The sequence below is a fragment of the Mycobacterium sp. genome, assembly GCF_032162605.1.
Lineage (GTDB): Bacteria > Actinomycetota > Actinomycetes > Mycobacteriales > Mycobacteriaceae > Mycobacterium.
Genome location: NZ_JAVROT010000386.1, coordinates 1 through 50,261, shown reverse-complemented (window position 1 = coordinate 50,261; position 50,261 = coordinate 1). Strand labels below are relative to the sequence as shown.

The following is a 50,261-nucleotide window of genomic DNA, read 5'->3' as shown; positions in this document are numbered from 1 at the left end:
TGGGGCCAGGCCGCGGCCGAGCCCCGACCACTTGTCGATGCATTGATTACTCAGAACGCACGAATCGGACACCTTCGGACCTTCACCGGATTGTCCTGGAACGACCAACTCGCGGTGACCATGCCCGCCCGGGTGTCGATGGTGAGCTATGGCGGCCTCGGTGAGCTTCGCGAACTCAGCCGCAGCGGACGCCTCGAAGTGGTGCCGTGCCACTATTCGGCACTCCCGCGGATGTTCGCCGAACGTCGGTTGCCCTGCGATGTCGGCCTGGTGCAGGTGTCGCCGCCGGATGCGGACGGGAACTGTTCACTGGGTATTGGAGTCGACTACGTTGCCGACGCGATCCGACACACGCCGGTGCTGATCGCCGAGATCAACGAACAGATGCCTGCCACCATCGGATCGGAAATGGTGCCGATGCAACGCTTTGCGGCGACCATCCACACCGACCGCGAACTGCCCCAAGATCCGACTCGGCCACCGCGGGACACCGACCGCACCATCGCCGGACACATCGCCGAACTCATCGAAGATGGCAGCACCGTGCAACTCGGCGTCGGTTCTCTTGGTGCGGCGGTCCTCGACGCCCTGGCCGAGCACGAGGATCTGGGCTTTCACACCGGCATGATCACCGACGGCCTGATGCACCTGGTGGACAAGGGTGTCGCGACGGGACGCCTCAAGGAAATCGATCCGGGCTTGGTGGTCGCCGGCACCGCGCTGGGCTCATCGGAACTCTATCGACGGATCCCCGAATTGCCGGCACGCTTTTTGCCCACGAGTTATACCCATGCACCACAGGTCCTTTCGCAGCTTGCGTCGCTGGTTTCAGTGAACTTCGCCGTCGAGGTCGACTTGTCCGGCCAGGTGGGTGCCGAAGTGAGCGGCGGCGTGTACGTGGGAGCGGTCGGCGGCCAGGTCGACTTCACCCGTGCGGCCGCACTGACCGGAAGGCGATCCATCATCGCGCTGCGCGCCTCATTCCGTGGCGGCTCGACCATCAAGGCGCGCCTGGACAGCGGCGTAGTAACCACCTCCCGCTCCGATGTCGACGTGGTCGTCACCGAATTCGGCGCCGCACATCTACGCGGCTGCAGCATCCGCGAACGTGGCAGGCGACTGGCCGCGATCGCGGCACCGGAATTCCGCGAAGAACTAGAGAAGGAGCTGACAGAACTATGAGTGCGACATCTGCGAGTCCAACGCTGCCCGCGAGCGCGCGCATCCGCGAGGTCGGCCCCCGCGACGGCTTCCAGAACGAACCCGAGGTCATCAGCACAGCCGACAAAATCGACCTGATCAACCGGCTGGCCCGGACCGGCCTCGACCGCATCGAGATCGCCAGCTTCGTGCGAGCCGATGTCATCCCGCAACTGGCCGACGCTGTCGAGGTTCTCAACGGAGTGGACATCCCCGAACACGTGGCGCTGACGGTGCTGGTGCCAAATGGGCGCGGCCTCGACAACGCACTACGGGTGCGGGACCGATTTCACGAGGTCGCCATGTTCGTCAGCGCCTCGGAAACGCACAACCTGCGCAACGTCAACCGCAGCATCGACGACTCGATGTCCGCCAACGAGATCGTCGCCAAACGGATCGACGCCGAAGGACTGCGGCCCACCGCTGTCATCGCGACGGCCTTCGGGTGCCCATTCGAGGGCAACGTCCCAATGGAGCGCACGTTGGAGATCGCCGAGCAGTTCGCCGCAGCAGGCGCCGTCGAGATCGGATTTGGCGACACTACCGGAATGGCCCATCCCGCCTATGTTTTCGACATCTTCGCCGCAGCCATCGAACGCCTGCCCGAGGTAGAGATCACCGCGCACTTTCACAACACCCGCGGTCAGGGGCTCGCCAACGCCTATGCTGCGCTGCAGGCCGGCTGCACCAGTTTCGAGTCCAGTTTCGGCGAGCTTGGCGGTTGCCCGGTGCCTGCCGGTTCGACGGGCAACATCGCCACCGAAGATCTGATCAACATGTTCCACGAAATGGGCGTGCAGACCGGGGTTTCGCTTCCCGCGGTCATCGACGCCGCCCGGGCGGCCCAGTCCGTCCTGGGGCGCAAGTTGACCAGCCACTGCATCATCGCCGGCCCGGTGGATTGGACACCCGACGGCACCACCGAGATCTGCCACTGAGACAACTAGAACCATCAGACCAAGAAAGGCAATAACATGACCGCTCGTGTCGCATTCGTCACCGGGGGCGCCCAGGGTATCGGTGCCGGAATCTCGGAAGCCCTTGGCAGCAACGGCTTCCACGTCGCCGTCGCTGACCTGAATCTCGATGCAGCGCAGGAAACCGTCGCACGCATCACCGACGCAGGAGGAAGGGCCTTCGCCGTACACGTCGACGTCACCGACACCGAATCGGTGATCGGCGCCGTCAAGACGGTCGCGGCCGAACTCGGCGAGATCGAGATCGCTGTCAACAACGCCGGGTGGGATGACTTCATGCCGTTCGTGGAGACCAACGAAGACTTCTGGAACCGCATCCTGGACATCAACTTCAAGGGAGCACTTCGGGTGTGCCACAACGTGGTTCCCGGGATGGTGGAGCGCGGGTTCGGTCGGGTGATCAACATAGGCTCGGACGCCGGCCGGGTCGGCTCCTCGCTCGAAGCCGTCTACTCGGGGGCGAAGGGCGGCATCATCGCCTTCAGCAAGACGCTGGCCCGCGAGGTCGCCACCAAGGGTGTCACCGTCAACACGGTGTGCCCGGGGCCGACGGATACGCCGGCACTGCGCAAGTTCGCCGACAGCTCCGGCCAAGACGCCGACAAGGTGCTGGGCGGAATGACCAGGTCGGTTCCGATGAAGCGGCTCGCGAAACCGTCCGACATCGCGGCCGCGGTGGCGTTCTTCGCGTCCGACGCAGCCGAATACATCACTGGCCAGACCCTTTCGGTCAGCGGCGGATTGACCATGGCGTGACCACACCTGCCGTCACCTGGTCGGCGGACGGACCCGTCCTGCACATCGAGCTCAACCGGCCGCCTGCCAATGCTCTTGGGCCGGTGATTCTCGATGGTCTGCACGCAGCACTCGACGCCGCCGACGAACTGGCCCCCAAGGTGCTCATCGTGTCCTCGGCACTCGACGGCTTCTTCGCCGCAGGCGCCGACATCAAACACATGACGACGGTCGACGCGGAGTCCTTCCGAGCCTACGGCGACGCTCTGCGCGCAGGCGTCGAGCGGCTCGCGGCGCAGCCAGCGTTGTCCATCGCCGCCATCGAGGGGTTGGCACTGGGCGGCGGCCTGGAACTGGCGATGGCGTGCACGATGCGGGTGGCTGGGGCCGGGGCGCGGCTCGGCCTACCGGAAGTGAAGCTTGGGCTGATTCCGGGTGCCGGTGGGACACAACGACTTCCGCGGCTCGTTGGACGTGGCGCAGCGTTGCATCTGATGCTCACCGGCCGCCAGATCGACTCCGCCGAGGCGCTGCGGATCGGGTTGGTCGAACGTGTCGTCGACGCCGGAACCGCCGTGCAGGCGTCGCGCGCGCTTGCCGACGAACTGTGCGCCGCGTCGGCGCCTGCTCAACAGGCCGTCCTTCGCACCGTCGACGCTGCCGCAGATCTCGACCTGGCAGCGGGATTGCACTACGAGGTCGACCAGATCCAGCAGCTATTCGAGCACGGCGAGGCGGCCGAGGGCTTGCAGGCGTTCGTCGAGAAGCGCAAGCCCAAGTTCGCCTGACAGGAGAGCGATCGTGACAACCTACGGTATCAATGCATTCGGAATAGGCTCCGGCCCAGCTCGATTCGAATCCATCGTGGAGGTGGCCCGAGCCGCGGAGGCCGCCGGCTGCAGCGCCGTGTGGACGAGCGAGCTCTACAGCCGCTCGGCAACCATCCCGATGGCGGTCATCGCGGGAGGCACCGATCGGGTCGCGATCGGATCCAATATCGCCTACGGCGTGGGCCGAACACCGTTGATCTGGGCCGCCGAGGCGCGCGACCTCGATGAGCTATCCGGTGGCCGGCTGATCCTCGGTCTGGGCAACGGCACCCCGGCCATGATGGAGCGCTGGCATGGCGTGTCTGGCGAGTCCCCCGCGCCGCGAATGCGTGAATTGGTCACGGTGCTACGCAAACTGTGGCGCCTCCACGAAGGTCCGGTCGATCACGACGGCCGGTTCTACACCGTCCACGTGGCGCCGACCTCCGACATGGCACCACCGCTGCGCGAGCACCTACCCATCTACCTCGCCGGCGTCAATCCGGTGATGGTGCGGACCGCGGGCGCGGTCGCCGACGGGCTCGTCGGGCATCCGATGTTCACCAGTGACTACGTCGAGGCGGTCGCGCGCCCCGCCTTGGTCCGCGGTGCTGCTGAGGCGGACCGATCGACCACCGACATCGCCATCACCGGCATCAAGATGTGCGCCATCGACGACGACGAGGAAAAGGCCCGCCGGCAAGCGGCTTTCGCGATCGGTCAGTACGCCGCGTCGCGGGTGTACGACCGACTCTTCGCACTGCACGGCTGGTCCGAAGCTCAGCAGGCGATCCGCCAAGCCGCCCGCGAGCGCGATACCGCTGCGCTGGTCGCCGCCGTTCCCGACGCGGCGATCGACGCCATGGCCGTGGCGACGACGCCGGCCGCGTTCGCTGAGAAGATCGCCGCCGCGTCGGTCGGCTTCGATCACGTCACCGTCATCGCCCCGCCATGGGGCCTGACCGAAGAAGAGACCCGCGAGGCGACCTGGCGGATCGTCACCGAATTGCGCTCCGTGAACGCAGCGCCCGGAGCAGTGCTGGAGGCTGCCACATGACAATCGCACCCCCCGAACATCAGACGCTGACGGTCACCACCCCGGCCGACGATGTCGCGATGATCACCCTCAATCGCCCGGACCGGCTCAATGCGATGACGGTGACGATGTTCGCCGAACTGGAAGCGGCGGCACGCGAACTCGGCGATGACCGGAGTATCCGGGTGGTGATACTCACCGGCGCAGGCGACGCGTTCTGCGCAGGCTACGACCTCGACGACGCCGAGGAACTGTCGTCGCTCTCACCGCTGGGCATGCTCGACCGCCAGGAACACGCGGCCCGCGCCCTGTCCGCGGTGCGGGCCATCCCCGTACCCGTGATCGCGGCCGTCAACGGCGCCGCCGCCGGAGGCGGCATGGCGCTGACTCTGATGGCGGACATCCGGCTCGGCTCGCCAAGGGCGAAATTCAACGCCGCCTTCGTCCGGATCGGCCTCTCAGCGGGCGATCTCGGGACGTCCTGGCTGTTGCCCAGACTGATCGGACCCGCGCAGGCAGCTGAAATCGCTTATACGGGAAAGTCAGTCGGTGCCGAGGAAGCCGAGCAACTCGGATTGCTCAATCAGGTCACCGGACCAGACGATCTGCTCGACCGGACGCTGACGATGGCCAGGCAGATCTGCGCCAATTCGCCAGGGGGCATCCGCCTGTCCAAGCGTGCCCTGCAGGCAAACATGGAGATCAGCTCCTTCGCCGCCGCCCTGGAGTTGGAGAACCGCGGTCAGGCCCTGCTCACCCGATGCGCAGACATGCCCGAGGCACTGACCGCATTCCGCGAGAAGCGCACACCCAACTTCACGGGGAACTAATCGATGAGTGACTGGAACCGGGTGTCCGCCAGGCCAATCGAGGACGTCGTGGCCGAGCTGGAGCAGGCCCGCACCCTGACGATTGCCATACCGCGGCCGGGCATCGCGGTGATGTCGGTAAACCGACCAGAGCGCGGCAACTCACAAACCGTCGAGATGTTCGGGGAAATCGCTTGGTATGCCCACGTATTGCGCAAGGCGCCACTGCGCGCACTCATCGTCACCGGCGCGGGCGGTGCGACTTTCTGCACGGGGTTCGATCTCGCCGAAGTGAACGTCATCGCCGAGATGAGCATCCCGGAGTTCACCGAACTTGTCGACACCGCTGAGGCCGGAACCTCGGGTTTGCGCGCCCTTCCGTTCCCGGTGATCGGGGCGATCAGCGGACCCGCCGCGGGCGGCGGGTTGTCGTTGGCGCTTGCGGCCGACATCCGGCTAGGAGTCGCATCGGCGAGCTTCTCAGCCGGGTTCGTACGGATCGGTCTGTCGATTGGAGAGCTGGGCGCGTCGTGGCACTTGTCGCGGCTGATCGGGCCGGCGAAAGCCGCCGAGATCTCCTTCACGGGACGCACCGTACGTTCCCAGGAGGCGGTCACCCTCGGCCTGCTCAACCGCATAGTCGCAGGCGAAGGGGAGCACGTCGTGGACGCCGCCATCGCACTTGCCGAGGCGATCTCAGGCAACAACGCGGGCGGGGTCCGCGCAACGAAGAACGCGCTGATCCGCAGCGCGGAAATCTGCTCATTCGCAGCGGCGTTGGAGTTGGAGAACCGCACCCAAACCGTCTGTCACACAGCGCAGTAAGCATGTGCGTTGCCGCTCTCAGATCACGCGATCACCCCTGAGCCGCTCGATGGCGGCATCCGTGAGGTTCAGCCAGGTCCTCAGAACGTCGTCGGTATGTTCTCCTAGGACGGGCGCCGGGGCGGGCGGAGCAACGGCGGAGTCGCCCATCTGCAGTGGACTGCCAAACACCGTGCATGCCCTGTTCCCCGTGCCGATCTCGGTGATCATGCCGCGGTCGCGCAGGACGGGGTCGTGCAGCACCTCGGACAGGGACCGGACGGGCGACGCCGGTATCTCCGCCCGCCGCAACAGATCAAATGCGGTGGCCTTGTCCAATTCGGCACTCCATGCCGCCACCGCGGTGTCGACGTCGTCCATCCTGGCCACCCTGCCCGCAGGGGTGGCGAGCGCGGGGTCCTGCGCCAGGTCGTCACGGTCCATGACGCCGCAGAGGTCGGTCCACTGTTTGGTCCGCAAGCACAGGATCGCCAGCCAGCCGTCAGTCACCGGGTAGACGTTGTAGGGGCAAACCGCCAGCCCGCCATGCCGATTCCCCGTGCGCTCGGGGAACTCGCCGTCCGCCTCCAGCATTCCGGCGAAGTTGGAGGTCAGGCTGGGGACGATGGCATCCTGCATCGCGACTTCGACGTGCTGCCCGGCTCCGGTCCTTTCGCGCTGGAACAATGCCGCGAGCACGGCCGACGCGAGATGGCTACCCGCGGCGAAGTCGACGACCGCCGGACCGGCCTTGACCGGCGCGCCGTCGGGAAAGCCCGTCGTGGCCATGACTCCGGACATCGCCTGCACGGTCACGTCCATGCCCTTCAGACCTTCGGCGGAAGGATGGTCGCCGTACGCGCGTCCGGAGGCGAAGATCAGTCGTGGATTCACCGCGTGCAGTGCCTCCCACCCGATGCCGAGTCGATGCATGACTCCTGGTGCAAAGTTCTCGACGACGACGTCGGCGTGTTCGACGAGGTCGAGGAAGAGCGTTCTTCCCTGGGGTTTCTTGAGGTCGACCCGCATGCCAATCTTGCCCGCATTGAGCATGAGGAACGCCTGGCCGGAATCCTGCCCCGTGGAGCGCCAGCGAATCGGTTCGCCCTCGAAGGGCTCAATCTTGATGACCGTGGCGCCGAGCGCCCGCAACAGGTGCGTGCAGTACGGACCCGCATAGACCTGGCCGAGATCGAGGACGACGATTCCATCGAGCGCGGTGACCGACGGTCCCATCAGCGTCGGCTGTCCATGGAAAGAGACTCGCGTTTGGGTTACGGCGTCGCGGGGTTGCCGTAGACGGCGACGACGACCGTACGGTCCAAGCTGTTCTCCGACCACACACCGATCTGCGTATAGGCGCAGTTACTCATGATGGCCATGTATGCGGGGTTGTAGTACCACTGGTTGATCAGCTCGACACCACTGATGGCCAGCGCCGGATTGATGGCCACTGTCTCGGCGACGACGCCTCGATATCCGGCATTGGTCGCTCGCTGCTGCGGTCCGGTCCCGTCCGAGCCGACGTCTCCGTCGAGTGCTCGGTTGTTCAGAACGTCGTCTGTCTGCCACTGAGCGGCCAGCTGGAGTTGCGGATTCACGTTGAGGGTGCCGAGGCAGCCGGCTTGGCGTTGCACGGTGTACACGTTCGACACCACACCGTTGTTCAAGCGTTTGTTGTCGGCGCGCGCCGGTACCGCGGCGAGCATCGCGATGCTCACGCAAATGAGCGCCACGGTCGCTGTTGGGGTGGCGTACCGGAAAGGCGTTGCACACCAGCATTTTCGGGATGTCATCGCTCACCTATACCGGGTCGAATGCACTGATGAGCCAACGACCGTCGCGTTTGTCGACGGTGACGCGCACCGAGGATGCCGAATCAGAGGGAGGGCCAGCGCCGATCGTCGTCGTTTGGTCAACGAAGACGATCACCACGGCACGGGCGGCGGAAGTCGTCACCAGCGCCGCGGCCGGCACCGTCGCCTTCGCCGTGACCGACTTCTGCTTGGCGCCCGGGATCACCACGTCGTGAGTCAACTTCGTGTAGGCGTCGAGAAAGTCACCGGTGAGCCGGTCCCGAGCGGCGCCGAGGTCCTGCTCGACGGTGTCGGGGCGGTAGGACAGGATCGCGATCGTGCCGTCGCTCGCTGCGCGGACCGACTCAGCGACCTGCGACGGATCGACGGCGGCCGTACTCGCCTGCCATTTCAGCCCCCCTGCCACTAGTGTCAAGATCAACGCGACCGCGGAAAGCACAGCAAAGACCAGAACTCGCCTGCGCCGCTGAGCTTTTGGTTTTGTAGCCACAGTGGTGACGTGCGGCTCACTTGCGTCGCGCATACCATCAGGCGCGTCGACACCAAGCTCCTCAGACTCGTCGTCGACCGACACGTCATCCTCCACTCGTGCACCACCGCGCAGCGCCGCGCTCACGGCACGAACTCCACATCGGCGACCTTGGCCGCCGACTGATCGACCTTCTTCACCACTACCCTCATTCGCCAGTAGCGGGGCTCTTGGCTCTGACCCTGTGCGGTCGAGGTACGTACTGCCACCGTCACCAGTACCTGAGCAGTGTCGCCATCGACGGATTCGATTCCGGCTTCTGATACGGCACCCGTGCTACTCGACTGAGCTTGGCGGACGGCTGCGACGAAATCCGTTGTGTGTGATTTGAATTCGTCGTAGAACTTTCCCGTCGACGCATCGAGGACTCGTTGCACATCCGAGTCGACGTCGGCGTAACGGATGGTCGTGAGGTTCAGCGCACCTTGGCGCCCGGCCTGCAAGAAGAGTTGTCGTTGCTGCTGGGTGGCGCGCGCGTGGTAAGCCGTGACGCCGAGCCAGCTCACCAATCCGGCCAGTACGCATACACACAGCACACCCACCACCAGGCCCAATGTCGTTGCATCCGTTCGGATCCGCGGCCTGCGTCGTTTCTCCTGGACAGGCTCGGCGGGCGGGTTCTCATCGACAGTGGTCTCATCGACACCGTCGCCGTTGTCGACGACTTCGAGGAGCAGCGCGTCGTCGTGAGGCTCTGCCACGTCGAACGAGTCCTCGAATCCCGACGGCACCATGGCCTTTGTCTGCACGCATCCTCCTTGGCTCGTTCAACTCAGGTTGCTCCGTGCAGACGATGAGAACATCTCCCCGAAGTGGTGGATTCACAGCGCAAAGGGAGAGTCGAGGCGGCGGCGCGCGCATCTGTTGGATTGGCGACGCAGCTATCAGTCGGCGAACGTGATCTTCACCGGCATGTTCTTCAGGCCTCCGACGAACGCGGTCTGAATGACCTTGGTGGGGCCGGTCAGCTCGATTGATTCGATCTTGGGCAGCAGTTCCTCGGTCATGATGCGGAGTTCCTGCTTGGCCAAGTGCATCCCTATGCACATGTGCGGACCGTAGCCGAAGGCAATGTGCTTGTTGGGATGCCGATCGATGTTGAAGACATCGGGCTCGTCGAACACGTCGGCGTCGCGGTTACCGGACTGGTAGAGCAACATGAAGCGGTCGCCCACCTCGATGTCCCGGCCCCGCAGTGTGTATGGCGCGAGGGCGGTACGCATGAAGTGCTTGACCGGCGACGCCCAGCGTAGCGACTCATTGATGAACGCGGGCGCCAGTGAGAGGTCATTCTTGATGCGCTGCAACAGCTCCGGGTTCTGCGCCAACGCATGGATTCCGCCTGCGAGCGTCGACGTGGTGGTGTCATGGCCGGCGGTGGCGATGGCGACGAAGTACCCGTAGGCGATCTCCGGCGGATAAAACTCGCCATCGGCGCTGCGCGCGTTGGCGATGATGGTCGCGAGGTCGTCGCGCGGAGTCGCGCGCCGATCCTGGAGCAGGACGTCGAAGTATGCGTAGAAGTCCTGAACGACTGCCGCCCACTGCTGCGCAGCCGCGGCGGGTGAGACGGGCTCGATGTCATCGCGGATGGCGTCGGGGTCTTCAGTCCCGAACAGGTCCTGGGACAGCGACATCATCCGCGGCTCATCGGATTCCGGCACCCCGAACAGACTCATCACCACGTGCAGCGGGTAATGCATCGAAAAGTCCTTGACGAAGTCGATGTTGCCATCGGTCTGCAGCAGCTTGCCGACGGCCTCGCGGGCCAGCTCCCGGATCGGGGCTTCCCACTTCTTCAGGTTGTTCGGCCGGAACCAGTCCAATGCGATGTCCTTGATCAGGCTGTGCTCGGGTGGGTCCATCCACGGCAGCATGTCCATGATCCGCACGCTTCCACCGGTGAGCGACCTGGTGAACTCGTCTCCGGCCTTGTTGGTCAGGATGGGATTCTCCGAGCCGGGCTTATCGCCTCCGCCGCTCGTGAAGATGTCGGGTTGACGTTCGATCTCCATGATGTCGGCGTGCTTGCTCACCAGGTAGATGGGGTCGAAGCCGTCGACATGGGCGATGCCGAGCGGGTTGTGCTCCCGGAGCGACCGGTAGGCCTCGAAGAGGGCCACCTCGTCGCGGTGGCCCTCGGCAAGGATGATCTGCTTGGCCACCGAGCCCGGGAGCGCGATGTCTGTCGACGCCTGAGTGGATGTCATATGTCTTGTCTTCCTGCCTGATTCGATTCCGTGTGTTGAGGGAGACTGACGCTCCGTCAGAGGTAGATCGACTTCTGAGTGAGGTACGCCGAGAGCGCTTCGGGACCCAACTCGCGGCCGAGTCCGCTGGCCTTGATGCCGCCGAAGGGCGCGGTGGGATCGGGGAGATAGCCGTTGATTCCGACGGTTCCGGTGGCGACGCGCATGGCCACGTCGACGCCACGGTCGTGGTCAGTCGTCCATACCGAGCCGCCAAGCCCGAAGTCGCTGTCGTTTGCGATCTCGATGGCCTGATCGTCACCGTCGTAGGGGATGAGTGACAGCACGGGGCCGAAGATCTCTTCCTGTGCGATCACGTAGTTGTTGTCGACGTCCGCGAAGATCGTCGGTTCGACGAACCATCCGGCATCCAGACCTGCTGGGCGCCCACCGCCGGTGGTGATCCTGGCTCCCTCTCCCTTTCCTTTCGCGATGTAGGACTCCACGCGATCGCGCTGTCGTGCGCTGGCCATCGGACCGATTTGGGTGCTGGGGTCCAAGGCGTTTCCGACGGTCAGCGAGCCGGCAAGGGCCGTGAACATGTCGACGACCTCCTGATAGCGGGACCGCGGAGCCAGCACGCGGGTGCCGAGGTAGCAGGCCTGGCCGCTGTTGAGCAGGGTGGCCGCGAACAACTGCTCACCGATCGTGGCAAGGTCGAGGTCCGCGTCGTCGAGGATGATCGCCGCCGACTTGCCGCCGAGCTCGAGGGTGACCGGCCTCAACAGCCTGCCGCACGCTTCGGCGATGCTGCGACCCGCGGCCGACGAGCCCGTGAAGGCGACCTTGTCGATGCCCGGATGGGACACGAGGTAGGCACCGGTTCCCCGTCCTCCTGGCACGATGTTGACCACGCCATCGGGGATGCCAGCGGCCATCACCGCGTCCGCAAGGAGGTAGCTGTCGAGCACAGTCTCCGGGGACGGCTTGATGACGAAGGTGCATCCGGCTGCGAGTCCGGGGGCGTACTTGAATGCCGCGAGCGCCTGCGGAAAGTTCCACGGGACTATCGCTGCAACCACACCGACGGGTTTTGTCGTCACCAGGGTCGATCCCCCGAGTAGCCCGGGCCGGGTCTCGGCGAAACTATGCTCGCGAACCAATCCCGCGTAGTAACGCAGCAGCAGCTGCGGGAACACCGCCTCCAACTTCTCGCCGACTGCGACCGGCATGCCGTTCTGCGAGCTGACCGCCTCGACGATCTGCGGTGCGCGCTTGTCCAGTTCGTCGGCCAGTCGCTCCAGCGCGGCACCCCTCTCCGTTCCCGACCAGTGCGCCCATCCCTTCGGGTCGCGGAACGCCGCAGACGCCGCGGCCACGGCGGCGTCGATGTCGGCTTCGGCGCCCTCGGGCGTCGAGCCGATCACTTCCTCGGTATTCGGCGAGATCACCGTGATCCGCCCCGACGAGACAGGCTCGCGCCAGCCACCGCCGATGAAGAGATCCTTGAATTCCGTTGTGATCATTGCGGACTCCCTTGTTCGATGGTGTGAGTGGACTTTCGATGGTCTGAGTGGACTAGGCCAGGTCGTTGAGCAGGACGACCTTGATGGCCTCACCGTTGAGCTGGGCCTGAACCGCCTCATTGATCTGCGAGAACGGGAAGGTGGTGATGAGCTTGTCGAACGGGAACTTCCCCGCCCGATGCAGATCCAGTAGGTACGGGATGAAGGTCTGGGGGTCCGCGTCACCCTCGACGATGCCGCGGATGGTGATGCCGAACAGCTGCGACTGGAACAAGGCGATCGGTAGTGCCGCACCAAGATCGGCAGGCACCCCGACCAGGCCGAGGGTTCCACGCACGGCCAGGGCCGCCACGAGTTGTTCGAGCACGGCGATGATCGCGGTGGTGTCGACGGCGTAGTCCACCCCTTCGGGCACGATCGCGCGAACCTGATCGGCCACTGGGCCCGCCGCGGGGTCGATCGCGTGGGTTGCGCCCAAGTCCAGTGCCAATTGCCTACGCGCATCATTGGGTTCGACGACGATGATGGTGCCGACCTCGCGCACCACCGCCGCCAGCACCGACGACAATCCCACCGACCCGGCACCGGCCACGATCAACGATGCCCCGGGCTCGACGTCGAGTGAGTTCAGCACCGCACCGGCGCCAGTCTGAATTCCGCAGCCCAGCGGGCCGGCGAGCTCTACGGCGGCATCATCCGGCAGCTTCACGACGTTGCGCTCATGCGCGATCGCATGCGTGGCGAACGAGGACTGCCCGAAGAAGTTGCTCGCGATGGGGGTGGCGTCGGCCGATATCGCCGAGCTCCCGTCGAGGCGGCCGCCTGCGAAGTTATGGGCCATGAAGTTAAGGCAGTACGCCGGAGCGCCTTTCGCGCACTGTTTGCATTCACCGCAGCTGTCGAAGCTCAGGGCCACCTTGTCCCCCACGCTGATACCGGTAACGCCGTCACCAAGGGCACTGACCACGCCGCTGCCCTCGTGGCCGAGGATTCCCGGGAACGGGAACGGCAGGTGTCCGTCGCGGACTCCGATGTCGGTGTGGCAGATGCCGACGCCTGCGATCTTGATTGCAATCTCACCGGGGCCGGGCGCGGCGATGTCGACCGTCCGCACGTCGAAGTCGGCACCAACCGAAGGCGCCACTGCTGCAGTGATTTCCATATCCGCTCCCTGCTGTTCTTGAACCGACGATCCAACGCTAGGTAGCTCACACCGGCGCGGGAACACTCTTGACGATCAATCCCTCTAACTTCACCCCTGATGTACCTCGGAAGGGGTAAGGGCTCCGATCGCCGTCTTCAGCATTTCGTCACGCAGTGCGCGTTTGAGCACCTTGTTGCTCGCCGTCAGCGGCAAACTGTCAACGAACCGAACCTGTTTGGGCACCTTGTAGCCGGCGATGAGTTCGCGGCAGTGTGCGATCACGCCTTCCTCGGAAAGTTCGACGCCGGGTTTCGGAACCACGACGGCGACCACTCGCTCCCCCCATTTCTCGTCGGGCAGGCCCACGACCGCGCACGTGGACACTCCGTCGAGACGCAGCACAGCCTGCTCGACCTCCGTCGAGTAGACGTTGGATCCGCCGGTGACGATCATGTCCTTGAGCCGATCAACGATGTAGAACAGCCCTTCGGCGTCCCGATAGCCACAGTCACCCGAGTGATACCAGCCATCACGGAACGTGGTGGCTGTCGTCTCCGGCTGGTTGAAGTAGGCGGTGATCAACGACGGCGACCTGATCAGAAACTCACCCACCTCGCCATGAGGCAGCTCGCTTCCATCGGGGTCGGCAACCTTGATGTCGACCAGCGGCAGGGGGCGGCCGCAAGACGTCAGCCTCGTCGCATCGTCGAGGCGGTGGTCCTCGGGCAGCAGGAACGTCACACCGGCACTCGTCTCGGTGGCGCCATAGAAGTTCAGGAAGTCGCAGGCGATTTCTTTCAACGCCCGCGTCAGCAGACTCAGACTGATCGACGCGCCCGCATAGACGATGAGCCGCACCGACGAGTAGTCGGCGTAGGCGGCACCGGGGTCGTCGAGCAACATCTGAATGACGGTCGGAACCAACGGAACTACGGTGGGTCGGTCGCGCACGATGAGCTCGATCAACTCTGCCGGCGTCGGCATCGAGTAGACCGCGATCGGAACACCGTTGTACAAGGCCTGGAGCGACAGTCCGACTGCCATGGCATGGAAGAGTGGCATGACGGTCAACATCAGGTCGTCGGCGGCGTAGCCGAAAGACGGCTCAAGGTGCTCGCACAGGCGAAGGTAGAGGTAACCCTGATGAGAGAGTTGAGCGCCTTTGGGTTTTCCCGTCGTTCCCGACGTGTACATCAGGATGGCCGTACACCACGGATCTACTTCGACAGCCGGATCAGCATCTGACGCTGATCTCACGAGAATGTCGAGTTCAGCGGATTCTCGCTGCGCGGAATCGAATTCGATGATATGCACCTGAATGCCTGCCCTCGCAGCGGCGTCGACCGCAAAACTCACGAATTCGTGATCCGCGATGAGCACCTCAGGCGTTGAATCACGCAGGATCTCTTCGAGTTCGGGCGCGGCAAGGCGCCAGTTCAGTGGCAGGAGCGCGGCGCCCACCTTGCTGACACCGAAGAGGACCTCGAAGTAGCGGGTCGTGTTCTTACCGAGGAATGCAACGCGCGCACCTTCCAAGACACCAAAATTCAGAAGCACATTGGCGATCCGGTTCGACCGCGCGTCTAGTTCGGCGAACGTGGTCGAACCAGTAGCGTCCGACAACGCCGTTGCGTCGGGGGTCGTCCGCGCGTAGTGGCGCGGAATGTCACCGAGGGTCTTGATTTCTGCGTGCAGCCACATTTTCGCCTCCTCTTGATCCGTCAGGCAACGGATATTCCGCCGTTGATGCTGATGGCCTGGCCGGTGATCCGCGCACCTGCGGGACTGGCCAGAAACAGCGTCATCGCTGCCAGATCCGCTGGCGAAGCCACACCCAGATGCGCCATGGCAGCGGCCTTTTCGAACAGTTTGGCGCTGAAGGGATCCGAGCCGATGAGCGCGGCGCCCGGAGTATCGGAGATGAGCGAGGGGGTGAGGACATTGATCCTGACACCTTCTCGCTTGGCTTCCAGTGCGGCCGCCTTGGAAAACATCACGATGGCTGCCATCGCCGCACCGACGAGAGTCTCGCCGGGTGTCGCCACCTTCGCCGCATCGGACGCGACGCTGATGATGGACCCCGTTCCGTTCCCCCGCATAGCCGGAAGCGCGGCATGCATCATGTGCAGCGGCGGCAGGATGATCTCGCTGATGCGCTGCGCAACGAACTGGATCGGGATCGTATGCAGCAAGCGCGGATGATCGCTGGGCCCAGTGGTGTTAACCAGTACGTCTATCGAGCCGAGCGCGGCGCGACATTCTTGCTCGGCCCGCAGGGTGTCGTTCGGGTCGGTCGCGTCGACCCGGACGAAACTGACCTCCCCGCCCGATGCGCGCAGGCGTAGCTTCTTGCATGCCACCGCGCCGCGATCGTGATCTCGGCCCAGCAGCACGACACGAGCGCCCTGTTCGACGAACTGGCTCGCGGTTTCGAGTCCCACACCGGCCGTGCCGCCCAGGACGGCGACGCCACAGCCGGCGAAGGGCAAAGGCGGCGAAAGGGCCATCACGCCTCGTGAAGGATCGCGGGCATCGAGGACCGATGGAAGCCATCGAAGGCGACGTTGTTCCGGCTCGGCTGCAGATCCCACCACCCACGCCGGGCGTTTGGCGCTCCTCCGTCGATGCGAATGCACGAGCCGGTGATGTAACTCGCCGCCGGGGAGAGGAGATAGACGATCGCTGCCGAGACTTCGGCCTCAGTTCCGAACCGCTGCAGGGGAATACCCGGAGTCAACTCGTTCTGAATGAACGCCGTGTCCTTGTCCTCGTAGGTGTCGAGGCCTTGGGATGCTATCGACCCCGGGGCTACGGTGTTGACCCGAACGCCCGATTCCGCCCACTCGGTTGCCGCGCACTCACTGAGGGTGAGCATTCCACCGCGCGCCGCGGCGGAATGAGAGAAGTGTGGCCAGCCATGCCAGATGTCGGCGATCATGTTCACGATCGCACCGCCGTTGTCGATCATCCAGCGGTTGTAGACCTCCCGCATGACGATGAACCCGCCGGTCAGGTTGCTCTTGACGACAGCCTCGAAACCCTTGGTGGAGATCGTCTTCAGTGGCGCCCGGTACTGGCCGCCTGCGTTGTTGACCAGGCCGTCGATGCGTCCGTGGTCGGCGAGCACCCGCTCGACGGTGGCGATGACGGCGCCTTCGTCGCGGATGTCGGCAATGTGGGTGGAGAGGGAACCACCGTCTGATTCGACCTCTTCGCGGACCCGATCGAGTTTCACTTCGTTGCGTCCGACGATCGCGACATGCGCACCGAGTGAAGCCAACTCGTGCGCCGTGCAACGCCCGATACCGCTTCCGCCACCGGTGACTACGACGACCTGGTCTCGAAATAGCCCCGGGCTGTATATCGATCTGTAAGACATTTCTTGGCCCCTCGGCTCGTCAGATCCCTGTGGAGTTCGTCGTCACCCGGTCGTCGTCGCGCCGCTCGATGAACTCCTCTTTGCGCTCGACGATGTCGGGATTGCCCATCGTGGAATAGCCGTACAAGCACTCCAGTCGCAGCTGATCATCCAAGGGTCTCCCGATCACCTCGAGGATGGTCTGCTTTGCGGATTCCACTGCTGCCCTTGGATTTCGCAGAATCTTGGCCGCGACGTCCTCGGCGGTCGCCATCACCTGGTCGTGGGGGACCACGCGGTTCACCAGGTGTATCTCCTTGGCCCGCTGCGCGTCGATCGGCTCGCCCATCAGCTCCAGCTCCATCGCGATGCCAACGCCGACCGTGTTGACCAGCCGGACGATCCCGCCGTCGGCGAAGTGCATGCCGCGGCGCATGTGGAAGAACCCAAAATTCGCTCGTTCCGAGGCGATCCGGATGTCGCAGGCCAGGGCTAGTTCGATGCCGCCCCCGATGACCCATCCGTTGAGCGCCGCGATGATGGGTTTCGGCGTCCGATGCAGACCGCGGGTGATGCGGCCGGCGAATCCCTTGTCGAGCAGGCTGCGTCCGAGTTCCGGCCCCGCGTTCAACCAGGGATCGACGTGAGACTTGAGATCGGCGCCAGCACAGAACGTCTTGTCTCCGGCCCCGGTCAGGATCGCCAGCCGGATATCGGGATCGTCCCGAAAACTCGTCCACGCCTCGAACAACAGCTCATCGGTTTCGGTATCGATGGCGTTGTGAACCTCCGGGCGGTTCAGTGTGATGTACGCGATCTGATCGCGCGTCTCGTAGATCACCTTGGGCTTTTGAACGGGCATCGGGACCCCCTGCGTGTTCACGCCGACACCGCACTGCGGCCGGCTTTGTGTCGGGCGATGACGAGCTTCATGATCTGGGCGGTACCGTCGCCGATCTGCAGCCCGAGGACGTCTCGGAGCCGTTGCGCGTAGGGCATCTCCTCGGTGTAGGCACCGTGCCCGTTGAGCAGCAGACAGGTCTGGACGATGTCGAACGCCAACTTGGGGCCCCACCACTTACACATGGCGGCCTCGGCGGTGTGCGGCAGTCCTTCGTCCTTGAGCCACAACGTTTTCAGGCACAGCAGGCGACACGCCTCGAGCTGGGTCTCGGCCTCTGCCAAGGGAAACGACACCCCCTGGTTGGCGATGAGCGGCTTACCAAAGCTCGTTCGCTCAGTCGTCGACAGCCACGTCTCGTCGAGCGACTGGCGGGCGACCGCCAGACACTGCAATCCGATCAGGGCGCGGCTGTAGTCGAAACCCTGCATCACCTGGATGAAGCCTTCGTTCTCCCGACCGATGAGGTGATTCGCCGGTATGACGACCCTGTCGAAGTAGACCGATCCCCGGCCGGCGCATCGTCCGCCGAGGTCGTCGAACTCGCTGGTCTTGATTCCTGGTAGGTCGAGCGGGACGAGAAAGGCGCTGATCCCGCGGGCGCCGCTGGATTGAGCTCCAGTGCGGGCCCAGACGATCGCAAAGTCGGCCTGAGCGGCAAAGCTGGTGGACGTCTTCTCACCGTCGAGGACGTACGTGTCGCCGTCCTTGGATGCGCGCAGCGTCAGGTTCGCAGCGTCGGATCCACCCCCTGGTTCGGTAAGACCGATGGCGGGGATCATCCTGCCTTCGGTGACGCCACGCAGCCACGGCTCGACGACGTGGGGCGTTCCGTGTCCGGCGAGGATCACTCCGCTCAACGACATGGTCACCATCAGCTGGCCGATGTTGTAGTCGGCCCGGCACAGGGCTTCGAGCACCAGACCCGCTGTCGTGCAGTCCAGTCCAAGGCCGCCGTACGCCTCGGCCAGCTCCACGCCGAACAAGCCGAGTTCACCCATTGCACGCAGCGTCGCGCGGTCGAACGCGCCTTCCCGTTCGCGTTGTTTGTAATACGGAGCCAGCTGTTGCTCGCCGAATCGGCGGGCGACATCGACCAGCGCCTCCTGCTCTGCGGTGATCGCGAAGCTCAACGGCCCCGTCATGGCTCTCCCTTGCTACTGTGCCCCACACGTGATGCGGCGACGCAGGTCACAGTCTTCAAGCGCACCACCGGCGTCGCCCCCGCCCAATGGGTGATGTTCGTGGCCCAAAAGGAGGAAATGGGACTCTGCACGTCCGATGGAGCGCCCGTAGTCGGGGATGCTCGGCTCAGCGGAGGTGACGGAATGCAGGCAGTGCGAGCGACGCCCGCGAGCGTCGACGACGAGCTGGCCGAGCTGCGCGATGCGCGGCGTCGGGCACTCGCGGAGCACGCCTTCACGGCCGAAGCGGCCAGGGCCCGACTCCAAAGACTGCAGGACATCAACGTTGATGCCGCCGCTCAGTCGGCTCGAGGTCGCGCGCTGCTGCGGTCGCTGGTCGACATCGACGACGAGCGCCGCAAGCAGGACGACCACGATGTGGCCCAGCGGCAACGCGCCGACATCGCGATTCAGCGCGCACTGGGCCGACTTCGTGAGCTCGATTCCAGCGCCGAGATGTCGCGCCGCGCCCCCGGCGAACTACGCGAGGCATGTGGCTTCACCAGAGTGATGATCTCGTCCGCACGGGGCTCCCGGTGGATGCCGGACACCCTGCGCCGAAGCGATCATGCGGACCCGGATTCGGCCGAGTTCGCCCGGTTTGCCAAGGACGACAACGAGATTCCGCTTGCCCGTCTGATGCCCGAGACAGAGATGGTGCGACATCGGGTGCCCGTCATCGTGCCGGAGATCGGCGCACACGCCTATCAGCCGCTTATGGCCGTGACCAAGTCGACGTCATACGTCGCAGCTCCGATCGTGACGACACGGCGAGTCATCGGCTTCTTCCACGCCGACCGGTTCGGGCAGACCAACGACGTCACCCAGGGCGACCTGGACAGCATCGCGCTGTTCGCCGCCGAGTTCGGCGTGCTGTTCGAGCATGCGACCCTCGCTGACCGGGTGCGACAACAACGCGCGAAGTGGACGTCGACGCTGCTGAGCGCAATCGAGCGATTGGACGCCCAGACGATCGCACTTCGACCGGCCGCGTTGGCGGTCCCAGTCCAAGACGAAACGCAGCGTCCGGCGGAAATCGGCATGGCGACGGGCGTTCCCGGCCGGGCGCTGACCGAACGTGAACGCCAAGTGGTGAATCTGCTCGCATCGGGGGCGACCAACAGGGTCATCGCGCAAGAGCTGGTCCTCTCAGTGAACACCGTGAAGACACACGTCAAGAACGTCATGAAGAAGCTGAATGCCGCAAGCCGCGCCGACGCGGTCGCAAAGTATCTGCGGCTGCGACTCCGTCAGGGAGGTCTGGCATGACCGATGGACAGACGAGATCGCGCGCCGCGCGTGAGATTGCATCCGCCGCGGTCCGGTTGACCCACCAAGCGTCGGAGCTCGTCGACATCGAACCCCCTACGATCGCTGATCTCCGCGCGAACCCGACCGCAGTCGAATCGCTGCTGCACCGACTCGTGTCGCTGATCGGCGCGGAGAGTGCTCGTCACGAATCCGACACCGGAGAGCAGGTCCTGGTCGCGATGGGACTCGAGGCACTCGCCCTGACATGGGAATGGCGCCAATTCCGGCATCGCAATATCGCGGATCAGCGAGACAAACTGCATCACAGCCTGATTCGACTGAGGGCGCTGAAGACCGAGGACGAACTCTTCGATCAGATCTGCGAGGAGGCTTGCCGCGCCAGCGGTGCAGGTCGCCCGCTGTTGGCCCGTATCGATGGGGAATGCTGGATTGCGTCGCGACAATTCGATCCCGCAACGCCGCGCGACATCACCCCGGCATCGCAGGACGCCCACGCTCAGCCAGTGCGAACGCTGGCCATCGAGTCATCCGTCGTCAACAGCCGCCGTTGCATGCGGGTAGCCGGCGGCCCTCACCCGGAACATCCAGCCCCGGTCCGGAAGCTGCTGCGCCGCAGCCCCTTCACTGTCGCACCCATCATCGTGAGCGGTGACGTCATCGGACTCGTGTATGCACCTGAATCTCTCACCACGCGGTGGAGTCCGGCGGATGTCACCGGATACCTGCAGATCTTCATAGCGACCGTCGGCCACCTCCTCGAGCGGGCGGTGATGTTCGCGTATGTCGAAGGACAGTCTTCCTTACTGCGCGAGGCACTTTCGGCCGCAGAGCTCGCCGTCACGGGGCTCGACGACGATGTCGACCTCGTCCAGTTGGTCGGGCGCCAACAAGCTGGGCACACGCCTTCCGGTGCGACGCCATGGACGACTCCCACGCGTCGACCCGACCAGGATTTCACGGCACGCGAGAGTGATGTGATGGCCTTGTTGGCGCAGGGTATGGACAACACCCGGATCGCCCAGCAGTTGGCCGTCGCGACGACCACGGTGAAATCTCACCTACAGAATATGTTGCGCAAGGCTGGCGCCGTCAACCGTGCCGAACTCATTTCTCAGTTCTACGGCCAGACCCGGCTCACTCCTTGACCTCGGTGCGCTAGAAGTAACGGGGGAACGGGCTCCAGTCCGGTGCGCGCTTCTCGAGGAATGCGTCGCGCCCCTCGACGGCCTCGTCGGTCATGTACGCCAGCCGGGTCGCCTCGCCGGCGAACAGCTGCTGTCCGACGATGCCATCGTCGAGCAGGTTGAACGCATACTTCAGCATCCGTTGCGCCTGAGGCGATTTGCCGTTGATGGTCGCCGCCCACTTGAGGGCCACCTTCTCCAGGTCGGCATGGTCGACGACCTCGTTTACCGCACCCATGTGGTGCATCTGCTCGGCCGTGTACGTCTTGCCGAGGAAGAAGATCTCGCGGGCGAATTTCTGGCCCACCTGCTTGGCTAGATACGCGCTGCCATAGCCGCCGTCGAAGCTGCCCACGTCGGCGTCGGTCTGCTTGAACCGGGCGTGCTCGCGGCTGGCCAACGTCAGATCGCACACCGAGTGAAGGCTGTGCCCACCACCGGCCGCCCACCCATTGACCACACAGATGACCACCTTCGGCATGAAACGGATCAGTCGCTGGACCTCGAGGATGTGCAATCGGCCGGCGCGCGCCGGGTCGACCGTCTCCGCGGTCTCGCCAGCGGCGTACTGGTACCCGCTGCGGCCCCGGATGCGTTGATCCCCACCGGAGCAGAACGCCCAGCCCCCATCCTTGGCGGACGGCCCGTTGCCAGTCAGCAGCACCACCCCGACATTGGAGGACATCCGGGCATGATCGAGCGCCCTGTACAACTCGTCGACGCCGTGCGGACGAAATGCGTTACGCACCTCAGGCCGGTCGAACGCCACCCGGACCGTCGGCGCCGGAACACCGTCAACCACGTGGCGGTGATAGGTGATGTCGGTCAGCTCCTCGAAGCCCGGCACGGTCTGCCAGACACTCGGATCGAACGGGTTGGTAGCGCTCACCCGACCGACTGTAGAGGCGCCGCGGGGCGTCGCGAATCCCTCGTTCGGGATACAGCCCGCCACAGCGGGCAGGACGTACTCCTTCGGGAGGCAGACCCCCGACGACCTTCGCAGGCAACCCCTCCTTGACACTTTTGGTCTGACCATTATAATTTGACTGGCATGACCGGTCCCGTGCATCTCTCCCCTAGCGATGACCTCCGCCATCGTCCCGCGCCCGGAAACCGCATGCGGGACAGCCTGTTCTGGGAGGTCATCGTTCCCGAGGAAGAGATCGGCATGCAGGTGTACCTGTATCTGACCGACAAGGGGCGAGCCGGGTACAACGTCGTGGTGTGGGGACCCGACCCGAAACCGCTCGCACTTCACCTCGGGTCGGGACAACTGCCCGACACCGCGGATCTGAGCGAACTCCACTTCGACGGGCTGACCCTCCACCAGCCGGAGCCGCTGAAGTCTTGCCTCATGACCTATCACGGCGTCGACATCGCCATCGAGTTCGACTTCCGGGGTATCCACGACGCGTTCAGCTACCTGGCAAATCCCGATGGCCTACCAAGCTGGTTCGCGGCGAATCGGATGGAGCAGACGGGGCGCGTAAACGGATCGATCACGATCGGTGACAGGCGGATAAATCTGGACCACGTTGGACACCGTGACCACTCTTGGGGCGTGCGCGACTGGGGCGTGCCGCAGCACTGGAAATGGTTCGTCGCCTATACCCCCAACGGGGTGGCTGTCAACGGGTGGATCTGGATCGCCAAGGGCGAGTGGGGATTCGGTGGCTACGTCGCCAGAGTTGGTGTCGCGGTGCCCATCCGAAGCATCGACCACCACGCAGACTACGACGACCAGATGCTTCAACAGCGACTCTCGGCGAGCATCATCGACGTAGCCGGCGGGCGCACCGAACTTACGCTCGACGCGTTTGGCGTCGTCGAGTTGCCCACTCATGATCCGATGAAGACGGTCATTCGGGAAGCAGCCTGCCGCGCGAGCATTGACGGCGAGCCGGGTGCCGGCCAATTCGAAACGCATTGGGTCGGTTCCTATCTGCAGCACCTGACATCAGCAGCGAGCGCTAGATGACGTGGACCTGGTCGTGCGAACAGCTGAAGGGTCTTGGCACCCTTCTCGCCAATCGCGACCTCTGCGGGCCAGAGATAACGGTCGATGCGGTGGGCGACGGCCACTCGAACCTCACCTATCTGGTGTCTGATGGTGAACGGCGAGTCGTGGTTCGCAGGCCTCCTCCCCCGCCGGTGCCGAAGGGGGCACACGATGTCGTGCGTGAAGCCAGCCTGGTCGCCGCGCTCGCCGACACCGACGTACCCGTTCCGAGAGTGCTAGCGGTCATCGAGACAGGCGAAATACTCGATGTCCCCTTGGTTGTCACCGAGTTCATCGACGGCGTCGTCATTACCGAACAGACGCCGGCTCCGCTCAACGACCCTAAGACCCGACGTCAGATCGCATTGTCGGTCATCGACACCCTGGCCGACCTTCACTCCGTCGACTGGCGGGCTTGCGGCTTGCACGATTTCGGCAAGCCGGCCGGCTTCAACGCCCGCCATCTGCGCCGGGTGTGCGCACTCGTTGCAGACGAGGCGGGCAACCTGCCTACGGACTTCACCGTTTCGGCCGAGTGGCTCCGGCGCCACGCCCCGCAGGAATCGGGTGACGCGATAGTCCACAACGACTTTCGACTGGGCAACATGATGGTGGATCGCGGTCAACCGGGGCGAGTAGCAGCCGTGCTCGACTGGGAACTGGCAACGATCGGTGACCCTCTGTTCGACCTGGGGTATTTCCTATCCTCGTACCCACAAGGAGAGGAGCCGCTGACCCCCACCTCGAGGATGGGCATCGCGGTGTTCGAGGACGGCTACCCCACCCGCGCCGCACTCCTCGACCGCTATTGCGAACGCACCGGGGAGCGGCCCGCGGCGGTGCAGTGGTATTCCGCGCTGGCACAGTTCAAACTTGCTGCTCTCTATGAGTACGGGCGCCGACGCGCCGAGAGCGCTGGCGGCGATCCCTACTATGCCGACCCCGCATTGGTCTCGTCGTTCTTGCGCGCCGCCGAGGCCTTGACGACGTAATCCGATGCGGTGCCCCGAAGGGGGCATCGAGAACACCTCCTCCTGGTGACGCGCGTAGCGGTTGATTTCCCGAGACTTGAGTCACAGCACGCAGAAGTAGTGACGCCGCCCTGGGCGACGGCCGATCCCCTAGGAAGAGGCACGAGTGACCACTGCACAGATCACCGAAGAAGCGCTCATCCCCGAGAACGTGGCACGCCAAATCGTGTTGCCTGCGGGGCACGCCGACGAGGAGGCGCTGTGGGACGCCTACAAATGGCTGCGCAACAACATGCCCGTGGGTAAGGCGGTCGTCGAGGGGTTCGATCCACTGTGGCTGATCACCAAGCACGCGGATCTGATGGAGATCGAGAGACAACCCGAGATCTTCTCCGCAGGCGGCGGGGAGAACAAGGGCGCGAACAACCCGATCTTGGCCAACATCGCCGGTGACGAGTTCACCAAGACTCTGCTCGGCGGGAGCCTGCGCATCCTGGATGCCCTTCCATACCTCGATCCACCGGAGCACACCGACGTCAAGAACATTGCGTTGGATTGGTTCCGGCCCGCGAACCTCAAGAAGTGGGAAGGCCAGATCCGCGAACTCGCCACCGCCGCGGTCGAGAAGCTCGTCGACGGTCAGAAGATGCGGACTCTCGACATCCTCGAGGACTTCTCATTGCACTACCCGCTGCACGTGATGATGACTCTGTTCGGCGTGCCCCCCGAGGACGAACCACGAATGATGACTCTCACGCAGGAGTTCTTCGGGAACGCGGATCCCGAGGAACAGCGCGCCGACGTCGAGGCCCTGTCCCCTGAGGCTGCGGCTCAACAGTTTTCGGCGGCCATCGCGGATTACTACGCGTATTTCGACGTGCTGGTGGAAGACCGGCGGGCGAATCCGCGTGACGACCTGGCAACGCTGATAGCACTCGCCAAGCAGCCCGACGGAGAGTTCTACCCAAAGACGTTCGCCTATGGCTGGTTCGTCGCGATCTCCACCGCGGGACACGACACCACGGCCGCGACGCTCACGACGATCCTTCGGGAGATGGCCAATCATCCCGACGTGCTGGCGCGGGTCAAGGCTGACCCGACACTGATCCCAGCTCTGATCAACGAAGGGCTGCGCTGGGGTGCGCCCGTCAAGCACTTCATGCGAGTTGCGCTGTCGGACTACACCTTGCGCGGCCAGCAGATTAAGGCTGGCGATCGATTGATGGTGCTGTTCCAGTCCGGAAACCGCGACGAGGACGTGTTCGACGACCCCTACGTCTTCAACATCGACCGTAAACCGAACAACCACATCGCCTTCGGCTACGGGCCGCACATGTGCGTTGGCATGCATCTTGCCAAGCTGGAGATGAAGGTGATGCTGGAAGAGCTGTTGCCACGACTCGACAAAGTCGAAGTCACCGGCGACATCAAATTCCTGCAGACGAACTTCGTAGGTGGCATCAAGAGGCTGCCCGCCCGCATCACGTTCGCTCAATGACACGTTCGGAGACTTGACCGTTGCCTACCATCACGTACGTCCTTCCCGACGGCACGGAGTCCGTCGTGGACGCAGCCGTCGGCCTCAGCGTCATGGACGCTTCGGTCCGCAACAATTTGCCAGGGATCGTGGCGGAGTGCGGTGGCAGTTGCTCCTGTGCCACCTGCCACGTCCACCTCGATGAAGCCGGCCAGGAGATCTTCGGAGAGGCCTCCGACGAGGAATTCGAACTGCTCGAATACGCCGACAACTATTGCGAGCGTTCACGCCTGTCGTGCCAACTCGTCATCACGGGCGCATGCGAGGGGTTACGGATAAGCGTTCCCGAGGGCAATGGTTAGGCGCACCAATCGGTTTTGACGCAGGCGTGGGTGCGTACCTTCGGCGATTCTGCCAATTGCACCCTTTTGGTCTGACCAATATGTAACGTCAGACCATGCGCCGTCTGATCCTTGTCCTGGGCACGCTGTTGCTGACCCTCCCCGTTCTTCCTAATTGCTGCGAGGCGCGCGCCGACGAAAGTCAGTATCTGGAGTTCTACACTCCGCCCGATCCGCTGCCCGCGGGACAGCCGGGCGATCTGATCCGCTCCGAGCCCTCACGGCTGGTCTTGGAACCGTCCGGTCAACTAGGTGCCTATATGGCTACCGGCACTCGGATCATGTATCGAAGCACTGACACTCACGGCAGGCCAGACGCCGTTACCGGTACCTACTTCGAACCGGACAACCCGTGGCCCGGGCGAGGCCCACGCCCCCTGATCTCGTTGGCGGTGGGGACCTATGGACAGGGCGATCAGTGCGCGCCGTCACGCCTGTTCAACCAGGGCATCCACTATTCGACCGGTTTCGACATCACCTACGGATACGAGCAGGGGTTCGTGGCGACCATGGTGGCGCGCGGGTTCGCCGTCGTCGTCACCGACTACGAGGGTCTAGGCACTCCCGGTGTTCACACGTACCTCAATCGCGCCTCCGGAGGACACGCGGTGATCGATGCGGCCCGCGCTGCCCATCGACTGCCCGGGACGTCACTGGACCCCCGCGGGCCGGTGGCCTTCTGGGGATATTCGCAAGGCGGTGGCGCGTCGGCGGCGGCGGTCGAGCTGGCGCCTACCTACGCCCCGGAACTCGACCTCGTCGGGGCATGGGCCGGAGCGCCTCCTGCCGACTCGTCAGATGTTCTACCCTTTGCCGACGGCAGCATTCTGGCCGGTGCGATCGGCTACGTCCTCAACGGCATCATCGCCGCCTACCCGGAGGCGGACGCTCCCATCCACGACACCCTCACTCCCCGCGGTGAGGAGCTACTGGACAAGACGAAGGACCAATGCACCGTACAGACCTTGGCAGACTTCGGCTTTCGCCACCTCCAGCCGTACTTCAACGTGCCGCTCGACGAATTGGGGCAACAAGAACCACTGAAAACGATCTTCGCCGACCAACGGATCGGACGGTACCGGCCTACGGCGCCGGTATTCATCGACCAGAATCGGTTCGACGGGGTCGTTCCATGGGTGCCCGCACATCAGCTGGCACTGGATTGGTGTGCCCAGGGCGCAGACGTGGAGTTCTTCACCAATGAGCAGCCACCGTTCCTCAACAAGCTCGCCGTCAACCACGGACTCGCGGAACTCGTGGACGGCGAACGTGGGATGCAGTGGATCGCCGATAGGTTCAACGGCCTGCCCACCGCCCCGAATTGCAGCGAGATCTAGCGGAAGGCTCTCGGCCGCTCCGTAGTCCTGACCATCGCAGAATCTCCCAGGTGGGTCGAAAGATCCCACTTTTGGGCGTTACCCCGGTTCCGCGCTAGTGATGTCATTGAGTGCAGTCACCGCGAAAGGAGGTGGACCATGACGGACTCCATTCACCCCAGTCGGGCCACTACTGGTTTGGTCGGTAAGCGGTGGTAGCCGCGTGCCGCATTGTCTTCGACCGCTCGAGGTGCGCTTCGATGGGCCTCTGCGAAATGGTCGCGCCAGACGTGTTTCAGCTCGACGACGATGGCGTCATGACGGTGCAGAGCGAGTTGGTGGACGTCTCGCGACGGGCGGAGATGGAGGCGGTAGCCATGGGTTGCCCCACCCAGTCGCTCAGCGTCGTCGACGCCTGATCCTCCGATCCGCCAGCACGTTCCTCGACGCTCCAGCCGCGGCGGCCCTGCATCTACGGCCTGACCATTACAATGGTTCGGTCTCAGATGTTGCGCCGATGGTGTCCTGCGTCACATACTGGACTCCGCTGGCCCGTGGTTTCGACCATGACCAGTCCAGCGACACATTGGCGTGAGGAGACGGGTTGGACGAGCACGTGGCGCCGGTTCCCGACCTTGTCGTACAGAGTCGTGAGATCGTCGCTCACACAGAGGAGATGCTGGGCATCGACGGCATTTGGCCGACGGGGCCCGACGTCGGTGGACAACATCCCGCAGATGCCGCACTGACGGTGGCTCGCCGCGCGCTGCGCGATCGGCTAGAACTGGCTCAGGAGTCGGGAGAATCTTCGTCAGCCGTTTCCCTCGCAGCACTCGTCATGCGCACAGAGCAGATTCAGCTGTCCTTGAGGGACGCGCTCCTGGCGAGGCAGCAGCACGGAGTCGAGAGCGTACAACTAGCCATGAACCGGCTCCGGGGTTCGGTGTCGACGTCGGCGCTGGCCGAACGTATTCCGGTCGAGTCGTGTTTGATGGGCTTCACTCGCGTCTTGTTCTCGTACGTCAAGCACGGCACTTGGATTGCCTGCTCGGCATTTGCCGGGGACGACAAAGAAATGGCGCTCGCGATGGTTGAAGCGGGCACAGTCAATCCGCGCAGACTCGCAGGGCCCTTGCTCGAGGGTGAGATGGTGCGCCGACGCCACCCAATCCTGGTGCGTGACGCGCAAACCGACTCGCGGGTACACAACGAGCTCGCTGCGATCACCAAAGCCGCGGTCTACGTGGCTGCGCCTGTGTTCAGCTGGGGACGCCCAATCGGACTCGTACACGCAGATCGCCATGACGGCGAGCACGTCGGAGAGTTCGACCGCGATGCACTTGGCGTCTTCGCAGAGGCGCTCGGTCTCGCTTTCGAGCGCAATTCGATGATTGAACGGATACATGCCATGCGGCGCGCGGCCGATGAGCACTCCCGGATGGCAGGTGCCCTCGCTGACGACTTCACCCTGGACGTCATGGATCTCGCGGGCCCGGCACCCGCTGCCGCCGAGGAACTCCTCGATCGGTACCCCGGGCACGAGCGGACACCGATCGATCGTGGCGGCCGACTGCTCAGGGAACTAACCACCCGAGAGGCGGAGGTGCTGCGGGCAATCGCCGCCGGCAAGACCAACGCGCAGATTGCCAGCGCTCTCTTCGTGACGGAGGGCACGGTGAAGTCGCACGTCAAGCACATCCTGCGAAAGCTCGGCGCAAGCAACCGGACGGAAGCGGTGGCCATGTATCACCGCGCACAGAGTGCCGCGCCGCCGTACTCGGCACTCGGTTGAGGAAACCACGTCTCGACACCTAACTATCGTCAGTGTTAATTGCTCCCTACGTCCTCCTGTTGAGAGAGGTATCTGGGGGATCGCCCGATTAGGCTCCTCAATGTGGCGGCGCCGCAGGAGAGTTCCGATTCGGTCCAGGTTGAGCACGGCCTTGGTCTCTTGCCCTTTGGCGCGGTCGATGCACTCGCGCGGCTCCGCAGCGTCTTCGACAACGACGGGCTGACCGAGCGGATCCCCACCGAGCTGCATCAGGCCGGTTTCACGCGGGTGTTCTTCTCCCACACCACACGGGAAGAGACTGACCGCGATCACCCCGTCCCATTACCATCCACCCCAACAGCGGCGGCCATCCTGACGGTGACGGTGTTCGCGTGGCGCAGGCCAGTGGGTCAGTTGCATGCTGCCGCGGATCCCGCAGCGACTGAATGCAATCCGATGCTGCTGCGACTACTCGCCGAGGCCGTGGGCGCAATCTTCGAACGCAACGATTTGGCTGAACGGCTACGCGCGGTGAACACGTCAGCACGCGAGCATGTCCGCGAAATGCACCTGTTGTCAGAGACTTTCGCCCAACTAGACGGGTGACGAAGAGGCTGGAGCCCAGGCAGGGCCGCTCATCCGGCCTTCGCTCCCGCGGAGGCCATGGCAAGACGGTGAAACCGAGCGACCGCTTCAGTCCGGTTCGTGGCGCCGAGCTTGCGCAGGATGTGCTTGACGTGCGACTTGACGGTCCCCTCGGTGACGAACAGGCCCGTGGCGATCTGCGCGTTCGTCTTGCCAGACGCCAGATTTCGCAACACGTCCCACTCGCGCGGCGTCAATCGCTCTCCGTGCTCCTCGGCTAGCAGCCCAGGCGGGTAATTTCGATGCTCCCCGGACGAGTCCACCCCGGTGCTGTCCAAGACATCGGCGGTGAAGTCATCGGCAATGGCACTCACACCAGCGTGATACTCAGCAGTCGCCCTGCGCACCGCCTGCATCCGTTCCATCAACTGGGTGCGCTCGAACGCGAGGCCCAGTCCCTCGGCATAGATCCCGAGCATGAAACGGTCGAAATCGTCTACCGCTCCATCGGTGTCGCGGTCCACATGCAACATCGCGACCGGCACTCCCCAGGACAGCACGGGAGCGGCGACGTAGCTCGTAGAGTCCGTGTACCGCACCAGTTGTAGGTTTACGCGCGGATTGGACTGAGGGTCGGCGACTAAAATGGGCGAACATCGCCGGACCATTTCGCTTTCCACCAGCGGCCCGTTGAGCCTGCGAGGGTTAGCGGTGCCCACGGCGACGAGTTCGGCCGCGAAGTCCGCATCGTCCACGGCGAAAGCAGTGCGCGTCATCCAGATACCAGTCTCGATGCGAGAGAACAGCGCCCGGCGAAAGCCGATCCGGGCCGCCTCGATCGGCGCGCGCTCAGCCAAGGCGGCTGTGGTTGTTGCGTTTCGCAGGGCAGAGAGCGCCTCGCGCACACCGACCGCGACCTCGCCACGTTGCTCGACTAACGCGTCCTTGATCTTCGCCTGTGCCACAGCGGTTTCGAGCACCAGCGCGGACAGTCGATCGCAGGGCGCGTCGTCAGGACTCTTCGTGAGCTTCTCGAGGCTACCGACTAACGCCCGCCTGGAAGCGTGCAGCGCCGAGTCGGTGGCGCGGAGATCCGCGTCCGCAGCAAGTGGGCACAGTTCCACTCCAGGTAGCACATCCGTTGCAGCGCTCTGGATTTCGCGAGCCAGCTCGACGTGCATCTGATCTAGTTCCGTGGTGGACATCAACGTCCCCTTTCCCGTCACGCCGGCGGCATGTAGATGGTCTTGTACACCTGAAAGGCGTGGAGCCCTTCAGGGCCGAGTTCACGGCCCATGCCGCTCTCCTTGGTCCCGCCGAAAGGTGCCACCGGATCATTCAAGTAGTGATTGACGCCGATGGTTCCCGACTGGACACGGCGTGCGACGCCAGCCGCGCGTTCCTGGTCCGACGACCACACGGTGCCTCCGAGTCCATACTTGCTGTCGTTGGCGATGGCCACGGCCTCGTCCTCGTCGCCGTACGGGATAACGGAGAGCACGGGCCCGAAGATCTCTTCGCGGGACACGACGGCGTCATTGTCGACGTCGGCGAAAACCGTTGGCTCGATGAACCAGCCCCGATCGAATCCTGTTGGCCGCGACCCGCCCGTGGTCATCCGACCCTCTTGCAAACCCTGGGCGATATAGCTCTCAACGCGGTCACGCTGCCTGCTCGAGACCAGCGGGCCGACCTTCGTCGCGGGATCCAGCGGGTCGCCAATGGTCAGAGATCGCGCGAGATCGGTTATAGCGTCGACGATCTCGCCATATCGGCTGCGTGGCGCCAGCACGCGGGTGCTGAGCCAGCAGATCTGTCCATTGTTCAGCAGGGTGGCGCCGAAGAACGCCTCGACGGCGGCGGACATGTCGGCGTCGTCGAGGATGATTGCCGCCGACTTGCCGCCGAGTTCCAGCGTCACCGGGCGCAGCATTCGCCCGCAGATCTCGGCAATTGCACGGCCGGCCAAGGTGGATCCGGTGAAGGACACCTTGTCCACGCCGGGATGTGACACCAGGTAGGCGCCAATGTCGCGGCCGCCTGGCACGACGTTGAGGACTCCTGGTGGCAGGCCGGCCGCAGCTGCGGCCTCCGCCATCAGGAAGGCGTCGAGCACTGTCTCCTCGGCTGGCTTGAGCACCACCGTGCAACCAGCGGCCAGGGCGGGCGCGATCTTGAGGAACGTGATTCCCTGCGGGACATTCCACGGCACGATCGCGCCGACGACTCCGACGGGGTGCTTGGAAATCAAGGTGGTGCCGCCGAACATGCCCGCCCGTTCCTCTTCGGCGGGGGCACTGTTCATCAGATCGGTGTAGTAGCGCAACAGCAACGGTGGGAATCCGGCCTCGAACTGCTGGGCCAGCCATATCGGCATGCCGTTCTGCATCGATACTCGGGCGGCCATCTCGGCGCCGCGTGATTCGAGTTCGGCGGCGAACTGCTCGAGCACGTCACCGCGCTGCTTGGGGTGCCACGTCGGCCAACCGTCGGGTGCGTCGAACGCCGAGCGCGCGGCGGCCACGGCCGCATCGACGTCACCTTCGGCGCCCCGTGGGACGGAGCCAATCAGATCTTCGGTCGTGGCTGAGTGGACATCGATCGTGGCCGAGGTCACCGGGTCGTGCCACCCGCCCCCGATGTAGAGCTGGCGATAGTCGGTCGCAGTCATCGATGCCTTCCAGGCCAATTCGAGTGAGATCACAGTGACGCTCCTGCTGTGATGGGGGTCACGACGCCACCCTGCCCCAATCGCCACCGTTTGGTCAATCGTTCTTATGGTCAGACCGAAAACTTGCCTCTTTAGGGGTATCTCCAAGGAGAGATACCACCGCTTTCGCTCTTCGAAGGCTCAAGTCCATGATGGGCAACCCGTCACGCGGGCCCGGCGGATGGCTGGTTCCTCCACAGTTTGCCGACTCTGCTCCGTGATCAGGACCGAAGCGAACCCCGCCGGACGAACTTCCTGGCGAAACGCAGGCACGGCTAATAACTCGAGTTAGCGACTTGTGATTTGCCGAGGGGGACGGGGTCCAGGCCTGCTTCGGTTTCGCCACCGCAGCACTCTGGAATGGGCGACATACGGAATCGGGCAACTGAAAGCAGCGGATAGCGTCGGCTACGCCGGAAAGCCAAACCGCGTGTCGAGCGTGAGGCTTTCCAGCCGACGGTCGGTCATCGGCACGGTCATCGGGGGCGTTCCCGTCCCCTGTGTCCGCAACACTGGACCTAGCCGAGTGAAGGCTGCGGATACTGCTCGGCGACACCGCGCGAACCACCCTCGGCATCGGCGGCCGGTGAAGGGGGCGACAAGAACGCGCCGGCAGCCCAGACTAGCACCGCTGCGAAACCGATGCTGATGACCGTTGCTCCCGCGACGAGCAGCGGCGTCGTGTGTTGAAGATGCATGGCGATGACGACGGGCCAACCAGCACCGAAGTTCGCCAGCAAGAAGGTGCATGGAAACAGGACGAACAACCCCAGTAACTGCCATCGATGCGTCACGCGGGCCCTCAGCTGCGACGCCGCAACCGCGAAGCAAATCACCTGCGCGGCCTCGAGAACCCCAATCACCAACGGATACTGGAAGATCCGAAAGACGTGGGGGCCCCAATAGCTGTAGGCGCCCGCGTTGATGCCGAAGATCTCGAACGCCGCGGACATCGCCAGTTCGACCGCTGCCCAGCCGAATAGCCTCTGCCGGGTCAGCGTCCCCCGCGCGATCTCTCGAGCAATGAAGGGGGCCGTGCTGGCGTAGAGCACGACATATCCGCTGTGCGTCCACACCGGCTGCGGGATGTCGAACGCAGTGAAATGCGTCCACATCCCAGCAGTCGAATAGAAGTACAGCATCATCGCGACGTCGTAGAGCGGCTCGACGAGCGCGCCGACCATCGCCGCAAGCACCATCAGCACATAGAACGGCGTCCCCTCCCGCCGTCCCATCCGAACGGACACGATGAGAATGACGGCGGTCAAAGTCCAGCTGCCGTAGGTCAGTATCGCCTGCGTAGTGACATTCAACTGGTGACCGATCGGGGGCATGCGGTGACGCTACGGGCCGCGTCACAGGACGACGGCTCCAGCAAGAGGGATTTTCGTGCTCCTGAAGAGAGGGACGGAGACTGTGTCGGCCAAGGTCGTGTGAGGCTGAGCGAATGCATCTTGACAGCAATATCGCTGGCGGGACGGATGGTTCAGGCAGCGCGTCGGGCGTTTTCGCGATGATGCCTGTGAGCCCTCGGGCACTTCGTCCGACGGCCACGGTTCCCGGGGTTGGTGCGACGGTAGCCGGGATATGGGATCACCCTGGCGCACAATGTCCTTGATGGATGTCGAGCTACTGTGCGCAGCAGCGGCACGCGAACGGCGTGACGCTCGCGAGGTCTGCGCCGTCGTCTCGGCAGAACTACGTGCGAGCGTCGATGAAGCATTCGAGAATGCCGCGACGATGCTGTCGACGGGTCGAGCGGGACCGGACGAGATCCGTTGTTATGAGCGCGTTCTCGGTGAGCGTCGCGCAATCGCAGCACATGACGACGAGGTTCGGATGTTGGCGGCAACCGGACTCGCGAACGCATCGTCGGAGCTCCGCCGAGCGCCCTCGAGCAGCGCGCTGCTCGAGGCTGCGCCACGTGCGCTATGCGACGCATGTGGATTTACGCGGGCAATGGTGTCGGCCATTCAAGGCTCGCGGTGGGTACCGCTGATCTTGTTCACTAGCGATCAACTCGATCCGCAAGCGGAGGCGTTCAAGGCGTTCGTGGGCGGCGATACGGAAATCCCGTTGGCGAATATGTTGGCGGAAACGGACATGGCACGCCGACGGGCTGCGATTCACGTAGAAGACGCACCACTTGATGCCCGAACGTTCAAGCCAATCATCGAGGTTGCCAAGAGTCCTGGGTACATCGCCGCGCCGATCGTCATCGGGGGCCGAGCAATAGGGTTCATGCACGCCGACCGCGTCGGCCAAGGAAGGACGGTCAGCTACGACGACATGGAGAGGATCGCTGAATTCGCAGCGGAACTCGCCAGTTTGTTCGACCGCGCAGTCGGGGCTGAACAACTTCTCACGCAGCGCGATGGGCTGCTGCATGCGATCGAGTCGACTCGTGCAGCGCTAGCGGCCTTCGAGAGGTCTCGGCCGGGGCTTGGGGAGGGCGCTCACCTCGGGTCAACGGAGGGCGCGTCTGCACGCGGACGTCCCGCGCCATCACGGGACGCACTCCTGACTCTGCGCGAGCGCGAGGTCCTCGAATGTGTCGCGCAGGGAGCGACCAACGCCGCGGTCGCACGGCAGCTGAAGCTATCGGAGGACACCGTGAAGACCCACCTGCGCGCCATATTGCGCAAACTCCACGTGACGAGCCGGGGTGCCGCCGTGGCGCGATACATCCGACTAAGCGAGAACGTAGATGGATGAGCGGCTTCCTGACGACCTGACTGCCATGCGGTTGGCACTCGTCGGCGATGTCGAGCAGATCGTCGACGGCGCCGGTGAAGCGGAGGCAGTCTGCGTCGGCGGTGAGGTGGCCGCGTCGCAGGCGCTGGTGCACACGATCGAAGAGTCAATATTGTCTGCGCTGCACGAGGTCGACACCGGCTTTGCGCAGCGTCGTTTCGAATTGATGAAGCTCCTCGTCCGCGTTGGCAGATTCGAGCAAGCGCTACTCGATTACGTTGAGCGCCAACGGGTCCAGCGACGAGCGGCACTCTCGAGAGGCATGACACGCCTGCGCGCGAGTAGGGATACAGCGGAGCTAGATCAGGAAGCTGCCGAGATTGCACTCGATGCATTGGGTGCTCGCCGAGTCGCAATTAGTCGCGTACGGGACGGTGTTTGGTCATCCTGGCGCATGGCGAGTGTCGCGGATCTTGGGTCCCTCACGGCCTGGGGTGAACGCGGACCGATCGCACTCGAGCAGTTGCCGGTCGAGCAGGCTGTCGCGAATACTGGAGAAACAGCGCTCTCGGTCGCGCCCGCGCGATCAGGACCGTTGGCGGAGCAGACCTTACGCACCTGCGTTGTCGCACCGATCACGGTTGAGAACGACGTCATAGGCTTGCTGCACGTTGAATTCGGCAATTACGAGCCCGGCGCAGACGAGCGCCGTTCAGTGCTGTCGTTCGGGCACACGCTGGGAAGGGTTCACGAACAGCTGACGACACGTGAGCAGTTCGGCGGCCAACGGAATGCGGCGGAAGACCTCCAGCGTGCGGCGCAACGCGCGATGAGCATCGATGCTGACGTTGAACTGAGCGTCGATCCGCTTGGACTCGTGCGGGAATCGCGCGGCGAAACCCAGGGACCTCACACCGATGGAGGCCGTACGAATTTGACGGCCCGCCAGCGCGAAACGCTCGATCTCCTACTCCACGGATACACCAACGCCCAGATCGCCGAGAATCTGATCATCAGCGTAGCGACGGTGAAAAGTCACGTGCGCGCCATCCTTCATCGTGTTGGCGCCGTCAATCGCGCCGAGGCGATCGCTCGCTACGCTGCTGAAAACCGTTCTGGAGCTGATTGAATCGGGTGCGAAGCTCAGTTTTGAGCACCTTCCCGGTGGCATTTCGAGGTAGCGAATCCATGATTTCGAGCTGACGCGGAAGTTTGTATCGTGCCAGACGGTCTCCGACGAACTCACGAAGTTCGTCGAGGGTGGGGGCCTCGCCGGCGATCGCGATGACGGCGCAGACGCGCTCGCCCCACTGTTCGTCAGTGGTGCCTATGACGGCAACATCGGCGACCAAGGGGTGGTCGAGCAGTAGGCCCTCGACCTCGGCGGGGTAGATGTTTTCGCCGCCGCTAATGATCATGTCCTTGATGCGGTCGGCAACGAAGAGGAATCCGTCCTCGTCTCGATAGCCGCCATCGCCGGTTTTGAGCCACTCGCCGTCGAAGGTCGCAGCGGTAGCCTCGGCGTTGTTCCAGTAGCCAGGGGTCACGTTCGGACCGCGGACCTGGATCTCGCCCGTCACGCCCGGTTCGTCGACCACGTCTCCGGCGCCGTCGACGATTCTCACATTGCAGAACAACGTTGGCCGACCGGCCGATCCGATCTTCTCCAGCGCGTGCTCGGCCGTGAGAAACGAAGCGATGGGCGAGGCTTCGGTGAGGCCGTAGCCCTGTGCCAGTTCGACACCATGGCTCTGGAACGTGCGGATGATGCCAACCGGGACGGGGGCACCACCGGTGATGATGAGTCGTAAAGCGGACAAGTCTGCGGCGGCGAAGTCCGCCAGCGAGGCGATGGCCTGACACATGACAGGCACACCGAACATCGTGGTGGCCCGTTCGGTGACGAGGCTGTCGAGTACTGCTTGCGGATCGAAGGTGCGATGCACGACGAGTCGGCCGCCCTTGATCCACGTGGCGATGGTTGTCGAGTTCAGTGCCCCGATGTGAAACAGCGGAGCACAGACGATCGAGACGTCGTCGTAGGCAACGTCGAGCGCGAGAACGACCGCAATGTTGTTCCACCACAGATTCCCGTGCGTGAGCGTCGTGCCCTTGGGCCGACCAGTCGTCCCCGAGGTGTACATGATCACCGCTGGATCGTCGGGAAGGACGTCGGTGCGATGCGGTCGCGGCACAGATGATGCGCAGAGCCGTTCGACATCCTCCCAATCGGGTGGCGGCTGGCCGCCCGCCGCCATCAGGTAACGCTCCACCGAAAGGATGCCACGCTGCTCGTCGATGAGACGTGTGTGGTCGGCGTCGGCGATGAGGGTGTGGACGGCGGAATGGTTGATCGCAAAGGCGAGTTCCGGACCGGTGAGGCGAAAGTTCAACGGAACCAATATCGCGCCGAGACTCGCCGTGGCGAAGAGCGCCTCGAGTATCGCGGGGTGATTGAGGCCGAGATACGCGACCCGATCGCCGGGGGCGATGCCGCCGTCGTGCAGCAGTGCCGCCAGACGCTCGACGCGGTCCTGAGTTTGGCCGAAGGTTCTGGTCTCGCCTTCGAAGGTGATAGCTGGCCGCTCCGGTGACGACCGCGCCCGCGACGCGAGAAGGCTCGCCAAATCCACTGCTGCCCTGACGGCGGGCGACCCAGCCGCAGACGTCGAAGTGTTGGGTGCAACGTCCGGTGGGCTGGGCGATGAAGTGGGCGACGACATTCCGCGACGGAACCACACGCGGAGATGTCGGCCAAGGGAAATCCGTCCTTTCAGCGATAAAGATCGCTCGATGGGAGGAGGCCAGTGCACCCAAGGAGGCCGGAGAATGATCCGCATCACACGAATTTGGATATCGCCAACCTTCGAATCTGAGGTCTCTTCATGCCGCTCTTGACTGCCGTTCACACCGACGCGCTCGCCGCGTACCCGGCGCGATACTTCGCGGCCTGGAATCAACGTGACACAGGGGTCGCGCTTGATCTCTTCACACCTCAGCTGAGCTGGATCGACCCGGCACTCCCCGCGGAGATGACGAGTCGAGCCGAAGCCCAAGGGTTCTTCGAAGCCGCCTGGCAGGGATTCCCCGACATCGCTTTCACGGCAGTCGGCGAACCCCTCGTGGACGCAGAAACCGGCCGGGTGGCGCACGAGTGGCGGATGACCGGCACCCACACCGGCGAAGGATTTCCGCCCGATGTTCCTGCGACTGGCAAGCCGTTCGACGTCGCAGGCACCGATGTATGGCAGGTCGACGCGGATGGCCGCGCGATATCAGTGCGGGCCTACTACGACCTGTCGACCCTCCTGGGCCAGCTCGGCCTCGCCTGACCTCTTCACCGCACCACTCCCCCGACGAACGGAATGACCTGTGAACAACGTGAATTCTCCGGCGATGCCAGACGCACTTGGCGACGTGGCCGTCGAGACTGTCGACGTCGTCATTGTCGGGGCGCGCTGCGCGGGTACCGCCGCCGCGGTTCCGCTCGCCCGTGCCGGTCGAGCGGTTGTGGTCCTCGACAAGACACGATTCCCTGCCGACACGATGTCGACGCATGTTCTCGTCCCGAATGGCGTTCAGGAACTGCAGCACATGGGAGCGCTCCGCAAGATTCTGGCTCTGGGTCCGGCCAAGACCAAGTACCTCACACTGCACGACGGCGAACTTGAGATTCGCGAGCGGTTCGCACCTTTCGGAGGTATCGACTACGGCCTGTGTATTCCGCGAGACCAGCAAGACGTGCTCCTCGTCGAAGCTGCGCGTGACGCCGGAGCGGACGTACGCGAACGATGCTCGGTGGAGCAGGTCGTGTGGCGGGATGGGCGCGCGGCAGGGGTGCGCTACCGGACGAGCGAAGGGGAATTCGAGATCCACGCCAAGCTCGTGATCGGCGCTGACGGGCGCAAGTCGCGCATCGCGGCCGAGGTGGACGCGTGGACCCCTTACCGCGCGTCGAAGAACGGCCGTGGCTTCGCGTTCCGCTACCTCGATGATCCGCTGGGCGTGGATGCACCGAGCGAGTTCCAGATATACCGAGCCAACGGCAATCAAGCTCTGGTCCTGCCGTCGTGCCCAGCGGGCCGAACACTGGTGGTCCACATGTGCCCTGCCGAGGACATTGCGGCGCACCGAGCTGACCCCGAGGGCGCCTGGCAGGCAAAGCTCGACCAAGATCCCGCTCTGCGACGCCGCATCGGCGGAGCGACCAACATGAGCAAGGTACGTAGCACCGACGACCTCTCCGCGTACTACCGCAGGTCGAGCGGAGCAGGATGGGCGCTCGCGGGCGATTCCGGGCATTTCAAGGACCCCGTCACCGGGAACGGCATGCGGGACGCGTTGAAATTCGGGCGGTTGCTCGGTGAGGCTGCCGCCGCCACGATCGACGACCCCCATGCGCTTGACGCGGCGCTTCGCGCATGGGAGCGAGCGCGCGACAAGGACACCATCTCTACCTACCACTGGGGTAACCGCGAGTCGCGTCCCGCACCGACGTCGCCGCTGGTGCGGGCAGTTCTGGGGACGTTCGCGGGCAGCGAGGAGCCGAACCTATCCGACACGTTCAACCGAGCACGTTCCGTCGAGAGCATCATCAATCCGATGCGCTTGGCCCGCGGTCTCATTCGTGCACTGAAGACACCGGGAATCGATCGCCGCGCAGTCCTGCGCGAAGTATGGGGCGAGCTCCCGATGGAAATCTCCGCCCGCCGACACCGCCTTCTAGACGGGTTTCGATCGACGAAACCCACCGCGACCGAGCGTGACGGGTGGAGTGTGGGATCTGCGCCACGGCCACCGTCGTGGCGCGCCGCCGCCAATACCGATGTACCAGCGCCCAGTCAGCCAGAGTTCGTCGCCCAATAGACGCACAAAAGAATCCCCACAGCCGAATCACGCGCGCGCATCGTGCGCACCGAAATGGAGATGATCGAATTGACCGCCGGCAACATCGTCGAATTCGGAACGGGTAAGAAGTCAACAGAAGCCGATATCGATGCAGCACTTGCAGAGTTGATCGACGGCGAGGCGCGGTGGGCCGACGTCACGCTGTCCGGACGCGCTTCGCTGCTGCAGAACGTGCTGACTCTGATGACCGCTCATGCCGACGAATGGGTGGCGACCGCGGCGGGAATCATGGGGCTCGATGCGAAATCGCCTCTCATGGGCGAAGAATGGACCTCCGGTCCATACCCGATCTTGGCTGCCTGCGCCGCACTATCTTCGACGCTTGACAAGCTCGCACGTGGGCAAAGCCCGCTTGCTGACGTCCACTTCGGCACTGCGCCCGGCAACCGAACGACCGTGCAAGTGTTACCGCTGAACTTCTTCGACAAATTGCTGCTCAACGGGTTTAGCGCACAGGTGTGGCTGAAGCCGGGAATCGACGAAGCGACCGCAAAGCGCAACGCCGGCCTCGCGCAACTCGACCCACGCCGCACGTATGGTGTCGGCGTCGTACTCGGCGCGGGAAACATCACCTCCATCGCGCCGCTTGACGCTTTCTACGAGCTGTTCGCCCACAACCGCGTCGTCGCGCTCAAACTCAATCCGATCATGGATCCCATGCTCGACGTGATGACGACCGTCCTGGCACCGCTGATCGACGCCGGTGTATTGCGAATCTTGACGGGAGCAGCAGCCGAGGGAACCTATCTGGTGCAGCACAATTCAGTGGATCACGTCCACATCACTGGAAGTTCGACGACCCACGACGCCATTGTGTTCGGCGGAGGCGAAGAGGGCGCTCAGCGCAAGAAGAACGACGAATCAATCCTCACCAAGGAAATAAGCAGCGAGCTCGGTGGCGTGTCGCCAACAATCGTCCTACCCGGAGAGTGGACCACCGCCGACATGAAGTTTCAGGCGGAACACATTGCTACGCAACGCCTCCACAACGGCGGCTATAACTGCGTCGCCGCTCAGGTGGTGGTCCTGTCGTCCGAATGGCCGCAGCGGGTAGAGTTCATCGCCGCGTTGCGGTCGGCATTCACATCGGCCCCAGCACGCACGCCGTACTACCCGGGTAGCGCAGAGCGAATTGCCGGCGCTTCCGCGTCGTACCCCCAAGGCGAACGCATTGGCGACGCTGGTGGGCGGCTGCTGGTCACCAATCTGACTCCCGAGCAATATCAGCCGATGCTGCAGACCGAGTACTTCGCGCCCGTGCTGAGTATTATCGAGCTGCCCGACGGAGGTGCTGAATTTGCTTCCCGCGCAGCACGACTCGTCAATGACGAGTTCATCGGTACGCTCGGCGTCAACATCATCGCGCAGCCCAAGACAATCAAGTCGATGGGAACGGCATTCGATCGGTTCGTCGAGAGTTTGCGCTACGGCACCGTCGCCATCAATGCGTGGACGGGCGTCGCCTACCTGACGGCAACGGCAACCTGGGGTGCGTTCCCGGGCCACACACTCGCGGACGTGCAGAGCGGAATCGGCGTCGTGCACAACGCACTGTTGATCAGCGACACCGAGCGTATGGTCGTCCGTGGACCTTTTCGGCCATCCCCACGCTCGCTGGTCAACGGCGAGATGTCGATCGCCCCGAGGCCGCCCTGGTTCGTCACCAATCGCACTGCCGCGACTACCGGGCGACTTCTTGCTCTCTTCACCGCGGCTCCTAGCTGGCGCAAACTTCCGGCGCTCTTTGCGTCCGCCCTTCGCGGTTAAGTCGCGTGAGCGCGGGATCCGACGTGCTCACGCCAATGCTGGAGTGGCGAACCAAAAGCCGAGAATCATCATCGCCACGACCGCCGGCCACGCCTCGAAGGCGACGCGCACCGCGAGCGGCGCCTGACGGAGCTCCATGAAGTCCAACACCACGTACCTGACCTTCACGGCGGCGATGAGGAAGGTCCCCACAACTGCAACGCCAGGGCTGAACCAGTCCTTGGACAGCCCCCAGGTCGTCACGCAGGTCGCCACCATCAAACCCAGCCACACCACTGTCGCTCGCTCGCGCCACACGAACATCACCGTGCCTTCAGCAGATAGAGCAGCGGGAAGAGCACTATCCACAACAGGTCGACCAGATGCCAGTACGAGGCAACGCATTCCGGCACGACACGATTCGCACTGCGGTACCCGCCGGCACGGGCCTTGGTCCACACGTACGCCAGTAGGTAGGTGCCAAACACGACGTGCAACAGGTGAATACCAGTCAGCGTGAAGTACCACATGTAGAAGTCGTTGGTGGCAGGCGTGATGCCATGCGCGAACTTCAGAAAGTACTCGAATGCCTTGGAAGCGACGAACATCAGGCCGGTGAGCACGCCACCGAGCAGGTAGCGCCGCGTCAGGTCGACGCGATCACGCTTGAGGGCCTGCACGGCAAGCGCGATGCTCCAGGAACTCGTCAACAGGATGAGAGTGTCGATCCCGCCGAAGGTGGGGTCGAGCGCCTGTCGCGAGTGGTCGAACACTGCCGGTTCACGCAGGCGGGCCTGCATGAAGCTCATGAAGAGGATGGCGAAGATGACCGCGTCCGCGCCGATCGCGACCCACAGGCCATCCACGCCGGGAAGGCGTCTCGGCCGAGCGAGGTCGACCGAGACTGCCTCCACCCGATTAGGCGTTGACACGTCCCGCGGCCACGTCCTCAGCCTTGAGCCGGTCAATTGCCTTGATGATGAAGTAGGACAGCGACGGGATCCAGAAGAACCAGGTGAAGAACGCGATCCAGAAGCTGATTACGCCGTTGAAGGCCAGCGGTCCGGTAGTCACGAACGGAATCGCACTCACGGCGAAGAAGGACGCAAACGTCACCCAACCCCACCAGACGACGGCATCCGGGACCAGCTTCTTGACCCGCTTGTCACGCATGAACACGATGCACACTGCGGCGATCTGTAGTGAAGTGACGAAGTAGGCCAAGTCGAACAGAAGCCAGCCCATCCAATAGAGCATGTGCACGATCTCCGCGCTGAGGTTGTTGACCTCATGGGCTGCGGTCAGCCAGATCGCCATGGTGACCGTAACGGGTGCGCAAGTGATGGTGCCGCCCAACATCTCCAGCTTCGACAACAAGCCACCGGGGCCTTCGATGCTCTCCATCACTCGGGCCACCGCCACACTCCACGCCATGTAGAACGCGGTCATCGTGAGGCAGACGCTCAGAGCGATCATCAGTGGCAGTCTGAATTCTTGGAAGTGGGCCTTGACCTCGGCCGGCGTCGCGCTCGGCGGGAACGGCGGCATGTTGTGAGCGAGCAAGCCCCAGAGGCCGAAGACCGCTACCAGGAAGATCGGCCCGCACCAGGCCAGAATCTTCCACGTTCGATAATCGGTTGGGAAGGATGACGAGTCGCGAGGGGCTGGCGGAGTCAAAGTCCGGCCAGAATCGATGTTCGTTGCCATGAAACCCTCCTTGCCGGTGCACGGGGCATGCACCTCACGGCGATGCCGATGTCACCATGGTCGTCCGCGGTGCCGCTGTTGACTTCCCCCGTAAGGGAACGTTTCCGGCCCACTTTGGAGTGATAACGCCGCACCTGGAGGTTTCGCGCTGATAGACGATTCCCACCAAGGAGCCCCCGGCGTCGATCGCGGGTCTATAGCTCGAGTCCTTCATCGAGGCTGCGACTGCGGTTGGCGCCGCGTGCGCGGTCTGTGGCGCACTGGTCTGCAGCCATCCGGACGGTTTGGCGCCATGCCCGGTGTTCGCCTTGTCGATGAATCAGTGCTGTCTTTCGTTGTTCCATGACGTGCTGGACGTAGGTGGGTAGCGCGTTGGTGGCGGAGCGTGCGGCGACGTCGTGTGCGGTGAGCGGTCGTTCGACCGAACGGTCGATGAGTTCGGTCAGCTGCTGGCGGGCGTCGGCGGCATCACCGCGCCACGCCGCCGGAGGTTCGGATGGTCCGTATTCCTGTTCGGTGGGGCGTTGGTAGAGGTAGGCGGTGTTACGGATGCGGCCGCGGCTCATGGCGACGTACACCAGGTTTCGGCTGGCCGTGTCGCCGAGAACGGCGTGGGTGGTGTCGGCGGTGACGCCCTGGGCGGCGTGCACGGTGGTGGCATACCCGAGGGTGACGTGTTCGGTGAGGTAGTCGCCACTGATCGCGGCGACGACGTGGTCGCCGAGTCGCCGGGCGGCGAGCCGATGGTGGGAGGGGTCGACGGCGATGACGTGCCAGCGGTTGCCGTTGCGCACGATCGGCGGGTTCTTGTCGGGCGCGTCGGCGGTTTGGTAGAGGTCGATGGTGGGGTCGTTGCGGCGGGTCAGGATGAGGTCACCGACAGCCACGCGGTGCCCGCGGCTCACCGCCACGGTGTCGGCGTCGGCGGAGATGGCGTCGTGGTGCAGGCGTTGGTTGAGCGCGTCGGACATCTCGTTGGTGTCACACATCAGCAGCGCGTCCTTTCCCGCGGCGACGTCGGCCTGGTAGGCCGCCAACGCGTCAGACGCCATGGAGATCTGGTCGCCGCAGCGCAGCCGGTCCTCGCGCTGATAGAAGCGGACTGCGCGGCGCAGCGCCGGGGGGTCGCCGTCGCGTAGTGCCAGTGAGGCGGTGCGCTCGGCGGGGTCGTGCATGCGCCAGACTTCGGAAAGGTGTTGGGCCCAGGGCAGATCGGCACAGAGCTGTTCGAACATGCCGCCGCGGGCCTTGACCGGCGCCAGCTGGTGGGCGTCGCCGACCAGGACGGTCTTGACTCGCGCCTTCGTGGTGGCGGTGAGCAGTCGGCGTAAGTCGTCGGTGCCGACCATGGCGGCCTCGTCCACCACCACCACCGTGTTCGACCGCAGGCGCAGCTCACCGTCCTTCAACAGTTGCAGGGCTTTGGCGATGGTGTAGCCCTGCTCGGCGACCCCTTCGCGCAGCGCCACGTCGACGGCTTGACCGGTGGGCGCCAGCACCAGGACGTGGGTGAAGCAGCGTTCCGCGGCGGCGCGCAGCGCGCGCATCGAGGTGGTCTTGCCCGCGCCGGCCGGCGCGGACAGCGGCTGCACCAGCCACGGCGATGCGGCGATGTTGCGTACCGCGTCGATCTGATCTTCCGACAGTGCGGCGGTGGCCGGGTCGCGGTCATCGAGTGCCCAGAGCACGGCGCGGTCATCGCGCGCATCGACCATGTCGAGCACGGCTTGTTCCTCGGCGAGGATGACGTTGAGGGTGAATCGTTCGTGGCCTTCGCGCTGATGCGCGGCGCGCGGCGCGCTCAGCCGCACTGACAGGTCGTCGACCGCGTCCTCGAGGACCGCGCGCGGTGCGCGCTCGGAATCCACCGGCAGGTGCACGCCGACGATCTCGACGAGGTCGGCGCGGGTGAACGCGGCCTTCTCGATGCGCGCTGCGGCCGCGGCGAGGCGCGCTTCGTCGAACGGGACGCGCGCCGCTGCGCGCCGCGCCGCACGCGCTTCGTCGAACCGCGCGCGGTCCAGCACTAGTCCGCGCGCGTCGCCGCGCCACTGTTCCTGCAGCGCGCTCCACGCCAGTTCTTCGGGTTTGACTGGGCGGGTGGCTTTCTGCGCGGCCGCCAACCGGGCCGCCGACAGCGGCTGCCCATCGGCGGTCAGATGCTGGGCCGCCCAGTCCCGCAACTGGGAGGAGCGCCGCGACCACGCGGTGATGGTCTCCCGCTCCACTCCGGCGACTTCGGCCATCCCGGTGCTGGGGTCGACCGGGGCCCACTCGATCCCCAGCGACTGATGCAGTTCTCGGCGCAGCGTGGCTTGATAGATCACCCCGGCCGCCTTCGCCTCGTGAAACAACGACGTCCCATCCACCGATACCAGGCGGCCATCCACGCGGGCCTGCCGATTCGGCACGACCACATGGGTATGCAGATGGGGATCCCCGCACCGGCTCGTCTCGTGCTGATACGCGACCGCTACCAGCCCGGGCAGCCGCACCAGGTCCTTCTCCCCAGTATCCGGGTTGTGCATCCGGGTGTAGCCGGCATGCCGCGCCAGATACTCCATCGCCTCACTCAGTGCGGTGGTGTGCGCGTCGGCGATCCCCTTGGCCACCACGTCGTCGGCGCGCAATGCGCGGATCAGCGACACGCTCTTGGGCGCGGCGAACGTCAGATCGAAGCCGTGCACCCCGCGCGTTCCGAAGCTGCGCCCGTGCGCGCCGTTCGGCGCGATCCCATCGTCGAGCCACCGCGCCACCACACTGGCATCGGCTTCGCCGCCGGCCCGCTGCACGTCGCTCAATCCCGTCAGCGCCGCGACGAGGTGCGCGTCACCGGCCAACAACCACACCGGGGTTCGCGTCTCGTGCTCGGAGAAGTACTCCCCCAACCCACCATTGGCACGCTGCAGATCCCGGGTCGCGCGCTGCGCCGTGCTGGCGGTGTCGATGTAGTAGTTGATCGACCACCGCTTGAGCTTCGAGATTGTCAACATCAGCGAATCCATCCACAACCGGGGCGTCGGCACCTGCTGGGCCACAACCAGTCTCGCACCCTTGTGCAAATGTGCCGAACGCTTTTTGGGGTTGGCGGATGAGGTGCGGATATCCGTAAGGACAAGGGGTGCAGTGTGTTTGGTGTGGAGTGGGAGTAAATGAGACGAGAGGCGCGTGGATTGAGGATGAAGCAAGAACGGCTGAGAACGATTGGGCATAAAGGGCGATCTGGATGTGGACCCGGTGCGCGCAGCGCGCCCATCCCCCGCGCCGAAGGGCCAGCCAATTTGCGGCGGTCGGTGTCGCCAGCGGACTTACAGTTGTGTTACCCGAATGGGGGCGGGATCGAAAAGGAAGTGACCGCCATGCATGAGAACACCGATGACAAGTGGCTAACCCGCCAGGAGCTCGCCGACCGATACGGGCTGCCCGTGAAGACCCCTGCTGAGTGGGCCTCGAAGGGAACGGGCCCGCGTTACGCCAAGTTCGGCCGGCACGTGCGCTACCTGTTGAGCGACGTAATGGACTGGGAACGAAAGCAATTCGCCGAGGAAAAACGTCACCCCGCCTGATTATCATGGTCAGATGATCGACTCGCCACGCGAAGCGGGCAGCGAGACTGCCGAGCGGCCAGGGGGATAGCCCGTGGCTGGCAGACCATCGCTGCGGATCGGCGACCACGGCAAGATCACCCGCATACGCCTCGGCAATGGAACGTGGTTGGCAAAGTGCCGCTACCGGGACCGCGACGGTGTCACCCGTATCGTCCAGCGCGTCGGACCGCCAGACGACTACGACCAATACGGCAAGCTCGCGGTCGATGCCTTAAAGGAGGCACTCGCCGAACGAAGACTGCCCACCGGCCCGGACGCCATCGGCTTAGCCACCTTGATTTCAGTGTTGGTCGACGAGCATCTGGTTCGGCTTACCGAAGACGGCCGAGCGGCCCGGACGCTGGACACCTACCGGTTCGCAACCGAGAAGCTTCAGAAGTTCATCGGCGGAGTACGGGTCGGCGAGGCGACACCAGCCCGAATCGACGCGGCCCTGCGATCGATGCGCACCGCGCACGGCGCGACGACGGCGCGACAGTCCAAGTCCGTTCTGCGCGGCGCGTTGCAGTTGGCCGTGATGGCGAATGTCCTTGGCAGCAATCCGGTCCGGGATGTCGAGACGATCAAGTCGAAGCATCGACCCCAGGGGGCGACGGCGTTGACAGCCGACCAGCTGCGAGCGCTGCTGGAACGACTGCGGGCCTCAGAGGAATGCCGCACCCTCGACCTGGTTGACCCGATCACTCTGCTGGTCGCCACCGGCCTGCGCGAGTCCGAGCTCCTCGGCCTCTTGTGGAGCGACTTCGACGCAGACACTGGAACGCTGTCGGTGACCGGGAAGGTGTTCCGCGCCACCGGGCAAGGGCTTCAGCGGCATGACACCGCCAAGAGCGAAGCCGGCTTGCGCACATTGCCACTGCCCCGATTCGCCATTGACGTCCTGACGGAGCGACGCCAGGTGCCCTTCCTCGGCGAGCAGCAGATGATCTTCGCCTCGACGGCCGGGACCCTGCGCGATCCGAACAACTTCAACAAGCAGTGGCGGCGAGTGCGAGACGGGCTTGGCGCGCCAACTGCGACTACTCACAGCTTCCGTAAGTCCCTAGCGACGTTGATCGACGATGAAGGACTGTCGGCCCGTATCGGGGCCGACCACCTGGGCCACACCAACATCTCCATGACTCAGGACAAGTACATGAGCCGCGGCCGGGTTCACACTCAAGTCGCCGACCTGCTCGATCGGTTGATTCGCTAACCCGATGGCCAGTGCGACCGATCGCTTCGGTCACCGCGCTTGCCGTAATGAGTATGCATTACGTACTCTACAAGGATACGATTTACATACTTAAGGAGCGAGAATGGTGCGGAGTCGCAGCACCCCGATGCCGCCCGCGCTCGCGCGGGCGCCGATGAAGACGATCCGTCCGCGCGACGCCGGCGAAATCTACGCTCATCCCCGCGCGCAATTGGTCCGGCTCACCGAGCGCGGGCTTCTTCACCGGGTCGCCGACGGCTACTACGTCGTCGTTCCCCAGGACATGGTGGGCCGCACCTGGACGCCGAGCTTAGAGGCCACCGCCGCGGGCATCGCTTCAGCGATCTACGGTCAAGACGACGTCGTCGTGATGGGCCCGAGCGCGGCGCGGCTGCACGGGGCGATTCCCCGCGCCCTGGCGACCGCGACGATCGCCGTGCCCCGCCAGCACCGAGAGATCGAACTGTCGGATCGGCCGGCCGTCGTCCGGTTCATCACACGTGACACAACCCGCCTGGACGCCGAGCGCATCGACACAGCCCTGGGACCAGCGTTAGTGACCACACCGGAACAGACGGTCCTCGACCTTTCCCATCGCCCAGATCTGGGCGACGTTGGAGTCGACATTCGGTCTGCAGTTGCCACGCTCTATGCCTGGAGCGACCAACAACGATTGGCCACGCTCGCATCCGACCAACATCGGATGGCGTCGCTGCGACGCGCCGAGACGTGGGCCCAATCGTGATCAGCGATGAACGCGATGCGGTGGCAGAACAATTCGGCGTTTCCACCGAGCAAGTGGAGCGTGACCACCTCATCTCACACGTGCTCGCCGTCCTCAGCACGAGCGTCGGAGATCAAGTCCAGTTCATCGGCGGCACCGCACTGGCACGCACTCACCTACCGGCCGGACGGCTCAGCGAGGACATCGACCTGATCGCCATCGATGACCGCAAACCCGTGGCCGCCGCCCTCGACTCTGCGCTCCCCCGCGCGCTTGCTCGTTCACATGGCCGGCTCACCCTCCACCCAATGTTGAGCGACGTGCCTAGCACTCGGCCGGCTATTCTTCGATCGCCGAGTGGGCTGTCCGTGAGGATTCAGCTGCTGTCCTCCCGGGACCGAGTGGTCTGGCCATCCGAGCGGCGCGTGCTCGTCCAGCGCTACACCGACGCGCCAATAGCAGAGTTGCTCGTCCCGACATTGCCAGCCTTCGCCGCATCGAAGACGTCGACGTGGGCTGACCGACAAAGCGCTCGCGACCTCTGGGATCTGTGGGCACTGAGCGAACTGGGCGCCATCGACCAACAAGCAGCGAACCTCTACCGGCGCCGCGGACCAACGAACCGGCCACCATCCGCGTGGCTGTTCACCAAGGCGCCAACCGAAGCCGAATGGCAGGCCCAGCTGGCCGGGCAGACCCGCATCACCGTCTCAGCGCACCAGGCTCTCGCCGCCGTGCGGGAGGCCTGGCGCGCGGTCGTCGAACCCCCGATGACCAGCACCCCTAGGTACCCCTCCCCTATAAACGATGAATAAACGATGACTCGAAAAATCTGATCTTGAAAAACAGCCTCTGACGTAGGGCGGGTGGGGCTCGAACCCACGACCAACGGATTATGAGTCCGCGGCTCTAACCGACTGAGCTACCGCCCCATCGCGCATCGCGCGGCAACCATGGTCGCACGCGCCCCCTCGT

General features: G+C 64.3%; 47 protein-coding genes and 1 tRNA gene. 26 read left to right on the top strand and 22 right to left on the bottom strand.

The genetic code is table 11. The features are described 5' to 3' along the window. The 7 genes from QOI01_RS22015 to QOI01_RS21985 form a co-directional block, all read left to right on the top strand. Nucleotides 1-1,182 (top strand): acetyl-CoA hydrolase/transferase family protein (locus QOI01_RS22015; protein WP_526384694.1); only part of this gene is annotated, 1,182 nt, incomplete at its 5' end. Next, nucleotides 1,179-2,138 carry a hydroxymethylglutaryl-CoA lyase gene (locus tag QOI01_RS22010; RefSeq protein WP_526384692.1) on the top strand — a complete coding sequence of 320 codons (960 nt, stop codon included), beginning with the start codon at nt 1,179-1,181 and terminating at the stop codon, nt 2,136-2,138. The genes QOI01_RS22015 and QOI01_RS22010, both read left to right, overlap by 4 nt. A gap of 36 nt (nt 2,139-2,174) precedes the next feature. Further along, a complete protein-coding gene (locus tag QOI01_RS22005; RefSeq protein WP_526384691.1) occupies nt 2,175-2,933 on the top strand; it encodes an SDR family NAD(P)-dependent oxidoreductase in 759 nt (252 codons plus the stop codon). Beyond that, on the top strand, nt 2,930-3,700 hold the full coding sequence (locus QOI01_RS22000; protein ID WP_526384689.1) for an enoyl-CoA hydratase/isomerase family protein: 771 nt from the start codon (nt 2,930-2,932) through the stop codon (nt 3,698-3,700). Before QOI01_RS22005 ends, QOI01_RS22000 begins: the two co-directional genes overlap by 4 nt. Nucleotides 3,701-3,713: 13 nt before the next feature. Beyond that, a complete protein-coding gene (locus QOI01_RS21995) occupies nt 3,714-4,778 on the top strand; it encodes an LLM class flavin-dependent oxidoreductase (protein WP_526384687.1) in 1,065 nt (354 codons plus the stop codon). After that, nucleotides 4,775-5,587, top strand: a complete 813-nt coding sequence (locus QOI01_RS21990; RefSeq protein WP_526384685.1) for an enoyl-CoA hydratase/isomerase family protein — start codon at nt 4,775-4,777, stop codon at nt 5,585-5,587. The genes QOI01_RS21995 and QOI01_RS21990 overlap by 4 nt, the downstream gene beginning before the upstream one ends. Before the next feature lie 3 nt (nt 5,588-5,590). Further along, nucleotides 5,591-6,391, top strand: a complete 801-nt coding sequence (locus QOI01_RS21985; RefSeq protein WP_526384683.1) for an enoyl-CoA hydratase/isomerase family protein — start codon at nt 5,591-5,593, stop codon at nt 6,389-6,391. 18 nt (nt 6,392-6,409) lie between these two features. Here the strand turns inward: QOI01_RS21985 and QOI01_RS21980 are convergent, their stop codons facing one another. From QOI01_RS21980 to QOI01_RS21925, 12 genes are all read right to left on the bottom strand, one after another. Further along, nucleotides 6,410-7,606: a CaiB/BaiF CoA transferase family protein gene (locus QOI01_RS21980; protein ID WP_526384681.1), complete on the bottom strand. Its 1,197-nt coding sequence runs from the start codon at nt 7,604-7,606 to the stop codon at nt 6,410-6,412. A 38-nt stretch (nt 7,607-7,644) separates the two neighbouring features. Further along, nucleotides 7,645-8,079 (bottom strand): CAP domain-containing protein, encoded by a 435-nt coding sequence (locus QOI01_RS21975; RefSeq protein ID WP_526384700.1) that lies wholly within the window; start codon nt 8,077-8,079, stop codon nt 7,645-7,647. A gap of 94 nt (nt 8,080-8,173) precedes the next feature. Then, nucleotides 8,174-8,626 carry an Rv1363c family protein gene (locus tag QOI01_RS21970; RefSeq protein WP_526384679.1) on the bottom strand — a complete coding sequence of 151 codons (453 nt, stop codon included), beginning with the start codon at nt 8,624-8,626 and terminating at the stop codon, nt 8,174-8,176. A 173-nt stretch (nt 8,627-8,799) separates the two neighbouring features. Then, nucleotides 8,800-9,465, bottom strand: coding sequence for an Rv1363c family protein (locus QOI01_RS21965; protein WP_526384677.1), 666 nt, complete (start codon nt 9,463-9,465; stop codon nt 8,800-8,802). Nucleotides 9,466-9,600: 135 nt separating this feature from the next. Continuing rightward, on the bottom strand, nt 9,601-10,926 hold the full coding sequence (locus QOI01_RS21960) for a cytochrome P450 (RefSeq protein ID WP_526384675.1): 1,326 nt from the start codon (nt 10,924-10,926) through the stop codon (nt 9,601-9,603). A gap of 56 nt (nt 10,927-10,982) precedes the next feature. Then, the gene (locus QOI01_RS21955) at nt 10,983-12,431 is read right to left on the bottom strand and encodes an aldehyde dehydrogenase (protein WP_526384673.1); all 1,449 of its coding nucleotides are present in this window, start codon (nt 12,429-12,431) and stop codon (nt 10,983-10,985) included. A 52-nt stretch (nt 12,432-12,483) separates the two neighbouring features. Next, nucleotides 12,484-13,593, bottom strand: coding sequence for an NAD(P)-dependent alcohol dehydrogenase (locus tag QOI01_RS21950; protein WP_526384671.1), 1,110 nt, complete (start codon nt 13,591-13,593; stop codon nt 12,484-12,486). 90 nt (nt 13,594-13,683) lie between these two features. Next, the gene (locus QOI01_RS21945) at nt 13,684-15,276 is read right to left on the bottom strand and encodes a long-chain-fatty-acid--CoA ligase (RefSeq protein WP_526384669.1); all 1,593 of its coding nucleotides are present in this window, start codon (nt 15,274-15,276) and stop codon (nt 13,684-13,686) included. Between the two features lie 20 nt (nt 15,277-15,296). After that, on the bottom strand, nt 15,297-16,082 hold the full coding sequence (locus QOI01_RS21940; RefSeq protein ID WP_526384667.1) for an SDR family NAD(P)-dependent oxidoreductase: 786 nt from the start codon (nt 16,080-16,082) through the stop codon (nt 15,297-15,299). Then, entirely contained in the window at nt 16,082-16,954 is an 873-nt protein-coding gene (locus QOI01_RS21935; protein WP_526384665.1) for an SDR family oxidoreductase, read from the bottom strand. Before QOI01_RS21935 ends, QOI01_RS21940 begins: the two co-directional genes overlap by 1 nt. A 19-nt stretch (nt 16,955-16,973) precedes the next feature. Beyond that, on the bottom strand, nt 16,974-17,795 hold the full coding sequence (locus tag QOI01_RS21930; RefSeq protein WP_526384663.1) for an enoyl-CoA hydratase/isomerase family protein: 822 nt from the start codon (nt 17,793-17,795) through the stop codon (nt 16,974-16,976). Between the two features lie 17 nt (nt 17,796-17,812). Next, nucleotides 17,813-18,979 carry an acyl-CoA dehydrogenase family protein gene (locus QOI01_RS21925; protein ID WP_526384661.1) on the bottom strand — a complete coding sequence of 389 codons (1,167 nt, stop codon included), beginning with the start codon at nt 18,977-18,979 and terminating at the stop codon, nt 17,813-17,815. A gap of 183 nt (nt 18,980-19,162) precedes the next feature. On the opposite strand from QOI01_RS21925, the gene QOI01_RS21920 reads away from it, so the two are divergent. Further along, the gene (locus QOI01_RS21920; protein ID WP_526384659.1) at nt 19,163-20,287 is read left to right on the top strand and encodes a helix-turn-helix transcriptional regulator; all 1,125 of its coding nucleotides are present in this window, start codon (nt 19,163-19,165) and stop codon (nt 20,285-20,287) included. Beyond that, nucleotides 20,284-21,435: a helix-turn-helix transcriptional regulator gene (locus QOI01_RS21915; protein ID WP_526384657.1), complete on the top strand. Its 1,152-nt coding sequence runs from the start codon at nt 20,284-20,286 to the stop codon at nt 21,433-21,435. Before QOI01_RS21920 ends, QOI01_RS21915 begins: the two co-directional genes overlap by 4 nt. A gap of 10 nt (nt 21,436-21,445) precedes the next feature. Here QOI01_RS21915 and QOI01_RS21910 read toward each other — a convergent pair whose 3' ends face one another. Then, nucleotides 21,446-22,363: a 1,4-dihydroxy-2-naphthoyl-CoA synthase gene (locus tag QOI01_RS21910; protein ID WP_526384655.1), complete on the bottom strand. Its 918-nt coding sequence runs from the start codon at nt 22,361-22,363 to the stop codon at nt 21,446-21,448. Between the two features lie 162 nt (nt 22,364-22,525). Here QOI01_RS21910 and QOI01_RS21905 point away from each other — a divergent pair, with 162 nt between their 5' ends. From QOI01_RS21905 to QOI01_RS21870, 8 genes are all read left to right on the top strand, one after another. Further along, on the top strand, nt 22,526-23,452 hold the full coding sequence (locus QOI01_RS21905) for a DUF7064 domain-containing protein (protein ID WP_526384653.1): 927 nt from the start codon (nt 22,526-22,528) through the stop codon (nt 23,450-23,452). Continuing rightward, nucleotides 23,449-24,465 (top strand): phosphotransferase family protein, encoded by a 1,017-nt coding sequence (locus QOI01_RS21900; protein ID WP_526384651.1) that lies wholly within the window; start codon nt 23,449-23,451, stop codon nt 24,463-24,465. Before QOI01_RS21905 ends, QOI01_RS21900 begins: the two co-directional genes overlap by 4 nt. Before the next feature lie 145 nt (nt 24,466-24,610). Then, entirely contained in the window at nt 24,611-25,942 is a 1,332-nt protein-coding gene (locus QOI01_RS21895; protein ID WP_526384649.1) for a cytochrome P450, read from the top strand. A 20-nt stretch (nt 25,943-25,962) separates the two neighbouring features. Then, nucleotides 25,963-26,283 (top strand): 2Fe-2S iron-sulfur cluster-binding protein, encoded by a 321-nt coding sequence (locus QOI01_RS21890; protein WP_526384647.1) that lies wholly within the window; start codon nt 25,963-25,965, stop codon nt 26,281-26,283. A gap of 95 nt (nt 26,284-26,378) precedes the next feature. Continuing rightward, nucleotides 26,379-27,659, top strand: coding sequence for a lipase family protein (locus tag QOI01_RS21885; RefSeq protein ID WP_526384645.1), 1,281 nt, complete (start codon nt 26,379-26,381; stop codon nt 27,657-27,659). 191 nt (nt 27,660-27,850) lie between these two features. Beyond that, on the top strand, nt 27,851-28,057 hold the full coding sequence (locus tag QOI01_RS21880) for a ferredoxin (protein ID WP_526384643.1): 207 nt from the start codon (nt 27,851-27,853) through the stop codon (nt 28,055-28,057). A gap of 185 nt (nt 28,058-28,242) precedes the next feature. Further along, the gene (locus tag QOI01_RS21875; RefSeq protein WP_526384641.1) at nt 28,243-29,430 is read left to right on the top strand and encodes a helix-turn-helix transcriptional regulator; all 1,188 of its coding nucleotides are present in this window, start codon (nt 28,243-28,245) and stop codon (nt 29,428-29,430) included. A gap of 102 nt (nt 29,431-29,532) precedes the next feature. After that, nucleotides 29,533-30,015 (top strand): hypothetical protein, encoded by a 483-nt coding sequence (locus QOI01_RS21870; RefSeq protein WP_526384639.1) that lies wholly within the window; start codon nt 29,533-29,535, stop codon nt 30,013-30,015. Between the two features lie 29 nt (nt 30,016-30,044). On the opposite strand, the gene QOI01_RS21865 is transcribed toward QOI01_RS21870, so the two are convergent. From QOI01_RS21865 to QOI01_RS21855, 3 genes are all read right to left on the bottom strand, one after another. After that, the gene (locus QOI01_RS21865; RefSeq protein WP_526384637.1) at nt 30,045-31,175 is read right to left on the bottom strand and encodes a helix-turn-helix transcriptional regulator; all 1,131 of its coding nucleotides are present in this window, start codon (nt 31,173-31,175) and stop codon (nt 30,045-30,047) included. A 41-nt stretch (nt 31,176-31,216) separates the two neighbouring features. After that, complete coding sequence (locus QOI01_RS21860; protein ID WP_526384698.1) at nt 31,217-32,665, bottom strand: aldehyde dehydrogenase; 1,449 nt, start codon at nt 32,663-32,665, stop codon at nt 31,217-31,219. A 557-nt stretch (nt 32,666-33,222) separates the two neighbouring features. Further along, nucleotides 33,223-34,038, bottom strand: a complete 816-nt coding sequence (locus QOI01_RS21855; protein WP_526384635.1) for a hypothetical protein — start codon at nt 34,036-34,038, stop codon at nt 33,223-33,225. Nucleotides 34,039-34,321: 283 nt separating this feature from the next. Here QOI01_RS21855 and QOI01_RS21850 point away from each other — a divergent pair, with 283 nt between their 5' ends. Together QOI01_RS21850 and QOI01_RS21845 are read left to right on the top strand one after the other, a co-directional pair. Continuing rightward, nucleotides 34,322-35,419, top strand: coding sequence for a LuxR C-terminal-related transcriptional regulator (locus tag QOI01_RS21850; RefSeq protein WP_526384633.1), 1,098 nt, complete (start codon nt 34,322-34,324; stop codon nt 35,417-35,419). Further along, entirely contained in the window at nt 35,412-36,527 is a 1,116-nt protein-coding gene (locus QOI01_RS21845; RefSeq protein WP_526384631.1) for a LuxR C-terminal-related transcriptional regulator, read from the top strand. Before QOI01_RS21850 ends, QOI01_RS21845 begins: the two co-directional genes overlap by 8 nt. On the opposite strand, the gene QOI01_RS21840 is transcribed toward QOI01_RS21845, so the two are convergent. Next, nucleotides 36,469-38,031, bottom strand: a complete 1,563-nt coding sequence (locus QOI01_RS21840; RefSeq protein ID WP_526384629.1) for an acyl-CoA synthetase — start codon at nt 38,029-38,031, stop codon at nt 36,469-36,471. The two genes, QOI01_RS21845 and QOI01_RS21840, sit on opposite strands and share 59 nt — an antisense overlap. Nucleotides 38,032-38,283: 252 nt before the next feature. On the opposite strand from QOI01_RS21840, the gene QOI01_RS21835 reads away from it, so the two are divergent. The 3 genes from QOI01_RS21835 to QOI01_RS21825 all read left to right on the top strand — a co-directional run bounded on the left by QOI01_RS21835 (nt 38,284) and on the right by QOI01_RS21825 (nt 42,073). After that, nucleotides 38,284-38,730: an ester cyclase gene (locus tag QOI01_RS21835; protein WP_526384627.1), complete on the top strand. Its 447-nt coding sequence runs from the start codon at nt 38,284-38,286 to the stop codon at nt 38,728-38,730. A gap of 64 nt (nt 38,731-38,794) precedes the next feature. Continuing rightward, entirely contained in the window at nt 38,795-40,264 is a 1,470-nt protein-coding gene (locus QOI01_RS21830) for an NAD(P)/FAD-dependent oxidoreductase (RefSeq protein ID WP_526384625.1), read from the top strand. Between the two features lie 60 nt (nt 40,265-40,324). Then, a complete protein-coding gene (locus QOI01_RS21825) occupies nt 40,325-42,073 on the top strand; it encodes an aldehyde dehydrogenase family protein (protein ID WP_526384696.1) in 1,749 nt (582 codons plus the stop codon). A gap of 27 nt (nt 42,074-42,100) precedes the next feature. Here the strand turns inward: QOI01_RS21825 and QOI01_RS21820 are convergent, their stop codons facing one another. The 4 genes from QOI01_RS21820 to mobF all read right to left on the bottom strand — a co-directional run bounded on the left by QOI01_RS21820 (nt 42,101) and on the right by mobF (nt 46,752). Then, nucleotides 42,101-42,376, bottom strand: coding sequence for a cytochrome C oxidase subunit IV family protein (locus QOI01_RS21820; RefSeq protein WP_526384623.1), 276 nt, complete (start codon nt 42,374-42,376; stop codon nt 42,101-42,103). After that, on the bottom strand, nt 42,376-42,966 hold the full coding sequence (locus QOI01_RS21815; protein ID WP_526384621.1) for a cytochrome c oxidase subunit 3 family protein: 591 nt from the start codon (nt 42,964-42,966) through the stop codon (nt 42,376-42,378). The genes QOI01_RS21820 and QOI01_RS21815 overlap by 1 nt, the downstream gene beginning before the upstream one ends. A 4-nt stretch (nt 42,967-42,970) precedes the next feature. Beyond that, nucleotides 42,971-43,759 carry a hypothetical protein gene (locus QOI01_RS21810; RefSeq protein WP_526384619.1) on the bottom strand — a complete coding sequence of 263 codons (789 nt, stop codon included), beginning with the start codon at nt 43,757-43,759 and terminating at the stop codon, nt 42,971-42,973. 194 nt (nt 43,760-43,953) lie between these two features. Then, a complete protein-coding gene (gene mobF, locus QOI01_RS21805) occupies nt 43,954-46,752 on the bottom strand; it encodes a MobF family relaxase (protein ID WP_526384617.1) in 2,799 nt (932 codons plus the stop codon). 366 nt (nt 46,753-47,118) lie between these two features. Here mobF and QOI01_RS21800 point away from each other — a divergent pair, with 366 nt between their 5' ends. From QOI01_RS21800 to QOI01_RS21785, 4 genes are all read left to right on the top strand, one after another. Then, a complete protein-coding gene (locus QOI01_RS21800) occupies nt 47,119-47,325 on the top strand; it encodes a helix-turn-helix transcriptional regulator (protein WP_526384615.1) in 207 nt (68 codons plus the stop codon). Nucleotides 47,326-47,398: 73 nt separating this feature from the next. Continuing rightward, on the top strand, nt 47,399-48,562 hold the full coding sequence (locus QOI01_RS21795; protein ID WP_526384613.1) for a site-specific integrase: 1,164 nt from the start codon (nt 47,399-47,401) through the stop codon (nt 48,560-48,562). Between the two features lie 103 nt (nt 48,563-48,665). Continuing rightward, entirely contained in the window at nt 48,666-49,307 is a 642-nt protein-coding gene (locus QOI01_RS21790; protein ID WP_526384611.1) for a type IV toxin-antitoxin system AbiEi family antitoxin domain-containing protein, read from the top strand. A gap of 20 nt (nt 49,308-49,327) precedes the next feature. Then, on the top strand, nt 49,328-50,101 hold the full coding sequence (locus QOI01_RS21785) for a nucleotidyl transferase AbiEii/AbiGii toxin family protein (RefSeq protein WP_526384609.1): 774 nt from the start codon (nt 49,328-49,330) through the stop codon (nt 50,099-50,101). A 43-nt stretch (nt 50,102-50,144) separates the two neighbouring features. Here the strand turns inward: QOI01_RS21785 and QOI01_RS21780 are convergent. Beyond that, nucleotides 50,145-50,218: transfer RNA gene (locus QOI01_RS21780), tRNA-Ile, on the bottom strand. Nucleotides 50,219-50,261: the final 43 nt, after the last annotated feature.

Bases quoted from the DNA above. Each gene is read 5' to 3' on its own strand.
- QOI01_RS21915 (WP_526384657.1), top strand. From the start codon at position 20,284: ATGACCGATGGACAGACGAGATCGCGCGCCGCGCGTGAGATTGCATCC.
- QOI01_RS21855 (WP_526384635.1), bottom strand. From the start codon at position 34,038: ATGCCCCCGATCGGTCACCAGTTGAATGTCACTACGCAGGCGATACTG.
- QOI01_RS21990 (WP_526384685.1), top strand. From the start codon at position 4,775: ATGACAATCGCACCCCCCGAACATCAGACGCTGACGGTCACCACCCCG.
- QOI01_RS21865 (WP_526384637.1), bottom strand. From the start codon at position 31,175: ATGCACGTCGAGCTGGCTCGCGAAATCCAGAGCGCTGCAACGGATGTG.
- QOI01_RS21925 (WP_526384661.1), bottom strand. From the start codon at position 18,979: ATGACGGGGCCGTTGAGCTTCGCGATCACCGCAGAGCAGGAGGCGCTG.
- QOI01_RS21940 (WP_526384667.1), bottom strand. From the start codon at position 16,082: ATGGCCCTTTCGCCGCCTTTGCCCTTCGCCGGCTGTGGCGTCGCCGTC.
- QOI01_RS21950 (WP_526384671.1), bottom strand. From the start codon at position 13,593: ATGGAAATCACTGCAGCAGTGGCGCCTTCGGTTGGTGCCGACTTCGAC.
- QOI01_RS21985 (WP_526384683.1), top strand. From the start codon at position 5,591: ATGAGTGACTGGAACCGGGTGTCCGCCAGGCCAATCGAGGACGTCGTG.
- QOI01_RS22005 (WP_526384691.1), top strand. From the start codon at position 2,175: ATGACCGCTCGTGTCGCATTCGTCACCGGGGGCGCCCAGGGTATCGGT.
- QOI01_RS21835 (WP_526384627.1), top strand. From the start codon at position 38,284: ATGCCGCTCTTGACTGCCGTTCACACCGACGCGCTCGCCGCGTACCCG.
- QOI01_RS21825 (WP_526384696.1), top strand. From the start codon at position 40,325: ATGATCGAATTGACCGCCGGCAACATCGTCGAATTCGGAACGGGTAAG.
- QOI01_RS21810 (WP_526384619.1), bottom strand. From the start codon at position 43,759: ATGGCAACGAACATCGATTCTGGCCGGACTTTGACTCCGCCAGCCCCT.
- QOI01_RS21820 (WP_526384623.1), bottom strand. From the start codon at position 42,376: ATGTTCGTGTGGCGCGAGCGAGCGACAGTGGTGTGGCTGGGTTTGATG.
- QOI01_RS21935 (WP_526384665.1), bottom strand. From the start codon at position 16,954: ATGTCTTACAGATCGATATACAGCCCGGGGCTATTTCGAGACCAGGTC.
- QOI01_RS21945 (WP_526384669.1), bottom strand. From the start codon at position 15,276: ATGTGGCTGCACGCAGAAATCAAGACCCTCGGTGACATTCCGCGCCAC.
- QOI01_RS21930 (WP_526384663.1), bottom strand. From the start codon at position 17,795: ATGCCCGTTCAAAAGCCCAAGGTGATCTACGAGACGCGCGATCAGATC.
- mobF (WP_526384617.1), bottom strand. From the start codon at position 46,752: ATGTTGACAATCTCGAAGCTCAAGCGGTGGTCGATCAACTACTACATC.
- QOI01_RS21790 (WP_526384611.1), top strand. From the start codon at position 48,666: ATGGTGCGGAGTCGCAGCACCCCGATGCCGCCCGCGCTCGCGCGGGCG.
- QOI01_RS21860 (WP_526384698.1), bottom strand. From the start codon at position 32,665: ATGACTGCGACCGACTATCGCCAGCTCTACATCGGGGGCGGGTGGCAC.
- QOI01_RS21920 (WP_526384659.1), top strand. From the start codon at position 19,163: ATGCAGGCAGTGCGAGCGACGCCCGCGAGCGTCGACGACGAGCTGGCC.
- QOI01_RS21975 (WP_526384700.1), bottom strand. From the start codon at position 8,079: ATGCTCGCCGCGGTACCGGCGCGCGCCGACAACAAACGCTTGAACAAC.
- QOI01_RS21960 (WP_526384675.1), bottom strand. From the start codon at position 10,926: ATGACATCCACTCAGGCGTCGACAGACATCGCGCTCCCGGGCTCGGTG.
- QOI01_RS21845 (WP_526384631.1), top strand. From the start codon at position 35,412: ATGGATGAGCGGCTTCCTGACGACCTGACTGCCATGCGGTTGGCACTC.
- QOI01_RS21980 (WP_526384681.1), bottom strand. From the start codon at position 7,606: ATGGGACCGTCGGTCACCGCGCTCGATGGAATCGTCGTCCTCGATCTC.
- QOI01_RS21900 (WP_526384651.1), top strand. From the start codon at position 23,449: ATGACGTGGACCTGGTCGTGCGAACAGCTGAAGGGTCTTGGCACCCTT.
- QOI01_RS21830 (WP_526384625.1), top strand. From the start codon at position 38,795: ATGCCAGACGCACTTGGCGACGTGGCCGTCGAGACTGTCGACGTCGTC.
- QOI01_RS21850 (WP_526384633.1), top strand. From the start codon at position 34,322: ATGGATGTCGAGCTACTGTGCGCAGCAGCGGCACGCGAACGGCGTGAC.
- QOI01_RS21905 (WP_526384653.1), top strand. From the start codon at position 22,526: ATGACCGGTCCCGTGCATCTCTCCCCTAGCGATGACCTCCGCCATCGT.
- QOI01_RS21955 (WP_526384673.1), bottom strand. From the start codon at position 12,431: ATGATCACAACGGAATTCAAGGATCTCTTCATCGGCGGTGGCTGGCGC.
- QOI01_RS21885 (WP_526384645.1), top strand. From the start codon at position 26,379: ATGCGCCGTCTGATCCTTGTCCTGGGCACGCTGTTGCTGACCCTCCCC.
- QOI01_RS21800 (WP_526384615.1), top strand. From the start codon at position 47,119: ATGCATGAGAACACCGATGACAAGTGGCTAACCCGCCAGGAGCTCGCC.
- QOI01_RS22010 (WP_526384692.1), top strand. From the start codon at position 1,179: ATGAGTGCGACATCTGCGAGTCCAACGCTGCCCGCGAGCGCGCGCATC.